General features: G+C 65.4%; 50 protein-coding genes and 1 pseudogene (2 of these 51 cut by a window edge). 24 read left to right on the top strand and 27 right to left on the bottom strand.

Features of this window, described 5'->3' with window-relative positions; translation table 11 throughout:
• A protein-coding gene (gene glnA / locus ACO055_RS10865) for a type I glutamate--ammonia ligase (protein WP_422058882.1) crosses the window boundary here: on the top strand, positions 1–859 show its 3' portion. Its footprint begins 554 nt before the window's first position; only the last 859 of its 1,413 coding nucleotides appear in the window; its start codon lies beyond the left edge, outside the window; it ends in the stop codon at positions 857–859.
• Between the two features lie 197 nt (positions 860–1,056).
• Here glnA and ACO055_RS10870 read toward each other — a convergent pair whose 3' ends face one another.
• Together ACO055_RS10870 and ACO055_RS10875 are read right to left on the bottom strand one after the other, a co-directional pair.
• Positions 1,057–1,707: a hypothetical protein gene (locus tag ACO055_RS10870; protein ID WP_422058883.1), complete on the bottom strand. Its 651-nt coding sequence runs from the start codon at positions 1,705–1,707 to the stop codon at positions 1,057–1,059.
• 5 nt (positions 1,708–1,712) lie between these two features.
• Entirely contained in the window at positions 1,713–1,925 is a 213-nt protein-coding gene (locus ACO055_RS10875; protein ID WP_422058884.1) for a helix-turn-helix transcriptional regulator, read from the bottom strand.
• A 140-nt stretch (positions 1,926–2,065) separates the two neighbouring features.
• On the opposite strand from ACO055_RS10875, the gene ACO055_RS10880 reads away from it, so the two are divergent.
• From ACO055_RS10880 to ACO055_RS10905, 6 genes are all read left to right on the top strand, one after another.
• Positions 2,066–2,587 (top strand): hypothetical protein, encoded by a 522-nt coding sequence (locus tag ACO055_RS10880; protein ID WP_422058885.1) that lies wholly within the window; start codon positions 2,066–2,068, stop codon positions 2,585–2,587.
• A 124-nt stretch (positions 2,588–2,711) separates the two neighbouring features.
• Positions 2,712–4,148 carry a PQQ-dependent sugar dehydrogenase gene (locus tag ACO055_RS10885; RefSeq protein WP_422058886.1) on the top strand — a complete coding sequence of 479 codons (1,437 nt, stop codon included), beginning with the start codon at positions 2,712–2,714 and terminating at the stop codon, positions 4,146–4,148.
• A 56-nt stretch (positions 4,149–4,204) separates the two neighbouring features.
• Entirely contained in the window at positions 4,205–5,515 is a 1,311-nt protein-coding gene (locus tag ACO055_RS10890; protein ID WP_422058887.1) for a M20/M25/M40 family metallo-hydrolase, read from the top strand.
• 117 nt (positions 5,516–5,632) lie between these two features.
• Positions 5,633–7,069, top strand: coding sequence for an aldehyde dehydrogenase family protein (locus tag ACO055_RS10895; RefSeq protein ID WP_422058888.1), 1,437 nt, complete (start codon positions 5,633–5,635; stop codon positions 7,067–7,069).
• 204 nt (positions 7,070–7,273) lie between these two features.
• Entirely contained in the window at positions 7,274–8,500 is a 1,227-nt protein-coding gene (gene argJ / locus ACO055_RS10900) for a bifunctional glutamate N-acetyltransferase/amino-acid acetyltransferase ArgJ (protein ID WP_422058889.1), read from the top strand.
• Between the two features lie 5 nt (positions 8,501–8,505).
• The gene (locus tag ACO055_RS10905) at positions 8,506–9,117 is read left to right on the top strand and encodes a glutathione S-transferase family protein (RefSeq protein ID WP_422058890.1); all 612 of its coding nucleotides are present in this window, start codon (positions 8,506–8,508) and stop codon (positions 9,115–9,117) included.
• A gap of 112 nt (positions 9,118–9,229) precedes the next feature.
• On the opposite strand, the gene trxA is transcribed toward ACO055_RS10905, so the two are convergent.
• From trxA to ACO055_RS10940, 7 genes are all read right to left on the bottom strand, one after another.
• On the bottom strand, positions 9,230–9,550 hold the full coding sequence (trxA, locus tag ACO055_RS10910; RefSeq protein WP_237836369.1) for a thioredoxin TrxA: 321 nt from the start codon (positions 9,548–9,550) through the stop codon (positions 9,230–9,232).
• Between the two features lie 33 nt (positions 9,551–9,583).
• On the bottom strand, positions 9,584–13,069 hold the full coding sequence (gene addA, locus ACO055_RS10915; RefSeq protein WP_422058891.1) for a double-strand break repair helicase AddA: 3,486 nt from the start codon (positions 13,067–13,069) through the stop codon (positions 9,584–9,586).
• Positions 13,069–16,038, bottom strand: coding sequence for a double-strand break repair protein AddB (gene addB, locus ACO055_RS10920; RefSeq protein ID WP_422058892.1), 2,970 nt, complete (start codon positions 16,036–16,038; stop codon positions 13,069–13,071). The genes addA and addB overlap by 1 nt, the downstream gene beginning before the upstream one ends.
• 13 nt (positions 16,039–16,051) lie before the next feature.
• On the bottom strand, positions 16,052–16,771 hold the full coding sequence (locus ACO055_RS10925) for a nucleotidyltransferase family protein (protein WP_422058893.1): 720 nt from the start codon (positions 16,769–16,771) through the stop codon (positions 16,052–16,054).
• The gene (locus ACO055_RS10930; RefSeq protein ID WP_422058894.1) at positions 16,768–17,757 is read right to left on the bottom strand and encodes an aminoglycoside phosphotransferase family protein; all 990 of its coding nucleotides are present in this window, start codon (positions 17,755–17,757) and stop codon (positions 16,768–16,770) included. Before ACO055_RS10930 ends, ACO055_RS10925 begins: the two co-directional genes overlap by 4 nt.
• Positions 17,742–18,191: a tRNA (adenosine(37)-N6)-threonylcarbamoyltransferase complex ATPase subunit type 1 TsaE gene (tsaE, locus tag ACO055_RS10935; protein ID WP_422058895.1), complete on the bottom strand. Its 450-nt coding sequence runs from the start codon at positions 18,189–18,191 to the stop codon at positions 17,742–17,744. Before tsaE ends, ACO055_RS10930 begins: the two co-directional genes overlap by 16 nt.
• Before the next feature lie 129 nt (positions 18,192–18,320).
• A complete protein-coding gene (locus ACO055_RS10940; RefSeq protein WP_422058896.1) occupies positions 18,321–20,678 on the bottom strand; it encodes a PAS-domain containing protein in 2,358 nt (785 codons plus the stop codon).
• A gap of 329 nt (positions 20,679–21,007) precedes the next feature.
• Between ACO055_RS10940 and ACO055_RS10945 the strand changes: the two genes are divergently transcribed.
• The 3 genes from ACO055_RS10945 to ACO055_RS10955 all read left to right on the top strand — a co-directional run bounded on the left by ACO055_RS10945 (position 21,008) and on the right by ACO055_RS10955 (position 26,579).
• A complete protein-coding gene (locus ACO055_RS10945) occupies positions 21,008–24,118 on the top strand; it encodes a TonB-dependent receptor domain-containing protein (RefSeq protein ID WP_422058897.1) in 3,111 nt (1,036 codons plus the stop codon).
• 85 nt (positions 24,119–24,203) lie between these two features.
• Positions 24,204–24,989 (top strand): hypothetical protein, encoded by a 786-nt coding sequence (locus tag ACO055_RS10950; protein WP_422058898.1) that lies wholly within the window; start codon positions 24,204–24,206, stop codon positions 24,987–24,989.
• 9 nt (positions 24,990–24,998) lie between these two features.
• Positions 24,999–26,579, top strand: coding sequence for a tetratricopeptide repeat-containing sulfotransferase family protein (locus ACO055_RS10955; RefSeq protein ID WP_422058899.1), 1,581 nt, complete (start codon positions 24,999–25,001; stop codon positions 26,577–26,579).
• Between the two features lie 54 nt (positions 26,580–26,633).
• Here the strand turns inward: ACO055_RS10955 and ahcY are convergent, their stop codons facing one another.
• Positions 26,634–28,049: an adenosylhomocysteinase gene (gene ahcY / locus ACO055_RS10960; protein ID WP_422058900.1), complete on the bottom strand. Its 1,416-nt coding sequence runs from the start codon at positions 28,047–28,049 to the stop codon at positions 26,634–26,636.
• A 405-nt stretch (positions 28,050–28,454) separates the two neighbouring features.
• Here ahcY and ACO055_RS10965 point away from each other — a divergent pair, with 405 nt between their 5' ends.
• Complete coding sequence (locus tag ACO055_RS10965; protein ID WP_422058901.1) at positions 28,455–28,850, top strand: hypothetical protein; 396 nt, start codon at positions 28,455–28,457, stop codon at positions 28,848–28,850.
• 3 nt (positions 28,851–28,853) lie between these two features.
• Here the strand turns inward: ACO055_RS10965 and ACO055_RS10970 are convergent, their stop codons facing one another.
• Positions 28,854–29,417 carry a YqgE/AlgH family protein gene (locus tag ACO055_RS10970; protein ID WP_422058902.1) on the bottom strand — a complete coding sequence of 188 codons (564 nt, stop codon included), beginning with the start codon at positions 29,415–29,417 and terminating at the stop codon, positions 28,854–28,856.
• A 136-nt stretch (positions 29,418–29,553) separates the two neighbouring features.
• Between ACO055_RS10970 and ACO055_RS10975 the strand changes: the two genes are divergently transcribed.
• The 3 genes from ACO055_RS10975 (at position 29,554) to ACO055_RS10985 (ending at position 32,505) form a co-directional block, all read left to right on the top strand.
• Positions 29,554–30,036 (top strand): peroxiredoxin, encoded by a 483-nt coding sequence (locus ACO055_RS10975; RefSeq protein ID WP_422058903.1) that lies wholly within the window; start codon positions 29,554–29,556, stop codon positions 30,034–30,036.
• 71 nt (positions 30,037–30,107) lie between these two features.
• Positions 30,108–31,589 (top strand): AMP nucleosidase, encoded by a 1,482-nt coding sequence (locus tag ACO055_RS10980; RefSeq protein WP_422058904.1) that lies wholly within the window; start codon positions 30,108–30,110, stop codon positions 31,587–31,589.
• A gap of 133 nt (positions 31,590–31,722) precedes the next feature.
• Positions 31,723–32,505 (top strand): SDR family NAD(P)-dependent oxidoreductase, encoded by a 783-nt coding sequence (locus ACO055_RS10985; RefSeq protein WP_422058906.1) that lies wholly within the window; start codon positions 31,723–31,725, stop codon positions 32,503–32,505.
• 138 nt (positions 32,506–32,643) lie between these two features.
• Here the strand turns inward: ACO055_RS10985 and ACO055_RS10990 are convergent, their stop codons facing one another.
• Positions 32,644–33,450, bottom strand: coding sequence for an SDR family NAD(P)-dependent oxidoreductase (locus ACO055_RS10990; RefSeq protein WP_422058908.1), 807 nt, complete (start codon positions 33,448–33,450; stop codon positions 32,644–32,646).
• Between the two features lie 72 nt (positions 33,451–33,522).
• Between ACO055_RS10990 and ACO055_RS10995 the strand changes: the two genes are divergently transcribed.
• The gene (locus ACO055_RS10995) at positions 33,523–33,960 is read left to right on the top strand and encodes a winged helix-turn-helix transcriptional regulator (protein WP_422058909.1); all 438 of its coding nucleotides are present in this window, start codon (positions 33,523–33,525) and stop codon (positions 33,958–33,960) included.
• Between the two features lie 326 nt (positions 33,961–34,286).
• Here the strand turns inward: ACO055_RS10995 and ACO055_RS11000 are convergent, their stop codons facing one another.
• The 4 genes from ACO055_RS11000 to ACO055_RS11015 all read right to left on the bottom strand — a co-directional run bounded on the left by ACO055_RS11000 (position 34,287) and on the right by ACO055_RS11015 (position 38,226).
• Positions 34,287–34,769, bottom strand: a complete 483-nt coding sequence (locus tag ACO055_RS11000) for an SRPBCC family protein (RefSeq protein ID WP_422058910.1) — start codon at positions 34,767–34,769, stop codon at positions 34,287–34,289.
• A 123-nt stretch (positions 34,770–34,892) separates the two neighbouring features.
• Positions 34,893–36,707, bottom strand: a complete 1,815-nt coding sequence (locus tag ACO055_RS11005; RefSeq protein WP_422058911.1) for a M2 family metallopeptidase — start codon at positions 36,705–36,707, stop codon at positions 34,893–34,895.
• Between the two features lie 75 nt (positions 36,708–36,782).
• Positions 36,783–37,535 carry an alpha/beta fold hydrolase gene (locus ACO055_RS11010; protein ID WP_422058912.1) on the bottom strand — a complete coding sequence of 251 codons (753 nt, stop codon included), beginning with the start codon at positions 37,533–37,535 and terminating at the stop codon, positions 36,783–36,785.
• A gap of 43 nt (positions 37,536–37,578) precedes the next feature.
• Positions 37,579–38,226 (bottom strand): 2-hydroxychromene-2-carboxylate isomerase, encoded by a 648-nt coding sequence (locus ACO055_RS11015; RefSeq protein WP_422058913.1) that lies wholly within the window; start codon positions 38,224–38,226, stop codon positions 37,579–37,581.
• Positions 38,227–38,355: 129 nt separating this feature from the next.
• On the opposite strand from ACO055_RS11015, the gene ACO055_RS11020 reads away from it, so the two are divergent.
• The 3 genes from ACO055_RS11020 to ACO055_RS11030 are packed head-to-tail and all read left to right on the top strand — an operon-like array spanning position 38,356 to position 41,497.
• Entirely contained in the window at positions 38,356–38,796 is a 441-nt protein-coding gene (locus tag ACO055_RS11020; RefSeq protein ID WP_422058914.1) for a MarR family winged helix-turn-helix transcriptional regulator, read from the top strand.
• Complete coding sequence (locus tag ACO055_RS11025; RefSeq protein WP_422058915.1) at positions 38,796–39,905, top strand: HlyD family secretion protein; 1,110 nt, start codon at positions 38,796–38,798, stop codon at positions 39,903–39,905. Before ACO055_RS11020 ends, ACO055_RS11025 begins: the two co-directional genes overlap by 1 nt.
• Before the next feature lie 2 nt (positions 39,906–39,907).
• Entirely contained in the window at positions 39,908–41,497 is a 1,590-nt protein-coding gene (locus ACO055_RS11030) for an MDR family MFS transporter (protein WP_422058916.1), read from the top strand.
• 3 nt (positions 41,498–41,500) lie between these two features.
• Here ACO055_RS11030 and ACO055_RS11035 read toward each other — a convergent pair whose 3' ends face one another.
• The 4 genes from ACO055_RS11035 to ACO055_RS11050 form a co-directional block, all read right to left on the bottom strand.
• Positions 41,501–41,956, bottom strand: a complete 456-nt coding sequence (locus ACO055_RS11035; RefSeq protein ID WP_422058917.1) for a GFA family protein — start codon at positions 41,954–41,956, stop codon at positions 41,501–41,503.
• Complete coding sequence (locus ACO055_RS11040) at positions 41,956–42,564, bottom strand: hypothetical protein (RefSeq protein WP_422058918.1); 609 nt, start codon at positions 42,562–42,564, stop codon at positions 41,956–41,958. The genes ACO055_RS11035 and ACO055_RS11040 overlap by 1 nt, the downstream gene beginning before the upstream one ends.
• A 50-nt stretch (positions 42,565–42,614) precedes the next feature.
• Positions 42,615–43,394, bottom strand: coding sequence for a dimethylarginine dimethylaminohydrolase family protein (locus ACO055_RS11045; protein ID WP_422058919.1), 780 nt, complete (start codon positions 43,392–43,394; stop codon positions 42,615–42,617).
• Positions 43,395–43,499: 105 nt separating this feature from the next.
• Positions 43,500–44,525, bottom strand: a complete 1,026-nt coding sequence (locus tag ACO055_RS11050) for an aspartate-semialdehyde dehydrogenase (protein ID WP_422058920.1) — start codon at positions 44,523–44,525, stop codon at positions 43,500–43,502.
• A gap of 162 nt (positions 44,526–44,687) precedes the next feature.
• On the opposite strand from ACO055_RS11050, the gene ACO055_RS11055 reads away from it, so the two are divergent.
• Positions 44,688–45,212, top strand: coding sequence for a class I SAM-dependent methyltransferase (locus ACO055_RS11055; protein ID WP_422058921.1), 525 nt, complete (start codon positions 44,688–44,690; stop codon positions 45,210–45,212).
• 85 nt (positions 45,213–45,297) lie between these two features.
• Here the strand turns inward: ACO055_RS11055 and rplS are convergent, their stop codons facing one another.
• The 3 genes from rplS to ACO055_RS11070 are packed head-to-tail and all read right to left on the bottom strand — an operon-like array spanning position 45,298 to position 47,332.
• Positions 45,298–45,675, bottom strand: coding sequence for a 50S ribosomal protein L19 (gene rplS / locus ACO055_RS11060; RefSeq protein WP_056345487.1), 378 nt, complete (start codon positions 45,673–45,675; stop codon positions 45,298–45,300).
• A gap of 5 nt (positions 45,676–45,680) precedes the next feature.
• Positions 45,681–46,418 carry a tRNA (guanosine(37)-N1)-methyltransferase TrmD gene (gene trmD / locus ACO055_RS11065; protein ID WP_422058922.1) on the bottom strand — a complete coding sequence of 246 codons (738 nt, stop codon included), beginning with the start codon at positions 46,416–46,418 and terminating at the stop codon, positions 45,681–45,683.
• On the bottom strand, positions 46,415–47,332 hold the full coding sequence (locus ACO055_RS11070) for a LysR substrate-binding domain-containing protein (RefSeq protein WP_422058924.1): 918 nt from the start codon (positions 47,330–47,332) through the stop codon (positions 46,415–46,417). Before ACO055_RS11070 ends, trmD begins: the two co-directional genes overlap by 4 nt.
• A gap of 49 nt (positions 47,333–47,381) precedes the next feature.
• Between ACO055_RS11070 and ACO055_RS11075 the strand changes: the two genes are divergently transcribed.
• Entirely contained in the window at positions 47,382–47,657 is a 276-nt protein-coding gene (locus tag ACO055_RS11075; protein ID WP_422058925.1) for a hypothetical protein, read from the top strand.
• Positions 47,658–47,711: 54 nt separating this feature from the next.
• Here ACO055_RS11075 and ACO055_RS11080 read toward each other — a convergent pair whose 3' ends face one another.
• From ACO055_RS11080 to ffh, 4 genes and pseudogenes are all read right to left on the bottom strand, one after another.
• Positions 47,712–49,226: a serine hydrolase domain-containing protein gene (locus ACO055_RS11080; RefSeq protein ID WP_422058926.1), complete on the bottom strand. Its 1,515-nt coding sequence runs from the start codon at positions 49,224–49,226 to the stop codon at positions 47,712–47,714.
• 350 nt (positions 49,227–49,576) lie between these two features.
• Positions 49,577–50,086 (bottom strand): ribosome maturation factor RimM, encoded by a 510-nt coding sequence (rimM, locus tag ACO055_RS11085; protein ID WP_422058927.1) that lies wholly within the window; start codon positions 50,084–50,086, stop codon positions 49,577–49,579.
• Between the two features lie 252 nt (positions 50,087–50,338).
• Positions 50,339–50,785: pseudogene (gene rpsP, locus ACO055_RS11090) on the bottom strand (30S ribosomal protein S16); the annotation flags it as partial.
• Between the two features lie 37 nt (positions 50,786–50,822).
• The gene (ffh, locus tag ACO055_RS11095; protein WP_422058928.1) at positions 50,823–52,280 is read right to left on the bottom strand and encodes a signal recognition particle protein; all 1,458 of its coding nucleotides are present in this window, start codon (positions 52,278–52,280) and stop codon (positions 50,823–50,825) included.
• Positions 52,281–52,526: 246 nt separating this feature from the next.
• Here ffh and ACO055_RS11100 point away from each other — a divergent pair, with 246 nt between their 5' ends.
• The 4 genes in view from ACO055_RS11100 to ftsY are tightly spaced (at most 51 nt apart) and all read left to right on the top strand, a layout consistent with a single transcriptional unit that may run on beyond the window.
• On the top strand, positions 52,527–54,158 hold the full coding sequence (locus ACO055_RS11100; protein ID WP_422058930.1) for a putative bifunctional diguanylate cyclase/phosphodiesterase: 1,632 nt from the start codon (positions 52,527–52,529) through the stop codon (positions 54,156–54,158).
• Between the two features lie 51 nt (positions 54,159–54,209).
• Positions 54,210–55,016: a diaminopimelate epimerase gene (dapF, locus tag ACO055_RS11105; RefSeq protein WP_422058931.1), complete on the top strand. Its 807-nt coding sequence runs from the start codon at positions 54,210–54,212 to the stop codon at positions 55,014–55,016.
• A complete protein-coding gene (locus tag ACO055_RS11110; protein WP_422058932.1) occupies positions 55,013–56,311 on the top strand; it encodes a MiaB/RimO family radical SAM methylthiotransferase in 1,299 nt (432 codons plus the stop codon). The genes dapF and ACO055_RS11110 overlap by 4 nt, the downstream gene beginning before the upstream one ends.
• Positions 56,308–56,763 carry the beginning of a signal recognition particle-docking protein FtsY gene (gene ftsY / locus ACO055_RS11115; protein WP_422058933.1) on the top strand. 471 nt of this gene lie beyond the right edge of the window, so 456 of the gene's 927 nt are visible here — the first part of the coding sequence; the start codon lies at positions 56,308–56,310; the stop codon falls past the right edge of the window. Before ACO055_RS11110 ends, ftsY begins: the two co-directional genes overlap by 4 nt.

Genomic DNA, 56,763 nt, shown 5'->3' on the forward strand with positions numbered 1-56,763 from the left:
CGCGCCGGTCGACAGCGCCGTCGACATCCGTGCCGAAATGGTCTCGACCATGCTCGAGCTCGGCCTGCCGTGCGACAAGCATCACCACGAAGTCGCCGCCGCGCAGCACGAACTTGGCCTGACCTTCGGCACGCTCACCGAAACCGCCGACCGCATGCAGATCTACAAATATGTCGTGCACCAGGTCGCGCATGCCTATGGCAAGACCGCGACTTTCATGCCGAAGCCGATCAAGGACGACAACGGCAGCGGCATGCACACCCACATCTCGATCTGGGAAAAGGGCAAGCCGCTCTTCGCCGGCAATGGCTATGCGGGCCTCAGCGACATGTGCCTCTATTTCATCGGCGGTGTCGTCAAGCACGCCAAGGCATTGAACGCGTTCACCAACCCGACGACGAACAGCTACAAGCGCCTCGTCCCCGGCTTCGAGGCCCCCGTGCTGCTCGCTTATTCGAGCCGCAACCGGTCGGCCTCGTGCCGCATCCCCTATGGCGCAGGCGCCAAGGCGAAGCGCGTCGAATTCCGCTTCCCCGACGCGATGGCCAACCCCTATCTCTGCTATTCGGCGCTGCTGATGGCGGGCCTCGACGGCATCCAGAACAAGATCCACCCGGGCGACCCGATGGACAAGAATCTCTATGACCTGCCGCCCGAGGAACTGGCCGAAGTGCCGACGGTCTGCGGCAGCTTGCGCGAAGCGCTCGACAGCCTGCTCGCCGACCATGACTTCCTGCTCAAGGGCGACGTCTTCACCAAGGACCAGATCGAAGCCTATGTCGAACTGAAGTGGGACGAAGTCCATCGCGTCGAGCAGACGCCGAGCCCGGTCGAGTTCGATATGTACTACAGCGCCTGATCACTGACAGGCGCGACAAGGGGGGGCGTCCGGTCTGGGGGGATCGGACGCCTTTTCTGTGTCCCGTCCGATGACGCATTGCGGCAGGAGCGGCCCTCCCCAAGTTCGTCATTCCCGCGAAAGACGAAGCGGAGGACAACGGCGCAGGGGAGGATGAGGCAGCGGCAACCCGTCAGAACCGCTCACCCAGCCTCACGCTAGCGGACCATCATCCCGCGTCGGCCGACCGCAACGAACGAGCCCAGCAGCATCATCGCAGCGAGCGTCGTCACGACGTCGATCGGCGTCAGCACTGCGCCCAGCCCCAGAAAATCGGCCGCCGCCCACAGCGTCAGCAGCACCCAGCTGAGACAGAAGGCCCAGAAACATCCCTCGAGCCCGAGCTGGCGGTTGAGTTCGTCGAAGCGGCCCTGCCAGCGCCAGCTGGCCACGACGCCAGCGACGCTGATGGCAATCAACGCGCCCATCGCGGCGCCGGCAGGTACAAGACCCGCGGCAAAGCCAGGCGCGCGCGCGACCGCCAGCAGGACGAGAGCGAGTCCGAGAGCGCCCATCGTGATGACCGACAGCAGCATCCCCGACCGCTCTTCGCGCAATTCGTCGGCGTCGGCGACATTGAGCAATCTGGCGCCCATCCGCGGCGCAGCGAGGCCGAAACCGACGAACGCGGCCATCAGTCCATACACGAGGCCGACGGTCGCCAGCGCGACGCGCGACGGACCCATCGCGTCGAGCAGCGCCGATCCGGCCAGCGCCAGCGCCGCCGCCGAAACCGCGGCGCCGACCAGCCCGCCCGCGAGCATCCGCGCGACCGATCGCTTCCATTTCGGAGCGTTATCCTGCGTCATCACACTCATCCTTCATTCTCCGCTACCCAATGGTCGATAAACAGTTCGCGTACCTCCAGCCCGAACAGCTGCGCCATGCGCAGCGCAAGCGGCAGGCTAGGGTCATATTTGTCGGTTTCGACCGCGTTGATCGTCTGGCGCGACACGCCGAGCCGCCGCGCCAGTTCGCCCTGGCTCCATCCCGCTTTCTCGCGATGATCGCGCACCCGATTTTCCAACGACCGTCCCTTCGCCTGTCAAACACTCTTTACACTGCCACGCCCGGCCTGTCAAACATTCTTTACAGGAACGCGAAAGCCTCATTGACGCTTTGGTAAATGACTGACGCTATGCAGATCCCGATTGTCGGGGGATTGTCATGCTGCGTAACCTGTTCCTGATCACCGCCGCGCTGTTTCTGGCCGGGTGCGGCGACATGGCCGCACTGGTCAGCCAGACAAAAACCGTCGCGGCGCCGCGCGAAGAGGTGTTCAAGAAGATGTTCGGCACCGACGGCGCCAATTTTCGCGACATTCCCCTGGTCACCAATGGCGGCTCGTCGCGGCTCTACGAACTGGTGGTGCAAAAGGGGCAGCCCGGTTTCGAGGGGCTTATTCCCGACGAGCGTCCCGAGGCGCAAAAAGTCCGGTTTGCGATCGAGATGAATATCCCGCGCGAGACGCACATCCTCTACAGCGTCGACGATGGCGCCTTGCAGACCGGGCTCAAATTCACTTTCGAGGAACTTGCGCCCGGCACGACGCGCGTGGCGTTCACGATCGACGACCTGACCGGTCACGACGCGAAGGGATTGGTGGTGAACACCGCGAAAATGCACGCGATCGCGCGCGAAGCGCTCGACCGGCTCGACGACTTCGAAGAGGTTAAGGAACCCGCTTAACACCGCTGCACGTCGCTGGTTGCGGCCGGCCGGAACGAATGGCACATTGCAGGCGGGGGCGCGTATAGCGAAAGGCTGATTGGCCATGCGGTTCCCTGTCTCGCTTGCCCTCCTCCCGATTCTCTTGACCTCGTGCGGGGGCGGCGGAGGGGGCAATGGCGGCGGCGGCAATCCACCCGCCGCCAATTCGCCCCCCAGCTTCACGTCGGCACAAACCGCGAGCGTCGCCGAAAATACGACCGCGGCCTATCAGGCGGCGGCAAGCGACCCCGACGCCAACCCGCTGACCTTCACGATCGACGGCGGCGCCGATGCGGCGCTCTTTTCGATCACCGGCGCCGGTGCGCTGCGCTTCAACGCTGCGCCCGACTATGACCTGCCCGGCGATGCGAACGGCGACAATGTCTATGCCGTCGTGCTGCGCGTGAGCGACGGCACCGCGAGCGCGACGCAGCCAGTCAACATCACCGTCACCAACAGCCGCGAGGGCATCGCCGTCGTGCGCGTCGGTACCGGTTTCAACCAGCCGCTCTATGTCGCGCCGATCCCCGGCAGCAGCAGCGTCTATGTCGTGGAGAAGGGCGGCGACGTCTATCGCTTCGACCCCGCGAACGGCAGCCGCACCCGCGTGCTCGACATCGCCGACATTTCGACGGGCGGCGAGCGCGGGCTTCTCGGCCTCGCGGCCTATCCCGACCATGCGACGTCGCAGCGGCTGCTCGCGGTCGCGACCGCGGCCGACGGGACGGTGCAGGTGCGCCGCTACACGCTTGGCCAGCCGAATAGCTCGACCGTTTACGACACGGTGCTCGGCGTGCCGCATGCCGCGGCCGACAATCACAATGGCGGCTGGATCGGCTTCGGCCCCGACGGGCTCGTCTATGTAGGGATTGGCGATGGCGGCGGTGGCGGCGATCCAGACAATAATGCGCAGAACACCAATCTGCGCCTCGGCAAGATCCTGCGCTTCACGGTCGGCGCGAACGGCAGCAGCTACGCCCCTGCCCCCGGCAATCCCTTCCTGACGGGCGGCGGCGATCCCTATGTCTATGCCTATGGCCTGCGCAATCCGTTCCGCGCGTCGTTCAACGGCGCGACGCTCGTCATCGGCGACGTCGGGCAAGGTGCGGTCGAAGAGGTCGATCTGCTGACGACGACGCAGCCCGGCGCCAATTTCGGATGGCGATTCAAGGAAGGGACCCAGACCTATTCGGGTACGGCGCCGGGCGGCCTGATCAATCCCGTCGCCGAATATGGCCACGGCAGCGGCCCGCGCCAGGGGAATTCGATCACCGGCGGCTATGTCTATCGCGGCCCGGTGACATCGCTCGCCGGCCAATATGTCTTTGCCGACTTTGTCTCGGGCAACATCTGGTCGGTGCCTTTTGCCAGCCTGGTTCCCGGTCAGACGCTCGCCTCGTCGCGCTTTGCACGGCGGAACGAGGATTTCGCGCCCGATGCCGGAACGCTGAGTTCGATCGCATCCTTCGGCGAAGACAGCGCAGGCAATCTGTTCATCGTCGGCATCGGCGGCGACATCTTCATGGTGCGGCCCGGCTGACCGCTTGCCGCCGCGCGCGCCACACGCCACAAGGGGACGTCCAGAGGAGTCCCCCCATGAAATCGCTACCCTTTGCCGCCCTGATCGCCCTTCAACTCGCGCTCGCGCCCGCTGCGGCAGCAAAGCTCAGCCCGCCCGAGGCGAAGATGGCAAAGACCGTCGAGGCCGAGCAGGACCGCAGCGTCGCGCTCCTCGAAAAACTCGTCAACCAGAACAGCGGCTCGCTCAACCTCGCCGGCGTCGAGGCGGTCGGACGGATGATGCGCGCCGAACTGGAGCCGCTCGGTTTCAAGGTCGAATGGAAGCCGATGACCGACACGGGCCGCGCCGGCCATCTGATCGCGACGCACACCGGCAAGCCGGGCGCCAAACGCCTGCTCCTGATCGCCCATCTCGACACGGTGTTCGAACCCGATTCGCCGTTCCAGACGTTCGTCCGCAAGGGCGACCGGGGCGAGGGGCCGGGCGCGGGCGACGACAAGGGCGGAATGGTCGTGATCGTCGCCGCGCTGCGAGCGATGCAGGCGGCGGGAACGCTGAAGGGCGCGAACATCGAAATCCATATGACCGGCGACGAGGAAGATTCGGGCAGCCCGATCGAGAAAGCCCGCGCCGACCTGATCGCGGCCGGCAAGCGCAGCGACGTCGCGCTCGATTTCGAAGGCCTGGTGCGCGACAATGGCGCCGACATGGGGTCTGTCGCCCGGCGCTCGTCGGACAGCTGGATGGTCTCCGCTACGGGTAAGGCGAGCCACAGCTCGGGCATCTTCAGCGCCGCGGCAGGCGACGGCGCAATCTATGAGCTGACGCGCATCATCCACCGCTTTCGCACCGACCTTCCCGAGCCCAACCTGACCTTCAACGTCGGGCTGATCACCGGCGGCCAGCAGGCGGAGCTCGACGCGGGCGGCATCCGCGCGACGGCGACCGGCAAGACGAACATCATCCCCGCCATCGCGATCGCCCGCGGCGACCTGCGTGCGCTCTCGCCCGAGCAGATCGCGCGCGTGAAGGCCAAGATGACCGCGATCGTCGCCGAGCACGCGCCCGGCACCGACGCGAAGATCAGCTTCGACCCCGGCGGCTATCCCGCGATGGCTCCGACCGACGGCAATCGCGCCCTGCTCGTCAAGCTCAACGGCGTGAACCGCGATCTCGGCCTCGCCGAAATGGCCCCGCTCGATCCGCTGAAGCGCGGCGCCGGCGACATCAGTTTCGTCGCGGCGGATGTCGACGGACTCGCGGGACTCGGGCCGTACGGCACCGGCGACCATGCGCCCGGCGAAGCGGTCGATATCCCGAGCATCGCGCGGCAGGCAACGCGCGCGGCCATATTGATGTCACGTCTTTCGGCTGAAAAGCGCTAGGGCGCCCTTTCCGCGCCGTCACCCCTAACGAAAGTGGGGGCTGGCGCTTGATTCATTCGCTGCCGTCATTAGGTAGCAATGCGATACGTATTGAGACACGCCGATGGGAGACAGACAATGAGCGATACCGAAACGCACCTGAAACAAAATTACATCGGCGGCAAATGGGTCGACAGCAAGGGCGGCAAGCTCCACGACGTCATCAACCCCGCGACCGAGGAAGCGGCCTCGACCGTCGTGCTCGGCACCGCGGCCGATGTCGACGATGCGGTGGCGGCGGCAAAGGAAGCCTTCAAGACCTTCTCGCAGACGACGCGCGAAGAACGCCTCGACCTGCTGGGCCGGATCGTCGAGGAATATAAGAAGCGCGGCGCTGATCTTGCCAAGTCCATGGCGAGCGAAATGGGCGCGCCGGTCAGCTTCGCGGGCACCGCACAGGTCGGCGCCGGCATCGGCGGTTTCCTGGGCACCATCGCGGCGCTCAAGGATTTCGCCTTCACCGAACAGCATGGCGCGAACAAGGTCGTCTATGAACCGATCGGCATCGTCGGCATGATCACGCCGTGGAACTGGCCGCTCAACCAGATCGCGCTGAAGGTGGCGCCGGCACTGGCCGGCGGCAATTGCATGATCCTGAAGCCCTCCGAAGAATGCCCCGGCAATGCAGTGATCTTTGCCGAGATTCTCGACGCCGCGGGCGTCCCGCCGGGCGTGTTCAACCTGGTGCAGGGCGACGGCCCGACCGTCGGCAACGCGATCTCGTCGCATCCCGGCATCGAAATGGTCAGCTTCACCGGCTCGACCCGCGCGGGCATCCTCGTCGCGAAGGCAGCCGCCGACACGGTCAAGCGCGTCCATCAGGAACTGGGCGGCAAATCGCCGAACATCGTCCTGCCGGGCGCCGATCTCGCCGCCGTGCTGCCCCCGACGGTGTCGGGCGTGCTCGTCAACACCGGCCAGAGCTGCATCGCCCCGACGCGCATCCTCGTCCAGAAGGATGACGCGCAGGCCGCAGTCGGCGTGATCAAGGCGATGTTCGACGGCACCTCGGTCGGCGATCCGCAGGCCGAGGGCGCGCATATCGGCCCCGTCGTCAACAAGGCGCAGTTCGACAAGATCCAGGGCCTGATCCAGTCGGCGATCGACGAAGGCGCGACACTGGAAACCGGCGGCACCGGCCTGCCGAGCAACGTCAACCGCGGCTATTACATCAAGCCGACCGTCTTTTCGGGCGTGACGCGCGACATGCGCATCGCCAACGAGGAGATCTTTGGCCCCGTCGCAACGGTGATGGCCTATGACGATCTCGACCAGGCCGTCGATATCGCCAACGACACCGAATATGGCCTGTCGGCGGTGATTTCGGGCGACCCGGCAAAGGCCGCCGACGTCGCGCCGAAGCTGCGCGCGGGCATGGTCGCAGTCAACGCCTGGGGCCCCGGCCCGGGCGCGCCCTTCGGCGGTTACAAGGCGTCGGGCAATGGCCGCGAAGGCGGTCTGTTCGGGCTGAAGGACTTCATGGAAATCAAGTCGATCAGCGGCATTCCGGCGTAGGCCGAAACTCCTCCCTGCGGCGAAGCCGTGGGGAGGGGGACCGCCGCGAAGCGGTGGTGGAGGGGCTGAGACGTCGCGTCATGGCCCCTCCGTCAGCCGCTGCGCGACTGCCCCCTCCCCACGGCTTCGCCGCAGGGAGGACCGAAACCCCTCCCGCTTGCGGGAGGGGTTTTGCTTTGGCGCGATAGCGATTATGCGCGCCCCATGACCAGCCGTTCACCGCTCGCCCCCGACGCCTTCCCAGCCCTCCCCGAAATCGCCGGGGTGACGCGCCGCGTCGCGCGCGCGCAGTACAAGAATTGGGACCGCTGCGACCTCACCTACGTCGAGCTCGCGCCCGGAACGACCGTCGCCGGCGTCTTCACGCGCAATGTCTGCTGCTCGTCCGAAGTCGAGCTCGGCCGCGAGCAGGTCAAGGGCGGCACCGGCCGCGCGCTGATCGTCAACGCCGGGAACGCCAACGCCTTCACCGGCTATCGTGGGCGCGAGGCGGTCGAGCAGATCATGGCGCAGGTTGCCGGCCATCTCGGCTGCGCCGCGACCGAAGTCTTCGTCAGCTCGACGGGCGTCATCGGCGTGCCCTTACCCAAGGACAAGGCGCGCGCCGGGGTCGAGGCCGCGCTGACCGCCGAACCTTGCTCGTGGGAAACCGCCGCCGAGACGATCGGAACCACCGACACCTTTGCCAAAGGCTCCGCCGCGAGCGCGATCGTCGGCGGCACCACCGTCCAGATTGCCGGAATCGTCAAGGGATCGGGGATGATCGCACCCGACATGGCGACGATGCTCGGCTATATCTTCACCGACGCTGCGGTCGCTCCCGCGCTGTTGCAGCAGATGCTGCGCGACGCCACCGGCGGCAGCTTCAACAGCATCACGGTCGACAGCGACACCTCGACCAGCGACACCGTGCTGCTCTTCGCCACCGGGCAGGCGGGCAACGCGCCGCTGACCACGCGCGACGATCCGGGTGTCGACGCGCTCTATGCCGCGATCCGCGCCGTCGCTCTCGACCTCGCCCATCAAGTGGTTCGCGACGGCGAGGGCGCATCGAAGTTCATCGAAGTTCAGGTGAACGGCGCGGTCAGCGACGACAGCGCGAAGCGCGTCGCGCTCGCCATCGCCAACTCGCCGCTGGTCAAGACCGCGATCGCGGGCGAGGACGCGAACTGGGGCCGCGTCGTGATGGCGGTGGGCAAGGCCGGCGAACCTGCAGACCGCGACAAGCTCGCCATCCGCTTCGGCGATCACTGGGTCGCGAAGGACGGACTCCCCGTCGACGGATATGACGAGGCGCCGGTGGCGGCGCACCTCAAAGGACTGGAGATCCGGGTCGGCGCCGACCTCGGGCTCGGCGAAGGCCATGCGACCGTTTGGACGTGCGACCTCACCCACGGCTACATCAGCATCAACGCCGACTATCGGAGCTGACGCCTATGCTGACGATCTGGGGCCGCCTCAACTCGCACAATGTCAAGAAGGTCGCATGGTTCGCGGTCGAACTTGGGCTTGCATTCGCGCGTCACGACGTCGGCGGCCAGTTCGGTATGGATGCTGTTTATCGGGCGAAAAATCCCAATGCGCTGATCCCGACGATCGAAGACGACGGGCTGCTACTGTGGGAATCGAACGCGATCCTGCGCTATCTCGCCGCAAAGCATGGCGGCGACCGCTTTTGGCCCGCCGATCCGGCAGCGCGCGCGACCGGCGACAAGTGGATGGACTGGCAGATCGGCTATGCCGACGCGCAGCGCGGCGCGTTCCTTAATCTCGTTCGCAAGCGCGCTGGCGATCGTGACGCGGCGGCTATTGCGACATCGGCCGCCGCGTGCGCGAAGCAGATGGCGATCCTCGACGCCGCGCTGGCGCGCGCACCGTGGCTGTCCGGCGACGCCTTCGGAATCGGCGATATCCCGATGGGCGTTTATGTATATACATATTTTTCGATGGCTATCGAACGCCCGGCACTGCCGCATGTCGAGGCGTGGTACGCCCGCATCAAGGCCCGCCCGGGCTATGCCGAACAGGTCATGATTCCGCTGACCTGAGCATCATGAAAGCCCGCCATGGCGAATCCCGGCAAATGCTGGGAAGCGACGCAGGGCGGCTTACGACTACTCTGGATCGCCGCGCAGTTCCTCGCAAGGGCGAGGTCAGACTTTAAAGAGCCCCTTCGAGCCAGCCCTTGAGCGCGCTCTTCGGCGCGGCGCCGACCTTGGTCTCGGCGATCTCGCCATTCTTGAACAGGATCATCGTCGGGATACCGCGCACACCATATTTGCCCGGTGCGTCCGGATTTTCGTCGATATTGATCTTCGCGATCACGACCTTGCCGGCAAGCTCGTCCGAAATCTCTTCGAGCGACGGGCCGATCATCTTGCACGGGCCGCACCATTCGGCCCAGAAATCGACGAGCACGGGGGTGTCGCTGTCGAGGACGTCGGCCTGAAAGCTGGCGTCGGTAATTGCCTTGGTACCCATAATCTGGACTCCTGAAATTCTGTTGCCCCCAAGCTAGGATGTCGGGGCGTCCGGCTCAAGGGTCGAACCCTGCAAATTCGCCTTGGTTGCCAGCAAGCCCGGCTTGTGTGCGTCGAGGATCGCGTCGTCGAGGCCGATCAGCCGCGGCGCAGCGGTATAGAGGAGCGCCGCCGCGACGCGCCTGCCCGGGAAAATCACGCCGAGCGCATCGCGATAGGCGGCCATCTGGCGCAGATAGGCCGGCGCGACGGCATCGGCACTGTCCGGCACCTGCCGCCCGGTCTTGTAGTCAATGACCGTCACGAGATCGTCGGTGACAAGCAGCCGATCGACGATGCCGGCGACGACCGTTCCCGCGACCACCGCCGACAGCGGCACCTCGGCAAGCGATCCGGATCCGAAAAGCGCGGCGTGCGCCGGGTCGTCGATCACGGCCAGTACCTCGTCGACCATAGAGCCGCGCGCCACGTCGCCGAGCGCCGGCGCCTGCGCACCAAGCCATCGCAATGCGGCATCGCGCCGCCGCTCCACCGCCACCGGGGGCAACCGCTCGAACAGCGCATGAAGCAGCAGCCCGCGCTCGACCGCCGCTCCGCGCGCCGCGCCCTGCGGCGGCACCGCGACGTCGTCGTCGCCCAGCGCTGACGGCGCGAGCGGGCGCGGCGGGCGCGCTTCCTCGGGCGCTGGCCGGTGCGCCCATTCGGGAAGCACCCATGCGGCCGCCTCGACCTTCGCCGCCCCGACCTTCGCCGACTTGTCCTTCTTCGTCCACTTTCCGGCATTGGCGCGGTGGACGCGCCGGCGTGCCCACATCGGCCCTGCTTCTTCCCACTCGCTCCCCATGCCCGCCAGCACGCCCTCAACGGCGGCGTGCCAGCTGTCCTCGGGGATCGTCCGGTCGGCTTTCCTGGTGACGCCTGCAACGACGAGAATTTCCTCGGCCCGCGTCATCGCGACATAGAAGAGCCGCCAATGCTCCTGCGCCGCCGCCAATCCGACGGCCGCATGCGCGTCGGCAAGCTTGCCGTGCCGTTCATCGGCGGGGACCGCAAAGACCGGCAGCTTCTCCCACAACGCAACGTCGACACTGAACGGCCGATGCCCGCCTCCGGTATCGTCGGTCGCGTCGGCCAGGATGACGATCGGCGCCTGCAGGCCCTTCGACCCATGTACCGTCATCACCCGTACGACATCGCTACGCGCCTCGGTCTGTCGCTTGATGTCGGCACTGCTCGTTTCGACCTGCGTCAGGAAACCGAGCAGCGAGACGGTCTCGCGCTGCTCGAAGGCCAGCGCCTGACTCAGCAATTCGTCGATCGGGTCGCGCGCCTCGCGCCCCAGCCGCGCGTAAAGCTTGCGCCGTCCGTCGATCGGCCCCGACAGGATCGTCTCGAGGAAGCGGAAGGGCGTCGTGAAGTCGGCCATGCCGAGCAGGTGACGCAGCGCCGCCATCGTCGCGGCAGACGCATCGCCCTCCGTCGCGCGCAGATGCTCCCACAGCGCCGCGCGGCCGCGTCGATGCGTGCGCTCGTAAAGATCCTGCTGCGTCCAACCGATCAGCGGCGACACCAGCAGCGACGCCAGGTTGAGGTCGTCGAGCGGCTGCACCGCAAAGCGCATGGCCGCGATCAGATCCTGCACGGCCAATGGCTGCGTCAGCGCAAAGCGATCGACGCCCGCCACCGGAACATGCAACGCCTGCAACCGGGCGACGATCCGCGCCGCCAGGTCGCGGCGGCGGCGCACCAGGATCATGATGTCGCCCGGCGACACCGGCCGCCCGTCCTTGCCGCGGGCGATCCAGTCCTGCACTTCGCCTGCAATCGCCTTGGCGAGCCGCATGCTCGCCGGGTCCGACGCCGGGGCGCCTGTATCGCCGCCCTCTTCGTCGCCGCTCTCCTCGGCTTCGGCATCGAGCGCCTTGCCCACCGGCAGCGGCGCCCAAAGCTCGACCTGCCCCGCATGCGCATCGCGGAACGGCCGGTGCGGCGGCTCCTCGCCGTCGAGCCCCATCGCGTCCGCGCCGCCTGCTGCAAGCCACGCATCGACGACCGCCAGCACGGCAGGGGTCGAACGATAGTTGGAGACGAGATCGACCTGCCGGAACGGCTGCCCCGCCTGCTCGCCCAGCCGATAGAAAGCATCGCGCATCGTCGCGAAGGCTTTGGGATCGGTGCCCTGGAATCCGAAAATCGCCTGTTTGCGGTCGCCCACCGTAAACAGCGTGCGAAAACGCTCGGCATCGTCCGGCGCCACCGCAAAAAACTCTTCGGCGAGCGAGTAGACGATGCCCCATTGGCGCATGTTCGTGTCCTGCGCCTCATCGACCAGAATATGGTCGGTACGCTGGTCAAGCTTGAAGCGCACCCATTCGCCAAAGCTGCTGACGCGCAGCAGCGATCCCGCGAGCGTGATCAGGTCATCGAAATCGGCGAGCCCCTGCTCGCGTTTCGCGAGCGCATAAGCCTCGGCAAAACGGCTCCCCAGCTTCCACGCCGCCGCCAGTTCATCGGCGACGCGCATCGCGGCCGCAGTGCCCAGCAAGGCCTGCGCGGCGTCGACGATGCGCACCGCGCTGTCGACGCAATCGGTCATCCGCCCCTTGTCGCCCGCGAAATCGGCGCGCAGGTCGCCCTTGCCGGTCACGAACCTGCCAAGCAATTCGCCGAGCATCGCCGCGCGAGCGCGCGCATCGGCCATCAGCCAGCCGACCATCACGTCGGAGCAGGCCTCCCCCGTTTTGGTCCCCCAATTCGCGCCGCTCGTCGCGACCGCCTTGATGTCGGCATCGGCGATCGCCCCCGCCGCCAGCTGGTCGCCGATCCACGCATCGGGATCGCCGCCGGGCAGGTCGAACGCGGCGCGCAAATCATGTGCCGTCGGTGGCAGCGCCGCGCGCGGCCCGCCGAACGCAGCGGCGCAGCTCGACAGAAAGGACAGCGCCGCCTCCTGCCCCAATCGCCGCGACAACATCGCCGCCGTCTCGCGAAGCATGGCGCGTTCGTCCGCCTCTTCGAGCAGCGCGCCGAGCACTTGTCGCTGCAACGCCGCCGCTTCATCCTCCTCGATCGCGCGGAAACCCGGCAACAGCTTCGCCTCCAGCGGGAAGCTCGCCAGCAAGGTCTGGCAAAAGCTGTGGATCGTCTGCACACGGATCGCGCCGCCCGGGCTGTCGATCACCGTCGCGAACAGCGACCGCGCGCGCGCCATGAGTCCAGGCCGCTGCCAATCGAGCCCCAGCGCGCGCAGGTCGAGCCGCAGATCACCATCGTCCATCCGCACCCACGCCGCGAGCCGTTCGTGGATGCGGTGCGCCATCTCGGCTGCGCCCGCCTTGGTAAAGGTGATGCAGAGGATCGCCTCGGGCGACACCCCGCCCAGCATCAGCCGCAGCACACGCGCCGACAACACCTGCGTCTTGCCCGTCCCCGCAGACGCGCCCAGCCAGACATGGCTTTCGGGGTCAGCGGCGGCGCCCTGCCGCGGGTCGAGCGTCGCAAGGCCGGTGGGTTTCACCATCAGTCGGCCTCGCCCCGCCCGAACCATTCGTCGCGGCGCATCAGCTGGTCATAGTCGCCATAGCCCGCGCCCTCGCCGGGAACGAAGGGCGCATCGCCGAACAGATACTGCGCCGCCAGTTCGGACAAGGCCTCGGCGGCATGGTCGATCGCCTGCTCGGCGCTCTTGAGGTCGCTGCGCGCGCCATAGCTGTTCGATATCTTGCCTGCCCCGTCGGCGCGGCGATCGGGGCGAAGGCTCCAATATTCCAGTGCATTGACCGCCGCTGCTGCCATATCCTTCATGCCGCCTTCGCGCGCGAGCAGGCCGAGCAGGCCGAGCTGATTGTCGAGCTTGTCGAAGGCGGCCTTCGCACTTGGTGCCCCGCCGGATTTATAATCGACGATCGATAGCTTGCCGTCGGCATCGCGGTCGATCCGGTCGGCCTTGCCGTGGAGCGTGATGCCGTCGACGACAATCTCGCCCTGCGCCTCGACTGCGATTGGCCGACGCGCCGCGGCATCCCAGACTTGCGCCGCCGCCCAACGCAAGGCCGGCTCGATCCGCGGCAACCAGAAAGCGCGCGCAATCGCATCGAGCGCGGCATCGTCCTTCAGCGCCCGCCACTCCGCCTCGAACCCCTCGCGTGTCGCGCCTTCGCGCACCCAATCCTCGAACAATTTATGCACCCGCGTCCCGCGCCAGCGCGGATCGGGGGCCGCGCTGAGCGGGTCGAGCGACGACAGGCCGAGCATGCGATCGGCATAGAAAGCGAAGGGATCGCGTGCGAGCCTGTCGACGCCCGTGACGCTGATCCGGCGCGGACGATCGTCGGCAGGCGGCTTCGGCGCGGGCCGTCCCACCGGCTGCGCGCGCCCTGGCGGCACGTCGAGTTCGGCGGCGAGCCTGGTGAGCGGCACCCCGCCCGGCGCCGGCTCGGGGAGGTCGCCGGCCAGCGCGGCGAGCCGCAGCCAGAGGCGCGAGGCGACCGCCGGATCGCCGCCGCTCCGCGCCGCGCGCGTGACGACGATCTCGCCCGCACCCAGCGCGCCCGCAAAATCATGCGCCGCCATTCCCTGTTGCCGTTCGGGCGCGGGAAGTCCCAGCAAACGCCGGATGCCCGGCGCGAGCCACGGATCGGGCTGCGTCACCGCGGGCCAGCGCCCCTCGTCGAGCCCGCCCAGGATCATCAGGTCGGCGCGCTGCAGCCGCGCCTCGAGCAGGCCCCATATGAACAAACGCGGATGTCCGCCATAGGGCGGCCGCACGCTCGCCTGCGCGAGCAGCTGCTCCAGCATCGCGGGGAAATCGGCGGGGTCGACGAGCGCTGGTCCGTCGCCGCGCGCCAACGCCCACTGGTCGAACATCTCGGCGAGCATGCGCCCGGCGGGGCCAGCCCATATCGCGTCGCCGGTCAGCCACTCGACGCCTGTCTGAAGCGCGGCGAGCAAGGCCGCGGGCGGCGTCGGCCCCGCGAAAGGCGCGAGCGCCGCGCCGAGTTCGCCCGACGCTTCGTCCCACCAGGGTTGCAACTCGGCCGCCCGGCCATGTCCGCGCGCCTTCGGATCGGCGGCGCGGGCGGCAATGCGCGCGCTTACGCCATCCCACCCCGGCGTCAGCCCCGGTTCGCGCAACGTCAGATCGAGTCGCCGCAGCTGGTCGAGCCACGCCGTCCGCCCCTCGCCCTTGCGGACGAGCGGATGCCCTAGCAGCGACACCAGGGCGACCGGGTCGAATTCCGCCGCCAGCCTGGCGAGCAACAGCAGCAACGCGCCCGGCGGCGTGCGCGACAAGGGCTGGCCAGCGCTGTCGTCGACTGAAATCCCCCAGCGCGAGAGCGCTGCCGCAACGCGTTCGGCCAGCCCGCGATCGGGCGTCACCAGCGCGGCAGTACGCCCCGGCGTTTCGACCGCTTCGCGCATCAACAACGCAATCGCTTGCGCCTCCTGCCCGTCATCGCCGAACACCGCGCCCGAAATCCCGGCGGTTGCAGCCGACAGGTCGCCCGCCGCCTGCCACTGCGCCGTATAATCGGCGGGCGCGAACAGCAGCGATACGAAGGGCGTGCGCGCCGCCGGTCCGTCATATTCGGACGCCGCGTCCCAATCGACCACTTCGCCCCGGCTCACATCCATGCGGTCGAGCAGCAGTTTCAGATGATATTGCGGATGCGTCTCGAGCGCGCGCGCCGGATTTTCGGGGTCGGGCCGCGTCGGTCCGAGCGCGTCCCATTCCTCCGCGGCCATCACGCCATCGACGCCGGGCAGCACGACCATGCCGCGCTCCATATCAGCGACCGTCCGCATCAGCCGTGCAATCGCGGGCGCCGCGGTCGTGATGCCGGCTGCGACCATGAATCGCGCGGGCGGTGCGGCGCGCCATCCTGCGGTCACTTGGTCGAGCAGGCGGTTGCGCCGTTCGGCGCGGTCGATCGTTCCCGTCCGCGCCAGCACCGCGGGCCAATGATCGACGAGCAGCCGCAATCGCCCCAGCGACGCCTGCCAATGTTCGGCAAAGGCACCAAGGTCTAGGTCGACGAGCGCCGCAACGCCGACCTCCTCATAATGAAGCTGGTCGATCACCCGCGCGAGCCCGTCGGCGAGCTGAAAGGCCGCAGCGCCCGTGATCGGCGCGTCGCCCGCGGGCGTGTATCGCTCGATCAGTTCGGCAAGCAACAGGCGCCGCCGCAGCGGGTCGATAGCGGGGCCGACCGGATCGTCGTCGATCGCATCGAGCGCAAGCGCCACGCTTTCATCCAGATCGGCATCGCCGATCACCGCAAGCCGCGGCATCAACAGCCCCGCCCCGCCCGCGCGCACGAACGCCGCCTGCACGGCGCTCCGCGCTCGATTGCTCGGCAACAGGATCAGTCCTTCGGCGAGCCCGAGCGCGCCGTCGGCATACCGATCGATCAATCCGGCCGCGAGTGAGTCCGCGAAGGCCCGGTGGACCGGAATCGAAAAAATGGTGGGGCGGCCGGACGCAGCCATTCGGGTTCCTACGTCAAACCTCACCGAGCGCGGCTTCGGTCGGCGCGATGCTTGCGGGCGTGCCGACGTCGAACCATTGGCCCATGTGCGACAGGCCATAGAGGCGCCCTGTCGCGATCGCCCGGTCCCAGAATATGTTGGTCGAAAACGCCCCTTCGGGCGCATCGACGAGAAGGCGGCGCGAGACAAGCTGGATACCGGTATAGACAAAGGGCGCTATATGTCCGGGCTTGCGGCGCGAAAGCCGACCGTTGGGGTCCATGTGGAAATCGCCGCGCCCGCCGTGGCCGGTGGCGCTCGCCTGACGGATGACGAGCAGCAGCGCGTCCATCTTCGCATCGTCCCAATGGCGCGCGAGATGCGCGATGCTGTCCTGCGGTCCGTCGGTCCATATATTGTCGCTGTTGACGATCAGGATCGGGTCGCCGGTGAGCAGTGGCAAGGCCTTCATCATCCCGCCGCCGGTTTCGAGCAGCCGCGTCCGTTCGTCCGACACCGCGATGGTGAAGCTGCGCTTCTGCGCTGCCAGATGCGCTTCGAGCGCGTCGGCGAGATAATGGACGTTGACGACGACATGGCCGATGCCCGCCGCCTCGATCCGGTCGAGGCTATGATCGATCAGCGCCTTTCCCGCGACGCGCACCAACGGTTTGGGCCGCGTTGCGGTGAGCGGGCGCATCCGCTTGCCGATGCCCGCCGCCATGACCATGGCGCTTTCGATCTTCGCGCTCACCTCCACGCCTCCGCCCGTCTGGAAGCGGGGATATTGGCGTCGAACCACCGCCGGACCGGGACGAGCGCCGGATGCTGCAAATCGCGTTCGAGAAGCCCCCACATGCGCGGCTGAAACTGGCGATAACCGGGCTTGCCGTCGCGCTTCCACAAACGGACGAAGACGCCCAGGATGCGCGTGTTGCGCTGCGCCGCGAGCGCCCAATAGGCATCGCGGAATTTATCGCCCTGTCCCGTCGCGGCGACATAGCGATCGAGCATCGCGGCTTCGACGGCGGGCGTCACATCGCGCCGCGCATCCTCCAGCACCGAGGCAAGATCATAGCCCGGATGCCCGACCAGCGCGTCCTGGAAATCGAGCAGGCCGTAATGCGCGATCCCGTCCTTGTTCTGCACGAGCATGATATTCTCGGCATGAAAATCGCGCAGCACCGTGACGCGCGGCAGGCCGTCCGCCTCGACCGGAGCCAGCGCCGCCTCCCAGGCGGCGCGAAACCCGTCGCGATCGACCTCGATCTCCAGCGCAGGACAATACCAGTCGGTAAACAGCTCCACCTCGCTCAGCCATTGCTTCAGCCCATGTACCGGCAGGCCATCCATCGCCGGTCGCGCGTGGAGATGGATCAGCAGGTCGGTCACCCCCGCATAATGGTCCGCTTCGGCATGCGGCATTTGGTCCATCGTTTCGCGAAGGCGCACATCGCCGAAATCCTCGATCAGCAGCAGGCCCTGCTCCAGATCGCGTGCGAGTATCGCGGGTGCGGTGAGCCCCTGTCCGCAAAGAAATTCGGCGACCGCAATGAAGGGTCTCGGGTCTTCATGCGGCGGCGGCGCGTCCATCAACACCGCTTGCCGGTCGCCGTCGACGACGCGGAAATAGCGCCGGAACGACGCATCGCCGGCGAGCGGCAAAATCTGGGCTTCGCCCCAGCCATGCGCGGCAAGGAATGCCGGGGCATGAGCGGGCGGAATCATCGGAGCGGCCATCGCGTTTCCCAAGCCGCAGGCACCGCAGCTGTCAAGACGCGCGCATCGCCCTCTCCCGAAATACGCAGCGTCAGCGCTTCGGGCCAGCCCTGCGCGCCCAGCCGCTCGGGCCATTCGATCAGCAGCGCGCCGTCATCGAGATAATCGTCGAGCCCCAGCTCGATCAGCTCGTCCTCGGCCTCGATCCGGTAAAGATCGACATGCGCGATGGCCAGGTCGACTTCGGGCGGCGCATAGGGCTGGACGATCGCAAAGGTCGGGCTCGGCGCCTCGCCCGCAAGCCCCCGCGCCTTGAGCATCGACCGCGCCAGCGTGGTCTTGCCGGCGCCGAGATCGCCCGAGAGCAGCACCACGTCGCCGGCGGCAAGCGCGGCACCGATCGCCGCGCCAATGCGCGTCACGTCTTTCAGAGTGTAGGGGAATTCGAGCGGCATCTACCTAAGTCCACCCATGCTCCCCCGCGCAGGCGGGGGCCCATCTCCTGTCGACGCTATCTTGAACCGGCAGAACATGGACCCCCGCCTGCGCGGGGAAACATGCAATCGATGTTCGGGAATACAGCATCACCCACCGCGCGGCAGGCGCACGCGCACCAGCGTTCCCTGCCCCTTCTCGCTCATCACGGCCATCGTCCCGCCATGCGCGGCGACGAGCTGGCGCGCAAGGGCGAGGCCGATGCCGCCGCTCTGCGTCGCCGCCTGCGTCCCCTCGGTCACCGCCGCGACCGCGTCCGGCATGCCCGGGCCATTGTCGGATACGATAATCTCGACTCCCTGTGCATCGCCCTCGGCGTGGAGCAGCACGCGCCCGCCACCGCGTTTGACCGGCGCCGTAAAGCGGATCGCATTGTCGAGCAGGCCGGCCAGGACACGCGACAGCCGCGGCGCGTCCCCCTCGATCGAGCCCAGATCGGCTGCGATCTGCACCGCAAGTTCCATCTTCTCGGCATCGGCGAAGATCTTCGCGTCGGCGAGCGCCTTGTCGAGCAAGGCGCGTACATCGACCGGCGCGCGCTCGACCGCGAGCGTCCCCGCCTCGCCCTGCGCAAGGTCGAGCACATTGTCGATCTGGCGCCCGAGGACGCCGACCGAATCCATGATTGCATCGACATAGGTCTTCGCCGAAGCCGGCAGCTCGCCCGCATAGCCTGCCTGCAGCATCTCGCCGAAGCCGCCGATCGACGTCAGCGGCGTGCGCAGCTCGTAACTCATCCGCGACAGGAACGCCGTCTTGACCTGGTCGGCGGCTTCGAGCGCCTCGTTGCGCTCGCGCAGCGCGCCTTCCATGTTCCGGCTCGCGGTGATGTCGAGCATGATCAGCAGCGCATTGCCGTCGGGCAAAGGGATCGACGCAAAGTCGAAATGACGTCCGTCGGCGAAGCGCACCTCGCCGACACGCTGCGTGCGTTCGAGCGTCGCGGCGCGGATCACTTCCTGCACGACACTGATCTGGTTCGGCTTGGCGAGCCGGTCGGCCAATCCGCCCATCAGCACGTCGACGCGCGGATGCGCCGCCAGCGTGTGCTCCTCGACATTCCACAGTCGGCGAAAGCGCTGGTTCCACAGGTGCAGGCGGCCGTCGGGCGCAAACACCGCTACCGCCTCGAACAGATTGTCGAAGGTCGCGGTGCGGACGCGGAGCAGCGTGTCGCGAGCGCCGGCAAGCTGTACCTGCTCGGTGCGATCCTCGGCGATCAGCAACAGGCCGCCGTCCGGGGTCGGCTGCGCGACAAGATGGAGGTGCGTGCCGTCGCGAAGCAGCCATTCCTCTTCGCTTGCCTCGGCGCGCGCGAACCAGTCGACATGCGCCTGCCGCCATTCGGGATAGTCGCGCACCTCGGGGGTTCGCCCGCCCTCGCGCCACAAGTCGAGCAATCGCGCGAACGACCGTGTTTCCGAAACATCCTCGGCCGACAGCGCGAACAGCCGCCGGAACGGCTGGTTGGCAAAGACAAGCCCCTGGTCGGGGCCGAACTGCGCGACCGCCGCCGACAGCCGGTCGAGCAGCTCGCGCTGCGTGTCGACGAACCGGCGATGCGCGCCGCGCTCGCTTTCAAGCTCCTGGATATCGATGGCATAGCCCGCGACCCCGATCGAACGCCCGCCCTCGGGCGCCAGCGGCACATCGACGACGCGCATGATCCGCCGCTCGCCCTCGATCGTCACCGGTACCGTGCGCTGCTGTGCCGATCCTGCGGTACGCGCTGCTTCGGCGGCATCGCTTGCGCTGGTCCCCGCGATCGGCTCGCAAAGCTCGATCCCGCCGTCGATCACCGTCGCCGCACTTTTTGCTTCGACCGCGCGGACATAGGCGGCGTTCACGAGTGCAAGCCGCATGTCGGGCTCGCGAAACCACATCGGAAAGGGTGCCGCTTCGATCAGCCCCGACAAGGCCGCAAAAGCCGCCAGCGCTTCGTCGCGCTCGCTTCGCGCCTGCGCCAGCGACTGCTGGCCGTCGGTTGCGTCGCTGAGCCAGAGCAGCACGCTGCCCGGCCCGCCCACCGCCTGCGGCGCAGCCGCGCCATGAAAGACGATCGTGCGCGCGCTGCCTTGCGGCCTGAGGCTCAGGACAAAGGGCTTTGCCCCGCGCTGCGCGCCGAGGATCGCCTGACGCAGCTGTTCGTGCCCCGGCTGATCGAGACCCGCGCCAAGTCCACGCAGTTCGTCGAAATTTCTGGGCCCTTCGTCGAGACCGAGCCAGCGGCCCATCCGCTCGCTCGCCTCGATGCGCCAGTCGGCGCGGACAATGATGGGCAGTTGGGGCGATGCTTCGACCAGGCTCGCCAGCCGTTCGGTCTGTGCCGCGACAAAGGCCGAGCGTCGCTGCATCGCGATCCCCCGGCCGACCGCCCAGAGCCCCGCAAGCAGCCAGAAAGCCGCGAAAAAGCCCGCCGCATAGAGACCCCCCAGTGACAACGTCATGGGCAGATTGCCGCAAACAGGTGAGGATCGAACAGGGGGCGAGTGGCCATAGGACCGCCCTACCGACTGTCCTTCGCGGTTTCAATCGCCCGGCGCCCGATCGACCGACGACGGCGACCGCTACGCCTCGCGCGTCCGCGCCACTGTTGCAGCGGAGTCACACCAAGCCGCCGAAAAGTGTCGCAAAATGCGACATCGGGTTGATTTGCAGTTAAAACTTTTAAAAGATTCTAACGGGTATGGCTGTGACGCGCGGATGAAGACGGTCAGCCCGCCAGATGCCAGGTCGCTCGGGCAAGGCAGCCGCTACTGAAAACGGGGATATCACCATGCAGAATATGAACAGCGCATCGACGCGCTTGGGCCAGAAATTTGGTCTTGCCAGCCTTTCGGCCATGGCCATCGTGATGGCGACGCCGAGCTATGCGCAAACCGAAGATACGGCTGCTCAGGGTGATGAGGCCACCGCGCCCGAAGACGCCATCGTCGTCACCGGCTCGCGTGTTCGGCTGAGCCCGTTCAACAGCCCCGATCCGATTTCGGTTATCGACCCCGAAATCGCTGCGAAGGAAGGCAAGTTCGACCTGGCCTCGACGCTGCAAAGCTCGCCGATCGCGGCGGGCTCGACCCAGATCACGGCGGCCATTTCATCGAACTTCGTCACCAACGGCGGCCCCGGCGCGCAAACGATCGATCTTCGCGGCTTGGGCGCCAACCGCACTCTCGTTCTGCTCAACGGCCGCCGCGCCGGCCCCGCGGGAACGCGCGGCGGCGTATCGTCGTTCGACCTCAACGTCTTGCCGCAATCGATCGCGCAGAATGTGCAGATCCTGAAAACCGGCGCCTCGTCGGTCTATGGCTCCGATGCGGTCGCCGGCGTCGTCAATATCATTACCAAGACCGACACCAACGGGCTCGAACTCAACGCCAACGTCTCGGTACCCTTTGCCGGCGGCGGCGAGGAATATCGCCTGAGCGGCATCTGGGGCAAGACCTTCAGCCGCGGCCACTTCCTGATCGCGGGCGACTATACCAAGGTCAAGGAGCTCACTCGCGGCGATCGCAAATATCTCGCTTGCCCCGAAGCCTATATCTTCCGCGAAGACGGCAGCCGCGCCGACCTGATCGATCCGCGCACGGGCCAGCCCAAGTGCGAGGATCTTCCCTGGGGTCATGTGTGGACCTATAATCTCGTCGACAATCTTCAGCTCGACGGTCCGGGCGGCCCCAACTCGGGGCTCAACACCTCGCCCAACGGCGAAACGGTCCTGATGCAATTCCAGTATCCGGGCGAAACGCTGGGCATCCCCACTTATGGCGCACCGGCTTATGGCGGCGACTTCGGCATGCCCGGCGGATGGTTCCCGACCGGATACAACGCCGCGTCACAGGCGGTGCAGAACGGTTATCATCCCTTCGTCGAACAGGCATCGATCATCCCGGAAACCTCGCTGATCACGGCGTATGCGGAGGGTTCCTACGAAGTCTCCGATTCGATCGAGATGTTCGGTGAATTCCTCTTCAACCGCCGCAAGACCTATCAGAACGGCTGGCGCCAGTTCTGGAACTTCGGCTACACGGGCGACCTCTATGGCAGCGGCGCCAACACCAATATCTGGGCCCAGGGCTGGGAAGGCATCAACCTGGTCAGCCCGACCGGCATCACCGATCAGGCCGACAGCAGCCAGAAAGTGGACTATTACCGCGGCGTTGCAGGCCTTCGCGGCGATTTCGGCAGCAACTGGCGCTGGGAGGCCTATGGCCAGTACAGCAAGAGCATCGGTCGCTATCGCGACCAGCGCATCCTGCAGGACGCCTATGACTCGGGCAACGCCCAAGGCCTTCAGTTTGCAGGCTCGTGCGTCGGCACCACGCTGCCCGTTTCGGGCAAGCAGTGCATCGATTTGCCGTGGATGGACCCCTATTTCCTGCGCGGAGAGCTGACGCAGGCGCAGAAGAATTTCCTCTTCTCGTGGGAAGAAGGCAAGACGGTCTATACCCAGCTGACCGGCGAAGCGACGCTGTCGGGCGATCTCTTCACTCTGCCTGCTGGCGCCGTGCAGGTCGCATTTGGAGTCACGGCGCGCCGCGACAAGATCAACGACGTGCCGGGCGAAATTACGCTGGCGGGCAATGCCTGGGGTTCGTCGGCATCGGGCGTCACCGCGGGCAAGGCGGACACGAAGGAAGCTTTCGGCGAACTCAACGTGCCGCTGCTCGCGGACAAGCCCTTCTTCAAGAACCTCACGCTCTCGGCCGCCGCGCGCATCACCAGCGTCAAATCGACGCGCGCATCGGACGGAGTGTCGGACAGCGACAACGGCAACTGGACCTACAAGATCGGGGCCAACTGGGCGCTCAACGATATCGTCCGTTTCCGCGCCAGCTATGGCACGTCTTTCCGTGCTCCGGCGCTGTTCGAACAGTTCCTCGCCAACGAAACCAGCTTTCCGAGCGCGCGAACGATCGATCCTTGCGTCCGCTGGCAACAGGGTCTGACGAACGGCACGAAGTCGCAACGCCTGGCCGACAATTGCGCCGCGGACGGAATTCCCGGCGCGTATGCCGGCGGCAGCATCACGGCGACCGCCTTCTCGCAGGGCGGCCTCGGCCAGCTTCAATCGGAAACGTCGAAGGCACTGGTCGTCGGCGGCGTGCTGACGCCGAAATTCGGCTTCCTGCCCGACACGACGATCAACGTCGCCGTCGATTATTTCGACATCAAGGTGAAGGGCGAGATCACGCAGCTCGGCGCGGCCAACATCCTGTTCGGCTGCTATGATTCCGAAGATTTTGCCAATGAGCCGCTGTGCAACCTGTTCACGCGCGGCCAGACTGGCGACCCGCTCGCGGTCAACCAGGTGTTCGACCAATATGTCAACATCGCGCGGCAGCGTAACAGCGGCGTCGATGTGGCGGTCAACATCCGCCACGACCTTGGCAAGCTCGGCCGGCTCAGCTTCACCGCCGACATGACCTGGCAGACAAAGGACGATTTCCAGCTGTTGCCGACGTCGGTCGCCACGTCCGACAATGGCGAAGCCGGGTCGCCGAAATGGGTCGGCGATTTCCGCCTCAACTGGCAGTCGATGGGCGGTTTCAGCCTCTTCTATGGCATCAACGTGATCGGCAAGACGTCGGATGTCAGCGACTTCGTCGAAGCGAACGGCGACGTCTGTGTCAATTCGGCGATCTATGGCCGCTATTGCCCGGACCTCAAGACGCCGACGACCTTCTATCACAACATCTCCGCGACGCAGGAGATCGCCGATGGACGGTTCGAGATCACGGCGGGTATCAGCAATCTGTTCAACACCCGGCCGCCGCGCGTCTCGGTGTTCAACGGGGGCGAGATCGCGACGCTCGGTCCTGTGATTGCCGCATCGCAATACAGCTTCGTCGGTCGCCGCGCTTTCTTGAATGTCAGCGCCAAATTCTGATCGAATTGACAGGCACGAGGATTGGGCGGCATGGCGACATGCCGCCCTTCTCGTTTCCACCGCAGCAGAAAGCGCCTCCGCAGCCATGCCCGAAGTCAATGTGAAGGCCGACACGCTCGACGTCGAAAACCGGCAATTTGCGCAGGTGCCGCTGGCGCAGCCGGTATTCCTCAACAGCGTGCCCAAAAGCGGCAGCCATCTGTTGCGCAATATCGTGCGCATGTTCGTGCCGCCCGAACAGCAATATGCCCGCGACTTCATTCAGTGGCCGACGCTGCAACAGCATCGCGCCGCTTTCGATCCGGCGCACCCGCAGCTTAGTTGGGGCCATTTGTTCTTTGCCGACGCGTCGGCAATCGAAACCGCGCCGACGCATCGCATCCTCCTGTATCGCGATCCCTATGACTGGGTCATCGCCCGCGCACGCTTCTTCGTTTCCGAGCAATTTTCGGGAAATGTCGACCATCTGAAATCGGGAGCGCTCAGTGTCGACGAGCTGTTGACGATGATGATTTTCGGGCTGCCGGGAAAGGCGCCTTCGCTGGCCGACATATATAAGTTGAACGCCGTGGCGTGGCTCGGAGCGCGCGTCCATGCGGTGAAATACGAGGATCTCGTCCATCATCTCGGCGACCTCGATGCCGCCGGGGCCGAAGGGTTTTTCGCAGGGCTGCTGCGCGCTTGCGGCATCGATCTCCCCAGCGATTGGCGCGAACGGGTGCGGGTCGGATCGGATCCGCGCCAGAGCGGTACGGCGCGCGAAAATCTGACCGGAATCACGCTCGACTTTCCAGCGACGCTGGACCAGCGCCATCGCGCCTTGGTCGACTATGAGGCGCCGGGGCTTCGCGCCGTGCTCGGGTATGAATAGTCGCGTTCGATGACCGCGACGACCATCACCTTCTATCCGCTGCTCGGCATGGCCTCCGACCTTGCTGCCGCTGGCCGGTACGATGAAGCGGCGCAGCAGGTCATCGCGCACCTCCGTAGCCATCCCGAGGAACCACAGGGCCTTGCAAAGCTTGGTGAAATTGCGATGCGGCTCGGCGCGCTCGGGCAGGCCGAGCATTTTCTCCGCCGCGCCCTTGCCGCGGGCGGACGCGACATCGAAATCCGGCGCTTTCTCGCATCGGTTCTCGATCAGCAGGAGCGGCTGACCGAGGCGGGCGAACTCTACGCCGCGCTCGACCAGGAAGCTCCCGATCCGAGGCTATCGGCGCTGCGCGCGCATATTCTCGACAAGCTCGGCCGCAACGCCGAAGCGCGAACCATCCACGAGCAGCTGACTCGCGACAGCGCCTATGATCCGCGCCAGTGGATCGCGCTCGGCAACAGCCAGCGCGCTGCTGGCGATGTCGACGCGGCGATCGCCTCCTATCGCCACGTCATCGCGCGGGATGAGGATTTCGGCGAGGCGTGGTGGGCTCTGGCGAACATCAAGAGCAAGGTTCTGACCGACGACGACGTCGCGGCGATGCAGAAGGCGCTCGCCATCGCCATCGATATTCGCAACATTGCACCGCTCCATTTTGCACTTGCGCGCGCGCTCCATGACCGCAGCCGATATGCCGAAGCCTTCGACCACTACAAGCAAGGCAATGACCTGCGCGCCGTGGACATCGGCTATGACGCACGCGAACTCTCTGCCGAGGTTGCCGAGATCGAGCACGCGGTCGACGCCGCCTTCATCGCATCGCTCGACCAGCGGCCGATTGGCGATGCCGTCCCCATTTTCATCGTCAGCCTGCCGCGATCGGGATCGACGCTTCTCGAACAGATGCTCGGCAGCCATCGCGCGATCGAGGCCGTCGGCGAGCTGCCCTATGCACCCGCCATATTGCGCAGCGTCATGGAGATGGCGACGCGCCGCGGTCAGGTTACCGTGCCGCAATTGGTCGCCTCGCTATCCGCCGACCAGGCAGCCGCGATGGGTCAGGACTATCTGCGCCGCGCCGCGATGCATCGCAAAACCGATCGGCCGTTTTTCATCGACAAGCTTCCCCATAACTGGAGCAACATCCTCTTCATCCGCCGCATCCTGCCGCAGGCGAAGTTCCTCGACATCCGGCGTCCCGCGATGGATTGCTGTTTCTCCAACTTCACCCACAGCTTTTCCAGCGCGCACGCCGCGTCTTTCCGCCTGGCCGACATCGGACAATGCTATGCCGATTACGTCCGCTTGATGGCGCATTTGGATCGCGTCGCGCCCGGATTGGTCCACCACATCGACTATGCCGCGCTGGTCGACGACGCAGAGCCGCATCTGCGCGGCGCGCTGGCGCATCTAGGGCTCGAATGGGATCCTTCGGTGCTGGAATTCCACACGCTCGACCGCGTGGTGCGCACACCGTCAAGCGAGCAGGTGCGCCGCCCGCTCAACCGCGACGGGATGGAAATATGGCGGCCCTATGCCGAATGGCTTGACCCGCTGCGCGCCACGCTAGGCGCGCTGGCCGAATGAAAACGGCGCCGGAGGCCCGGCGCCGTTTCCTTGTCCAAATCGCTTGAGCTGCGATCAATAACGATAATGGTCGGGCTTGAACGGCCCTTCGACCGGCACGCCGATATAATCGGCCTGCTTCTTGGTCAGCTGGCTGAGCTGCACGCCCAGCTTTTCCAGGTGCAGCGCCGCGACCTTTTCGTCGAGATGCTTCGGCAGGACATAGACGTCGTTGCCGTACTGCTCGCTGCGCGTCCACAGTTCGATCTGCGCCAGCGTCTGGTTGGTGAAGCTCGCCGACATCACGAAGCTCGGGTGGCCCGTCGCGTTGCCCAGGTTCACCAGGCGGCCCTTCGACAGGATGATGATCTGCTTGCCGTCGGGGAATTCGACCAGGTCGACCTGCGGCTTCACTTCGGTCCACTTATAGTTGGCGAGCGCCGCGATCTGGATCTCGCTGTCGAAGTGGCCGATGTTACAGACGATCGCCATGTTCTTCATCGCCGCCATATGGTCGGCCGTGATGACGTCGGCGTTGCCGGTCGCGGTGACAAAGATGTCCGAGCGCTTGACCGCTTCGTCCATCGTCACGACCTCGAACCCCTCCATCGCTGCCTGCAGCGCGCAGATCGGATCGATTTCGGTGACCAGAACGCGCGCGCCGCCGTTGCGGAGGCTCTGTGCCGAGCCCTTGCCGACGTCGCCGAAGCCGGCAACCGTGGCGACCTTGCCCGCAAGCATCACGTCGGTGCCGCGACGGATCGCGTCGACCAGCGATTCCTTGCAGCCATAAAGATTGTCGAACTTCGACTTGGTGACGCTGTCGTTGACGTTGATCGCGGGGAAGGGCAGCTCGCCCTTCTTCGCGATGTGATACAGGCGGTGGACGCCGGTCGTCGTTTCTTCGGACACGCCCTTGATCGCCTTGACTGTCTTGGTCAGATAGCCGGGGTTCGCGGCAACAAACGCCTTCAGCGCGCGCTGCATTTCGATCTCTTCTTCATTCTCGGGCGCGGGCATCGTCTGCCCGGCTTCGAGCTTCGCGCCCCACAGCGCGAACATCGTGGCGTCGCCGCCGTCGTCGAGGATCAGGTTGCACGTCGTGCCGTCGTCGACGCCCCAGTCGAAGATGCGACCGACATAATCCCAATAATCGGCGAGGCTTTCGCCCTTCACGGCGAACACCGGCACGCCCGTCGCGGCGATCGCGGCGGCGGCATGGTCCTGCGTCGAGAAGATGTTGCACGTCGCCCAGCGGACGTCGGCGCCAAGCGCGGTCAGCGTCTCGATGAGCACCGCGGTCTGGATCGTCATGTGCAGCGATCCGACGATGCGCGCGCCCTTCAGCGGCTGCGACGCGCCGAACTCGGCGCGCAGCGCCATCAGGCCCGGCATTTCGGTTTCGGCGATGTTGATTTCCTTGCGCCCGAAATCGGCAAGACCGATGTCGGCGATCACATAATCACGGGTGTCGGCGGCGAGAGTGGCCACGGCGTAGTCTCCTGTAGGCGAGTTCGGCCGCAGGCGAGCGGCCACGAAAGTGTCAGCAATTATGTTGCGCGCCCTAGCCGAAAGTGCGCCACCGATCAAATATAAAGTTTTCTTTATATGCTCAAGGCCGATGCCTTCGCCGAGCGCGCTTCGCGCACGACTCGGCGCCGCAAAATCGCGAACGGCACAAAATAAATTTTCGGCAGGCGCAATTGTGACAATCGCCGCGTCGCCATTGTGACACGGAGTCGCGACGGTCAAGATTCTGAAAATCTTGCCTTATAATGCGCCTTAGCGTTTAGCTTAATTCCTGTTTGTGACACCAGTGTTACAAAGCCCTCGAAATATTGACTTTTTAACCCTTGAGGCAGAAAATCGACCAAAGTTTTCGGGGAGATACTGGATATGAAAAAAATTCTGCTGCCGCTCGTCGCGCTCGCATTTGCGACCCCCGCCGCGGCCCAATCAATTGTCGTGACCGGGGCCGAAGAGACCGATTCGGCGCCGCTGTCGGTCGCGTATGAAGAGCTTCGGGCCGGCCAGAACCAGTTGGCAGTCGACAAGCTGACCCACAGTGCGATCGACGCCCAAGACCCGTCGCGCCTGATCAATCTGGGCACCGCTTATGCGCGACTGGGTCAAAAGGACGATGCGCAGACCGCGTATCGCGCCGCGATCACCAGCGATATCCGCTACGATGTCGAGCTCGCGAACGGCACCTATATGGATTCGCGCTGGGCCGCGCGCACCGCGCTTTCGAACCTCAACCAGGGCAAGCCGCTGCTCGCGCTCGCGCGCTGACGATTACGCTTCGCCGCCTTCGGTGGTGAGCAGGCGGGCGTCCACTCCCGCTTCGGCAAACGCCGCCTGCCAGCGATTGGTGGGCGGCGTTTCGAATATCACGGCATCGCTGCCCGGCGTCACATGCCAGCCGTGGCGCACCATTTCTTCCTCGAGCTGCCCCGGCGACCAGCCCGCATAGCCGAGCGCGACCAGCCACCGCGACGGCCCGCGCCCTTCGCCGATCGCGCGCAGGATATCGTGCGAACTCGACAGCATCCAGCGGTCGGCGACCTGCACCGCCTCTGCCCCGCCCCAGTCGAGGCTGTGGATGACAAAGCCGCGCGTCTGTTCGACCGGGCCGCCCAGGAAGACCGGCTGGTCGAGCGGCTCGTCATGGTCGATCTCGAGCTGGTCGAGCACCGCGCCAACGGTCATGCCGTCGATCGGGTCGGCGATACCGATCCCCATCGCGCCTTCCTCGTCATGGCTGATCATCGCGATCACCGCATGCTCGAACCGGGGGTCGCCGATGCCGGGCAGTGCGAGCAGCAGCTGGCCGGTGAAAAAGGGAGGAGCGGTCTCCATCGCCGCACCATGCCGCGCACCGTCCGCACGGTCCAGCGCCTTTCGGCGAACCGACGGCATCCACCGCGCTTGACACCGGCCCTTCGCGCCCCAATGTCGCGTCCGACAAAATCCCCTCAACGAAAGGATGCCTTCCATGACGATCCACACCGGCGACAAGCTGCCCGACGCGACCTTCGTCAAGGTGACCGAAAATGGTCCCGAGCAGGTCACGACCGCCGACTATTTCAAGGGCCGCAAGGTCGCGCTGTTTTCGGTCCCCGGCGCCTTCACGCCGACCTGCTCGGCCAAGCATCTGCCGGGCTTCGTCGACAAGGCGGCAGAGCTGAAGGCCAAGGGCGTCGACGAAATCGTCTGCACCGCGGTCAACGACGCCTTCGTGATGGGCGCCTGGGGCAAGAGCGCCAGCGCCGGCGACAGCGTCACGATGCTCGCCGACGGCAATGGCGCCTTCGCCGATGCGGTCGGGCTGACGATGGACGGCACCGCTTTCGGCATGGGCAAGCGCGGCCAGCGCTTTTCGATGATCGTCAACGACGGCGTCGTCGAACAGCTCAACGTCGAAGCCCCCGGCGAATTCAAGGTGTCGAGCGCCGACCATATGCTCGAGCAGCTGTAAGGATCATCGGGGCGGCCTGATCGCGGGCCGCCCCCTTCCCTTTTGTCACATTTTCGTGCAACAGCGTCGCGATGACAGCCAACTCATCGCAAGAAACCATCGATCCCGCCGCCCTCGTCGAAGGGATCATCACCGAGTTGCAGGACCGGTTCCGCACCTCGGTTGCCAATCTCAAATCCGCCATCGCCGCTTATGTCCACGACCGCACGTTGCCGCCGGCCGACGCCGCGGCGAGCGGGCTGTTCGACTATCCCGCGATCCGCCTCGTCACCACCGGCGAGCAGCGCGAGGGGCAAAAGGGGCATAATCTGTCCTTCGGCCGTTTCGAGCGCGCGGGCGAATTCGTCACCACGGTGACGCGCCCCGACCTGTTCGCCGATTATCTGCGCGACCAGCTCATGCTGCTCGCGCGTCACTATGACATCACGCTCGAAGTGACGCGGACGGGGCAGCAGATCCCCTTCCCCTATGTGCTCGACGCCAGCGACGGGTCGGACATGGGCGGCGTCACGCCGCTCGAGCTCGCGCGCCATTTCCCGACCACCGAATTGGCCGACATCGGCGACGAGCTCGCCGACGGTCTGTTCGGCGCCGATCCCGCCGCGCCGCAGGCTCTCGCGCTGTTCGACGCGCTCCGCACCGATTTCAGCCTGGCGCGCCTGCGCCACTATACCGGCACCGCGCCCGAGCATTTTCAGCGCTACATCTTGTTCACCAACTATCATCGCTATGTCGACGAATTCGTCGCCTGGGCGGGGTCGCAGGTCGGGCAGGGACGCTACACCGCGCTCGCGGGCGCCGCGGGCCTTTATGTCGACCAGCCCGGCGTCAACGCAAGCGCGCTCGTCGCCGACAGCGCCTGGCGGCGGCACCAGATGCCCGCCTATCACCTGATCGCGCCCGACGGCGGCGGCATCACGCTCGTCAACATCGGCGTCGGCCCGTCGAACGCCAAGACGATCTGCGACCATCTTGCGGTGCTGCGCCCCGAGGCGTGGCTGATGATCGGCCATTGCGGCGGCCTGCGCCCCAGCCAGCGGATCGGCGACTATGTGCTCGCGCACGCCTATCTGCGCGACGACCATATCCTCGACGCGGTGTTGCCGGTCGCCATTCCGATCCCGCCGATCGCCGAAGTGCAGCAGGCGCTCGCGAGCGCCGCCGAATCGGTGTCCGGCGCCACCGGCGCCGACCTCAAGAAACGGATGCGCACCGGCACCGTCGTCACCACCGACGACCGCAATTGGGAACTGCGCTACACCGACAGTGCGCTGCGTTTCTCGCAATCGCGCGCGATCGGCATCGATATGGAATCGGCGACGATCGCCGCGCAGGGCTATCGTTTCCGTGTCCCCTACGGCACCTTGCTCTGCGTCAGCGACAAGCCGCTCCACGGCGAGCTCAAGCTGCCCGGCCAGGCCAACCGCTTCTATGAAGAAGCGATCGCCGCGCACCTTCAGATCGGCATCCGCGCGTGCGAGACGATGCGCGACGAGGGTGCGAAGCTCCACAGCCGCAAATTGCGCGCGTTCAACGAACCGCCGTTCCGGTGACGGATTGGGTCTCGCCCGCGCAATAACCCTCTCCCGTTTGCCCTGAGCTTGTCGAAGGGCCGTTCTTCCTTCTAACGTGGAACACGAGGACAGCCCTTCGACAAGCTCAGGGCGAATGGACGAGGGGAAATCTATGACAGACCACGGGCAAGCGCCCACCCTCTCGCGCTCGGTCGCCGGCCGCATCGCGATCGTCACCGGCGCGGCGAGCGGCATGGGCCGCGCAACCGCGCTGCTGCTCGCGCGCGAGGGTGCCAGGGTTGCTGTGACCGATCTCGATCTGGCGGCCTGCGAAGCCGTGGCGGCCGAAGCAGGCAGCAACGCCAGGGCCTTTGCGCTCGACGTCGCCGATGGCGAGGCGATCAAGCGTGTCGTGGCCCAGATCGCGGCGACCTTCGGCGGCATCGACATTGTGATCAACAATGCCGGCGTATCGAGCTTTGCTCCGCTCGACGCCGACGATGACTATGAAGCGATCTGGCACCGTGCGATCGCGGTGATGCTGACCGCACACCAGCGCATGGTCCGCGCCGCCCTGCCGTGGCTGCGTCAAAGCGATGCCGCGCGCATCGTCAACATCGCCTCGACCGAAGGCCTGGGCGCGACGCCGGGCGACACGCCTTATGTCGCCGCCAAATCGGGCGTCGTCGGCCTCACCCGAGGGCTGGCGGTCGATCTCGGCAAGGAGGGTATCACCGTCAACTGCATATGCCCCGGCCCGATCCGCACCGGCATGACCGGCAAGGTGCCCGACGAGGACAAGGCGATCTTCGCCCGGCGCCGCACCGCGCTTCGCCGCTATGGCGAACCCGAGGAGGTCGCGCACATGACGCTGAGCCTCGTCCTGCCGGCGGCGAGCTATATCACCGGCGCGGTGATTCCCGTCGACGGCGGGTTGATGGCGCGCAACGCGTGAAGGACGGCGTTGGGGTGGTGGGCTGACGGTAGCCCGGCCTATCCTGTTCCCCGGCGAAGGCCGGGGAACAGGGCGTCGGAGAGCCGACGTTGCGCGAGTACGCTCTGGACCCCGGCCTTCGCCGGGGAACACAGATCGTCAAACCGCTTCGGTCACCCGATAGCGCTCGCCGACGTCGCGCCGCGACAATCCAGGCCCCATCGCCAGCCGCGCCGCATGATATGCGTCCCACTGGCCTTCATCGGCGAGCGGCGGAATCGTCACTTCTTCGCCGCGATCGAGGCCGATCAGCGCGGCATCGACCAGATCGACGGCGCTCATCACCATCTCGGCCGGGAAGGCATCGACATCCTTGCCCGAACGCTCCCAGATTTCGGTGCGCGTGGCGCCGGGGAGCACCGCCTGGACATGAAAGCCCTTTTCGCGGCCGGTCGTCGCGAGCGCTTGGCTGAGATTGAGCAGGAACGCCTTCGACCCACTATACACGCCCTCGAACGTTTCGGGTGCGAGCGCGAGGACCGAGGCGATGTTGACGATCGCGCCCTGGCCGCGTGCGCCGAACGCCCTGCCCGCCGCGATGGCGAGCCGCGCGGCGGCGGTAATGTTGAGCGCGATGATCGTCTCGATCTCGGCCGCGCTATTCTCCAGCGTACCGCCGTTCAGCGACATGCCCGCATTGTTCACGAACAGCGTGATGGTCGCATCGTCGATCAACCGCTGTTCGATCCGCGTCACATCGTCGCTATTGGTCAGGTCGGCGGCGATCACGTCGACCTCGACGCCGGTTTCGGCCCGCAGTTTGGCGGCCAGCGGTTCCAGCTGCGCTGCGTTGCGCGCAACGAGGATCAGGTCGTGGCCGCGCTTGGCCAGGCGGTCGGCATAAACCGCGCCAAGGCCGGTCGAAGCGCCCGTGATCAGGGCCGTTCCAATGGTGGGGGAAGTCATGTCATTGCTCCTTGCAGGCGGCCCGACAATGAGTCGCTTGCAAAAGAATAGTGACTGCCCCATATGAGTTCAATGACCGACGAAAAAGAAATGTTGGGCACCTGCCCCGTCGACCGCGGCCTGACCCGCGTCGGCGACCGCTGGAGCATGCTCATCTTGCGCGATGTCGAATATGGACTGACGCGGTACGAGCAGTTGCGCACCAGCCTGGGCATCGCACCGAATATCCTGGCGCGGCGCCTCGCCGCCTTGACCGCGGCCGGATTGCTCGAGAAGCGGCGCTACAGCCAGCGCCCACCGCGCGACGAATATCTGCTGACCGATGCGGGGCGCGATTTCCTGCCGATCCTGATGGCGATCGGCGCCTGGGGCCGGAAATATAATGGCGCGGGCGCGCTCAGCCTGCACCGCGATGCCACGACCGGCGAGATTGTCCGGCCGGTCGTCGTCGATGCCGTCACCGGCGCGCCGATCGGCTCGCGTCCGCTCCGCCTGGATATGCCGGACTGAACCGCGGCCGCGCTTCCCTCGTCATCCCGGACCCTTCGACAGGCTCAGGACAGGCTTGATCCGGGATCCATTGGCGCCTTTGAAGTCGTGCCCCGCCGGATCAAGACCGCAATGATCCCGCTGGGACAAGGAAGGGGTGTTCCCCCGCGAAGGCGGGGGTCCAGCGTTTACGCGAAGCGTCGAAGGGCGCGCTGCCGCGCGCGTCTGTCCTGGCAGCTGGACCCTCGCCTTCGCGGGGGAACAGATACTTGCCCCTATCGGACATATCCGGATCCTGTCCGGGGTGACGAAAGAGGTAAATTCGCTCCGCTCCTTTCATCGCCTCGCTATTTATACATGCCCTCGCGCAGGTTGATGCCGTGCTCGATCCACACCTTGAGCGCGCAGAGCATCTGCGACCAGCCCTGGCAATTGCCGTAAGAGGCGCCCAGCGCGCCTTGATTCTCGCGCCAGCCTTCCTCGGCGATCTCGACGAGCGTGCGGCCGTCCTCCAATCCCTTGAAGCTGATCGTCACGCGTGTTCGGTAATCGGCGTCTTTCAGCCCGCCGCCGTCGACATTGGGCGCCTCGCCCTCGTTCGCCCGCCATTCGAGGACGATCTTCTCGCCTGGCACCACCTCGATCACCCAGACCGGAAAGGCGCCGGGAAAATCGGCGAAGTCCCACTGCACCGTCGCGCCGGTCTCCAGCCGCCCCTTCGCGCCGCCCGTGGTGAAATAGTTCGACAGTTTCGCAGGATCGGCCACGGCCTCGAAAACCTCGTGCACCGGCTTCGCGATCCGCGCCGCGACTCGAAATTTCAGCTCCATCGTCACCCTCCGCTTGCTCCGTTGTCCCTCATGCAGATGCTTCGATCGACATGACATCGATCGCTACGACAATGGCCGGGAAGCGTCCCTCCCGGCCATCATCATCTTGGTCGAAACGCGGGCTTACCAGCCCGACGGCTTGCCCTTGTTTTGCTGGTCGAGCCATTTCTTCAACGGCGCAAAATAATCGGCCATCGCTTTGCCCGACATTTCGCGGCTGCCGGTAAAGGCCTGCAGCGCGTCGGGCCACGGCTTCGAAGCACCCATTTCGAGCATCGCGTTCAGCTTCGCGCCAACCTCCTTGTTGCCATAGAAGGAACAGCGATGGAGCGGCCCCTTCCAGCCGGCCTGCTTGCACGCCGCCTGATAGAACTGGAACTGCAGCACGCGCGCCAGGAAATAGCGGGTGTAGGGCGTGTTTCCGGGAATGTGGAACTTCGCGCCGGCATCGAAAGCATTCGCGGGCCGCTCGCCCGGCGGCACGATCCCCTGATATTGGGTGCGCAGGTCGGTCCACGCCTTGTTATAATCGGCAGGCTTGATCGAGCCGTCGAACACGCCCCAGCGCCAGCGATCGACGAGCAGGCCAAAGGGCAGGAACGCGACCTTGTCCATCGCCTGCCGCAGCAGCAGGCCGATATCCTTGTCGGCGCTCGGCACCTTCGATTTGTCGAGCAGTCCGATGTCGACCAGATATTGCGGCGTGATCGACAGCGCGACGAAATCGCCGATCGCCTCGTGGAAGCCGTCGTTCGCGCCGTTGAGGTACAGGAACGGCTGCTTGTTATAGGCGCGCTGATAATAGTTGTGGCCCAACTCGTGGTGGATCGTCGTGAAATCGTCGGCATTCACCTTGATGCACATCTTGATGCGGATATCGTCCTTGTTGTCGACGTCCCACGCCGAGGCGTGGCACACGACTTCGCGGTCGGCGGGTTTCAGAAACTGGCTGCGCTTCCAGAACGTGTCGGGCAGCGCCGCAAAGCCGAGCGAGGAATAGAAATTCTCGCCCGCCTTGACCATGTCGAGCGGTCCCTTGCCCTTTTCGGTAAGCAGGTCTCCGACATCATAGCCCAGGTCGCCGGTGCCCGGCGGCGCGACGAGCGGATAGATATTCCCCCATTCCTGCGCCCACATATTGCCGAGCAGGTCGGCGCGGATCGGGCCGGTCTTGGGCTGCACCGCATCGCCATATTTCTCGTTCAGTTTCCAGCGGACATAGGTGTGGAGCGCAACATACAGCGGCTTCATGTCCTGCCAGATCTTCTCGGTGACCTTGGCGAATTCCTCGGGCGGCATGTCATATCCCGACCGCCACATCGCACCGGTGTCGGCAAAGCCCAGCTCTTTCGCGCCTTCGTTCGCGATGCCGACCATCTTGACGTAATCGTCCTTCATCGGCGCGCCGACATTGTTATGCCAGCTTGTCCACATCTCGGCATATTCGGCGGGCGTGCGCTTCAAATTGCCCATCTCGGCCTCGATGTCCGAGCCCGAGATTTCCTTGCCGTCGAGCGTGCCGCGGCCCTTCCCATACTGCGACTGCAGATCGGTCGCGATATTGTTGAGCTCGGTCGCGGCGCCGGGCTTCGTCGGCGCGGGCAGGACGATGCCGGTGCGCAAGATTTCCAGCTTGCGCTTGGTGTCGGCGCTGAGCCCCGCCACGCCGGCATATTTGGCGGCATCGAGCGCATATTTGACGGATTTCTCGGTGCCTATCGCGTTGATCCGCGCTGCCATCGCATCGGTGTCTTCGGTGATATAGGTCGCGTTGACCCAGTTCACCTGGCTGCCCTCGACCGTATAATCGAACAGGTCCTTTTCGACCGCGGCGATGAAGGCGTCGGCGTCGGCCGCCGTCGGCGCCGCCTGGGCAAAGGCGGGGGTGGCCACCGCAAGCGACAGGGCAAGCGATAGCGTCGAAATCATGGCTTTCATGGGGGTGCGTCCTCTGGATATTTGATGCGCTCTCTGGCGCGATGGCGGGCAATCTGGACCGCGCGATGCGCCCGGTCAAGCGGTCAGGAAGGCCGCGATCGCTTCGCCCATTTCGGGCTGCGTGACGCTCGACATATGCGTGCCCGGGATCGTCGCAAGCCTAGCGTCCGGCAGCGCTGCCACCAGTTCCTCGGCCAATCCATTGTCCTGATCCTGATCGCCGCAGACGAGCAAGGTCGGCATCGTCAGCGCGCGCAGCATCGCGGGCGTCGTGTCGGTGAAGCTGTCCAGGAGCAGACTGGCCGCCACACGGTCGATCTTCATCGTCTTCATGAACTGGATCGACATCCAGGTGTCGTCCCCGCGCTTCGCGGTCTCATAGTCGGCGATGACGCGCTGGAAGAACTGCCCGCGCTTGGCCCAACCGGCGAGTCCCGCCAGCCCCATGCCGCCCAGGATCAGGCGGCGTGGCGTCATTCCCGCCACGACCGCGCGCGTGCTCGTCCGCGCGCCGAGCGAAAAGCCGCCAAGGTCGAAGTCGGTCAGACGGAAATGTGCGACCAGATCCTCAAGATCGTGGACCAGGACATCGGGCGGATAATGGTCCGGCTCGTGCGGCGCTTCGCTCGACCCGTGAACGCGCAGGTCGGGCATGATCACCCGAAAGCCCGCGGCCGCTATGCGCGCCGCCGTGCCGAATTTGATCCAGTTGACCTCGGCGCTCGAAAACAGGCCGTGGAGCAGGACAAGCGGGCGGCCTTCTCCCGTCTCGCGCCACGCCAGCCGCACGCCGTCGCGCGCCTCGAAAAATTGGGGTTCGGTCGTCATGCCGCCGCTATGCGCCGTCCGTCTGCATTCGCGCAAGCGCCGATCAGCGCGGTTGCAGACCCTTCTGCTCCATCCGCCATTTCGCCATTTCGATCCGGTCCTGCCCAAAGAAGGGCTCGCCGTCGAAGACGAGCGTTGGCACGCCCCAATGGCCCGCGATCTCGAGCGCGACCTGGTTCGCCGCAATTTCATTGTCGAGCGCCTCGGCATCGGCTTCCGCTTCGGCATCGAGTTCGGCGAGGCTCAGCCCGGCGCGCCGTGCGGCGCCCGCAAGATGGTCGCCGAGGTGCCAGTTCTGCGCCCCGCCCCAGATGAGCTGCGCCACTTCGTGCGCAAAGCCGAGACCGCGCCCTCGCCGCGCCGCGGCCTGCCCGAGGCGCGTCAGGCGATAGATGTAGGGCTGCTCGGCCGCAATCTCGCGCGTCATGATGTTCTGGACGATCGGATCGGGCCGCGGCGGGCCAAAGGGAATGCCATGAAACTGCGCAACCCGGATCATGTCGCGCATCGTATAGCTCAACCAGTTCGGATGGTTGCGCTCAAAGAAATCGGGCTGGCGCACCGCGAGCGGGTAAACTGGCCGGAGATCGATCGACAGATCGTGGCTGGCGGCAAGCGCCCGATAACGGCCGACGGCGAGATAGGAGTAAGGCGAGCGAAAGGACCAGAAGAGGTCTGCGGTCAAAGTCATAAGCTTCATCCTGCAAAAAATGCTCGGCAACGCAAGCATTTGTAAGACAATTTTACAGCAAATCAGATATTTCGCAGATGCAGCAAAGTTGAATTGAATTTAGTAGCAATTGCTATTATATCCGCTGCCATGAGTGAAACGATTGGCTTCCTTCTGAACGACAGCGCCCGCCTGTTCCGCCGCGCGTTCAATGCGCGCACCCGCGACAGCGGGATCACGGCCCTGCAGTGGCGACTGATCACCTATCTGAAACGCCATGAGGGAATCCGGCAAGGACCGCTTGCCGAGCTGCTCGAAGTCGAGCCCATCACCCTGTCACGGATGGTCGATCGCCTTGTGGAGGCCGGGCTCGTCGAGCGGCGCGCCGATCCGACCGATCGCCGCGCGTGGCGGCTTTACCTGGCGCCGCGCGCCGCCGACCTGCTGGACGGCATGCGCGAAATTGCCCAGTCGCTCACCGACGAAGCCACCGAAGGCCTCAGCACCGTCGAGCGCGAACAGCTGATCGCACTCGTCGAACGCGTGCGCGCCAACCTCTCCCGCCGTGAATGCCTAAAAGAGACCGCATAATGGACCAGATCTCCCCTTCTCCTGCCAAAGCCGAAGACGCCGCACCGGCGCGCGCCCCCAAAGCCGATCCGGTGCCTCCGGTGACCAAGCCCGTCGTCGAAACCGACGCAAAAGCCGGCGCCAGCTGGCGCACGCGCCTGCTGATGTTCGGGCTCCCCGCGGTGCTGGTCGCGGCCGGCGGCTGGTACTGGCTTACGAGCGGCGGGTCGGTGTCGACCGACAATGCCTATGTGCAGATGGACAAGGTCTCGGTCGCTGCCGAAGTCGGCGGCCGCATCACCGACGTCGCGGTCAAGGATGGCCAGACGGTGCAGGCTGGGCAGTTGCTGTTTCGGATCGACGGCGAGCCTTATGCGCTGACGGTGGCGCAGGCGAGTGCGGCGATCGATGCCGCCAATGTCGATGTCGGCAACCTGTCGGCAAGTTTGAACACGACAGGCGTCGATATCAAGGCGGCCGAAGAAGGCCTTGCCTTTGCCCAGTCGAATTTCGCCCGCCAGGCCGCGCTGATGGACAAGGGCTTTACGACCAAGGCCGCCTATGACGCCTCGAAGCATGCCGTCGAACAAGCCCGCGCGCAGGTTGCGCAGGCGAAGGCCGATGCTGCCGAGGCGCGCGCAAAGCTTGCAACCGGCGCCAGCGGTGTCAATCCGCAGGTCGAATCCGCAAAAGTCCAGCGTGCGCAGGCCGAGGTAAATCTCCGCCGCACCGAAGTGCGCGCGCCGAGCGCCGGCCGCATCGCCCAGTCCGACCGCCTGCAGATCGGCCAGATGATGGTGCAGGGTCTGCCGGCGGTCACGCTGGTCGATACGCTGCATCCCTATGTCGAGGCCAATTTCAAGGAAACCGACCTCGCCAACATGCGCGTCGGCCAGCGCGCCGAAATCAGCTTCGATGCTTATCCGGGGCTGAAGGTTCGCGGCCATGTGCTGACGATCGGCGCGGGTACGGGCAGCGAATTTTCGGTGCTGCCGGCGCAGAATGCGACGGGTAACTGGGTCAAGGTAACGCAGCGCGTTCCGGTGCGCATCGCCTTCGACGAAAAGCCGGCGCGCGACATGATCGCGGGGCTTTCGGCAGATGTGCGGGTCTTCACCGCGGGCAAATAGCCATGGCAAGCCGTTCCCTCCCCCGCCGGTCGGCGGCCGCCGCGCTTCCGGTCGACGACAGCCGCCCGCTGCACGAACGCGTGCGCTATCGCGGGCTGCTGATGGTCGCGGTGATGGGCGCGTCGATCATGCAGATCCTCGACACGACGATCGCCAATGTTGCCATCCCGCATATGCAATCGGCGCTGGGGGCGACGAGCGAGACAGTGACCTGGGTGCTGACGAGCTATATCCTCGCCAGCGCGATCGCGATGCCGATCACCGGCTGGCTGGCCGACCGGATCGGCCGGCGCGAGCTGTTCCTTGCCGCCATTACCGGCTTCATCATCGCCTCGATGGCGTGCGGTGCGGCGCAATCGCTCGAACAGATGGTCGTCTTTCGCTTCCTGCAAGGCATTTGCGCGGCCTTCATCGGCCCGCTGTCGCAATCGGTGATGCTCGACATCAACCCGCCCGAAAAGCAGGCGCGCGCCATGTCGATCTGGGGCATGGGGATCATGGTTGGGCCGATCCTCGGCCCGCTGCTCGGTGGCTGGCTGACCGAAAGCGTCAATTGGCGCTGGGTCTTCTACGTCAATCTGCCGGTCGGATTGCTGACCATCGCGATGATGTGGGCTTTGCTGCCCGCGACGCGCAAGACCAACCGGCGGTTCGACCTTTTCGGATTCTCGATGCTCGCGCTGGGGCTCGCGGCGCTCCAGTTGATGCTCGATCGCGGGGCGCATCAGGACTGGTTCGACAGCATCGAAATCTGGATCGAGCTGGGGGTTGCGGTCGCGTGTCTGTGGATGTTCATCATCCATATGTTCACGGCCCGCGCGCCGCTGTTCAATCGCCAGATGCTAGCCGACCGCAACCTTGTTACCGCCATGGGTTTCATGATCGTCATCGGCATCGTGATGTTCGCCTCGATGGCGCTGCTGCCGCCGATGCTGCAGAACCTGTTCGGCTGGCCCGTCATCGACACTGGCGTCGTGCTCGCGGTACGCGGGGTCGGCATCCTCGCGAGCATGTGGTTCGCGGGCCAGATGCTGGGCAAGATCGACGCGCGCTGGATGGTGGGGAGCGGGCTGCTCATCGCCGCGCTATCGCTGTGGCAGATGAGCCACTGGTCGCTCGCCATGGGGATGCAGCCCGTGATCATCAGCGGCGTCGTGCAGGGGTTGGGCATGGGCCTGATCTTCATCCCGCTCAATACCATGGCGTTTGCGACGATCGCGCCGCAGCACCGTACCGACGGATCGAGCCTGCTCAATCTGCTCCGCAGCATCGGCGCGTCGGTTGGAATCTCGGTCGTCACGACGCTGCTCGGCGCCAATATCCAGACGAGCCATGAGGATATGGCGGCGCATGTCACCAACTCTTCGGTCAGCCTGCTCGATCCGTCGACCGCCGATCGCTTTGGCATCGTCGGCGATACCGCGATGGCCATGGTGAATGCCGAGATCAACCGGCAGGCGGCGATGGTCGCCTATATCGACGATTTCTGGGTGATGATGTGGGTGACGCTGGCGTCGATACCGCTCGTGTTACTGCTCCGGCCGCCCAAGGTCGGCGCGCCGAAGGCGTCGATGGCCGACATGGGCCACTGACCGCTAGCCTTTGCGCCGCTCCATCGCGAGCCGCATGAACTCCATCGGGTCGGGGCCTTCATCAAAGGCCGGCACATCGTCGGCGATGATGATCCAGCCACGCTTCCTCTTGATCCACATATGCGCGAAGGGATCGAGGCCGGACGGATCGTCAAGCGTGCCGGCGCGCACGATCGTCATCGCAGGATAGACGTCATTGGCATTGCACACGCGGCTGAAGCAGTCGGGGCAGTGCTGGTTCGTCGTGGTCCCACCCGAGGGCCGCTGGGTCGAGAAGGTTATGGCGCGCCCCTCGATCGTCAACGCGTCGGTCGACACGATCAACTGGTCGGCAAAAGCGCTCGCGGTCGATTTCTGGCAATCGAGGCAATGGCAACAATAGTTGAGCAGTGGCCCCTCCTGCTCGAAACGGTACCGCAATTGCCCGCAGCGGCAGCCGCCGGTGACCGTGGTCGCCATCAGCGGAAAAAGCAGTTGGCGCCCGCGAACAGCGCATCGATCCTGGCCGCCTCGCCAGGCTCGGCGAACATGCCGCCGACGACATGCTCGCCGCTGCCGATGCTGAATTCTTCGCCCAACGTGCTGTCCTCGACATCAATGATCGACACCGATTCCTTCGCTTTCGCGCGGGTCGTGCCGACGCCGATTCCGCTCGTCGTCGAATATTCGGACGCGCCATTCTCGTTACCAAGAAACCAGCCAACGAACTTGTCGTCCTGAAAATTGAGCGTCATCGCGTCGAAGCGCGTGAAATCCATCGGCCCGGCGCCGCACTCCGCATTGCTGCTGCGGTCGTCGGCCTTGCCCGCGACGCGCGCGAGCGCTTCCTCGGCCTGCGTCCGCGGCACGCCGAAAGCCAGCACGCTGGCCTTGCCGCTAGCCTTGTCGATGAAACGCAGTCCTTCGCCGTCGAGGCTGACTGCGGTCGTCGCCGCTGCGGGACCGTCCGCCTTGGCTTGGGGCATAGGCGGTGCGTCGACGGTGTCGTCGCCTACCGCGACCTTGTCGGCCGCGGGCTTGCACGCCGCAACCAGCAACAGCATCGCAATACCAGTCCCCATTTTCATCGCAGCCTCCATCGTCCGATCGGAAGATATTATGCCAGCAGCCGCGGCGATTACCAGCGCAGCGACATGCAGCTCAGCCCGGCGTCGATATGCGCGATCTCGTCGGTCGCCATCGGGCGGATATCTACGCCGCGCGCGCTCAGCAGATCCTGCGTCGCCTGCCAGCGGTGGCCGATCAGCACGGTCTCGCGGATGCGAAGGATGTTGGCTGCGCCCTCTTCGCCCCGCGGTGTCACCACGACCTCCAGACCAGCAAATTCGGGGCAGTCGCGCATCGCCGGGACGGTCAGGATCGTTTCCGCGTCGATCAGGCTGCAACCCGTCTTGAAATGGAGCACGCTTTTCGGTGTCGTCGCGATCTCGGCCCGATAGCCCAGGTCGCCGAGCAGCCGCGCCAGTTCGTCGGCACCGGTCGGATCGGTCCGGTCGGACAGCCCGATGATCACCCGGTCGGCCAACCGAAGCACGTCGCCGCCATCGGCAAACCCCGGTCCGGTCATTGCGAGCAGGCGCGGATGTCGCTCCGCCAGCGGCCCGCGAACATGCGCAACCTCGCCCGCGCGGGTCGGCGCACCGGGGCGGAGAAGGATCGCGCCTTCGGGAAAGGTCAGCGCGACGTCCTCGGTGAACAGCGCGTCGGGGAAATCATCGAGCGCGGGCAAGACGTCGACACGCAGGCCAAGCCCGCGCAGCGTTGCGACATAGGCCTCATGCTCGGCAAGCAGACCCGCGAAGTCGGGATCGGGACCACCGCCGGCACGGATGCCGGTCACAGCGGAAGCGGCGGGGGTGCGGCAGAGCGCGTGGGTGAATTGGAATGGGTCAGCCATACCCCTCCTTATCCGGTCGCATCGCGCGAAGTCGAGATGCCCTGAGGGGATGCACCCTGACAGGTGCCTCGACTGCGCTCGGCAAAAGCGGGTTTGAGAGGCCGACTACCCCTTCTTCAGGTGCCGACGCCCCAACAGCTCCGCAATCTGCACCGCGTTCAGCGCCGCACCCTTGCGCAGGTTATCGCTAACGCACCAGAGGTTGAGGCCGTTTTCCACCGTCGGGTCTTCGCGGACGCGGCTGACGAAGGTCGCGAAATCGCCGACGCATTCGACGGGGGTGATATATCCACCGTCCTCGCGCTTGTCGTGGAGTACGACGCCAGGAGCTTCGCGCAGGATGCGCTGCGCGTCCTCGGCCGACAGCTCATTCTCCATCTCGATGTTGATCGCTTCCGAATGCCCGACAAAGACGGGCACCCGGACGCAGGTCGCGGTGACCTTGATCTTGGGATCGAGAATCTTCTTGGTCTCGACGACCATCTTCCACTCTTCCTTGGTCGAACCGTCGTCGAGGAATTTGTCGATGTGCGGAATGACGTTGAAGGCGATCTGCTTGGTGAACTTCTGGATGTCCTTTTCGTCACCGACGAAGATCTGGCGCGTCTGGTTCCACAGCTCGTCCATGCCCGACTTGCCCGCGCCCGACACCGACTGATAGGTCGAGACGACGACGCGCGTGATCTTCGCCGCATCATGGATCGGCTTCAGCGCGACGACCATCTGCGCGGTCGAGCAATTGGGGTTCGCGATGATGTTCTTGCGCTTGTAGCCGTCGATCGCGTCGGGGTTCACCTCCGGCACGATCAGCGGCACGTCGGGATCCATGCGATAGAGCGACGAGTTGTCGATCACGACACAGCCCGCCGCCGCCGCCTTGGGCGCATGAATCGCGGTTGCGTCGCTGCCGATCGCAAAGATCGCCATGTCCCAGCCGGTCCAGTCGAAATTCTCGATATTCTGGCACTTCACGGCTTTGCCGGTATCGCCGATTTCAACCTCGTCGCCCTGGCTGCGCGACGATGCGACTGCGGCCAGTTCGTCGATCGGAAATTCGCGTTCGGCCAGGATGGCGAGCACTTCGCGCCCGACATTGCCCGTCGCGCCGGCGACTACGATACGATAACCCATGATGGAAAACTCCAGAACTCCAAGGCGCGCGCCTTTCCCAACTTTACCCCATCTATGCAATGTTTTTATGCGGACAAGGGGCGCACCCGGCGGCGGTGCAACGACTTGTTAACCAATTTAGCGGAACAGATGGCGCCAGTTTCCATGGCGGAGGACCGCACCATGCCCATGCTCAGCGATATAGCGCAGCGCAAGAAGATTGCCTATTTCCTGGACCCATTGCCGCGCGATGCCGCGATCCTCGAGATTGGCTGCGGGTCGCGCTGGGTGGGCGACCATCTTCGCGGCGCAGGCTATAGCGGATATGTCGGCAACGACCTGTTTCCGCCGGCGGACATCGTCGGCGACATTCGCACCTGGGCATCGCTGGGCCTGAAACCCGAAAGCTTCGATGCCATCATCGCTTTCGAAGTGGTCGAGCATGTCGACCTGTTTCAGGAAGCCTTCGACCTGTTGCGTCCCGGCGGCCAGTTGCTGCTGACCTCGCCGGTGCCCGAGATGGACTGGGCGATGCAGTTGCTGGAAGCCGTCGGGCTCAACCAGAAGCGCACCAGCCCGCACGATCATCTGATCGACTTCCGGCGCATCCCGTTGTTCGCGCCGGTGTCGCTGCGCCGGGTAGCAGGGTTGTCGCAGTGGGGGATATTGCGCAAACCCGACGAGCCCGCCCGGCGCCTCGCCGCCTGACAGCGGAAACGAACGGAAGATAAAAAAAGGGCCGGGATCGCTCCCGGCCCTTTTGTTTGGGTTTCGTGTCGGAAAGCGGTCGGCCTCAGCCTTCGCTAGCTTCCGGCCGATAATCGCGGCGTTCCGCGATACGCGCCGACTTGCCGGTGCGGCCGCGCAGATAGTAAAGCTTCGCACGACGCACAGCACCCTTGCGGATGACGGTAATGCTGTCGATGTTGGGCGAATAGAGCGGGAACACGCGCTCGACACCTTCGCCGAACGACATTTTGCGCACGGTGAAGTTGGAGCCCATGCCCTTGTTCGAGCGTGCAATGCACACGCCTTCGAAATTCTGGACGCGGGTGCGTTCGCCTTCGACCACCTTCACGCCGACTTTCAGCGTGTCGCCGGGACGGAAGGTCGGAATGGTCTTTGCCGCCTTGGCGATTTCTTCGGCTTCGATCGTCTGGATGAGGTTCATGTCCTCTAGTCCTTTTCTTTTCGCCGCGCGCCAGAGGCAGGTCGGTCCCGAGCATCGATATGACGCTCCCAAAGGTCCGGCCTGCGTAACCGTGTATGATCTTCGGCCTGTTGTTTCCGCCAGGCCGCGATCTTCGCATGATCCCCCGATCGCAGCACTTCGGGGATCGTGCGCCCTTCCCAGCTAGCAGGTCGGGTATAGTGCGGATATTCGAGCAAACCGTTTTCGAACGATTCGTCGTCACCGCTTGAAGCCGCGCCCATTACGCCGGGAAGCAGCCGAATGCAAGCATCTAGCAGCAGCAGCGCGCCCATCTCTCCGCCCGACAGGATGATGTCGCCCATCGATAGCTGCTCGATCGGTCGCCCCTCGAAGATTCGCTCGTCGAATCCCTCGAAGCGGCCGCAGAGGATGATGGCGCCCGGACCCGCCGAAAGCGTGCGAACCTGCGCCTGCGTGATCGGCGCGCCGCGCGGCGTCATCGCCAGGATCGGGAGGTCCGGATTCGCGTGGGCGGCATGGTCGATCGCCGCGGCCAGCACGTCGGCCTTCAGCACCATTCCTGCGCCGCCGCCCGCGGGCGTGTCGTCGACCGTGCGATGCTTGTCGGTCGCGAAATCGCGGATCTGCACCGGATCGCACGACCATAACCCCGCCTCGAGCGCTCGGCCCGCCATACTATGCCCCAGCGGGCCAGGGAACATGTCGGGATAGAGCGTCAGGGGAACGGCGGTGAAGGTCATGACAGCGGCTCCCATAGCGGCTCGGGGATCAGCTGGCGATCCATCTCCAGCTCTTCGTGCAACCATTCGCGGAAGCGTTCGATCTTGCGCACGCCGACGCGGTTGTCGCGGTGGACAAGGTAATTGCCGGTCCCGGGCTCATAGATCGGCTCGAACGGCCGCACGAGCCGCCCTGCCTCGAGTTCGAAGCGCCAATAGAGCGGTGTCATCAGCGCGATGCCGAAGCCGCCCTGCACCGCGACCGATTCCTGCAACTGGCTGTCGAGTTCGACCCCCTGCCGCGGCGGCGGGGGCGTGCCGATGCCCGCCTGGGCAAACCAGCCGGCCCACCAGGGATCGTTGGGCGCAAGGCGCTCGACGCGCAGCAGATCCGCAGGCTCCGATATCGCGTTCGCATCGCGGAACACGGGCGAGCAGATCGGCGTCACATGGCTGCGGAACAGAAAGTCGGCGCGCAGACCCGGCCAGTTTCCGTCGCCGGTGCGCAGCGCGACGTCGACGTTGGTCGCGTCGAAATCGATCAGCTCGTTCGACATGAGCAGGCGCACGGCCAGATCGGGATAGCGCAGCTGAAAGCGTCCGATCCGCGCGCTGAGCCAGGTGCCGCCCAGCGTGATCGCGGCGCTGATCGTCAATATGTCGGTGTCATCGCTGCGCAGCGCGCCAAAGGCATCGCTCATCGCGGCAAAAGCTCCGCTTATTGCTGGCAGCAGCCGCTGTCCGGTTTCGGACAGCCGCACCCGCCCTTTTTCGCGCACGAACAACGCGCGACCAAGCCGCTCTTCCAACTGCCGGATTTGATAGCTTACGGCAGCTTGCGTCATCCCGAGCTCTTCGGCCGCACGCGAAAAATTTTGCAGCCGCGCGGCAGCTTCGAACGCCCGGACGGCGGCAAGCGGGGGAAGGTTCGGCATCCATCCATATAAGCTCTCCTTATATATTCGTTCAATGCTTTTGTTGGCTTTGCGCCGCGCCGAAGCGCATTTGAAGGGCACAGGATCAGAAAGGAGAAAAGCGATGATGGAAGAACATTGGATGCGCGGATGGACCCACGGCCATGAACGCCTGAGCGCGGATCTCGACCGCGGCATCATAGGGTTGAAGCGCGCATTCCGCCGCTTCGTCGAACTTGTCACGCCAAGCCACGCGCCCGGCGAAGATGCCTATTTCGACTGCGCGGTCCCGGCCCGCCGGCTTGCCAAGCGTGCGGCGCCGGCCCGCATCACGAAACGCCGCTAGACGGCGCAGGCCTGTCGCCTCGCCCCCTTGTACGGGGCGGCAGGCCGTCAAACCCTAGGGCGCGTCCTTGACGACACGAAAACGCAGCGCCTGTACCGTCACGGGCCGGGTCGGCGCCAGCAGCAGCGTCCCGTCCAGCTTGCCCTTGTCACAGTCGAGCCGGAACGCCGTCGACATCGCCCCCGTCGGCGTCAGCGGATCGTCGGCCGGACAGTCGCCCACCTCGGCCTTAAGCTTCGCGAACTCCGCCGCCCAATTTTCAGCCGAGCGGTCCATCAGGAAGTTCATCGCGAGCCTGCCCTGCAGCGGACCGAGATTGCCCGCAGCATAGGCCGCCTTCGACGCTGCATATAATTCTGCGACCGCTGGCGTCACCGGCACGGCTCGCGGCGCCAGCAGCCCCGCCTTGTTCATCGCAACTGCGGTGTCCCAAGCGGGCGCCGACGGCCCGGCATAGGTGCGGTTCGACAGCGCAAAGACGCCGACGCCATAGTCGGGCATCAGCATGACGTGGCTGCCGTAACCAGGATATCCGCCGCCATGGGCGAGCGTCAGACCCAGGTCGCAATCCTGTGCGACGCGCCAGCCCATCCCATAGGCCGAAGCCTGTTTGCACGCGGTTGCGCCGGTCGCGCCGTTGCGATTGGTGACCGACACGAAATTCAGCCCCTGCGCAATCTCGCGCACCGTTGCCCGCTTGACCGGTCCGGTGTCGGGATCGTCGCGCGGCGGCCAGGCCGAAAGCAGGAAGGCGACCCATTTTGCATAATCGTTCGCGCTGACCTGCAGCCCGCCCATGCTGTTGAACGCGCCGTCGACCATCTCGGGCTCGGCCGTCCAGCGCTCATTCTCCCACCGATAGCCGAGAGCGTAGCGCGCTTTGGGCGCATGCGGCGCGTCATAGCCGCTCGCGGTCATGCCGAGCGGGGTCAGGATCGTCCTTCGGACATAGTCGGTGTACGCCATCCCCGATGCCTTGGCGACGATGCGACCAAGCAGCGCATAACCGAAGTTCGAATATTCGTGCCGGCTCTGCGGCGCGCGGGTGAACGGCACGCCTGCGGCGATCAGCTTTGTGAACTCGTCGTCCGGCAACACCTGTTGGCGGTCGCCCCACGGATCGTCGGTGACGAAGCCGCCGACGTGCTGGAGCAGGTCGCGAATGCGGATACGCGGGCTGTCGGTTGTCGGATAGGTCCAGCCCTTCATCTCGGGGATATAGTCTTCGGCCAGGTCGTCGAGGCGCAGCTTGCCCTGATCGCGAAGGTTCAGGATCGAGAGCGCCGTGAACGCTTTGGTCATCGACGCGATGCGGAACAATGTGTCGGGCGTGACTGCGCGCTTGTCGTTCAGCTCCTGCACGCCAACGCCCTTCACATAAGCGAGCTTGCCGTCCTTGACGACGCCATACACCAGACCGGGGACGTGCTGATCGGCCTGAAATTTGGCGAAAAGGGCATCGATTTCAGGAGCGAGCTGCTGAAGGTTCCTGGGAGCGGTTTCCTGGGCGGCGACGGGAAGCGCGCTTCCCAGCATGATCGCGAAAGCCAGTCCCGATTTCCAACGCATCCCCGTCTCCTGCCTGTCACCGAACCCGTTAAAGCCACAAAAGCCCCGCACGCGCAGCACCAAATTGTGTCTTTTGTGGCTTTAGGCCATCGCGGTCATCTGTTGTTCTTCGAGCTGGACCAACGAGTCGAACGAAGCGTCGCACAGTGCCGGAATGTAGGAAAGCGCATAATCCCTGCACATTTCATTGCCGCGTGGCCAACAGCATGTCGAACAACCGACAACCGACAATCGACGATCGACGATCAGACGGCCTTCGTCACCCCGGACTTGATCCGGGGTCGATTTTGGCCGGCGCTGGAAGATGGATCCCGGATCGAGTCCGGGATGATGAAATGGGAAAGAGACCGTTATTCGACAAATGCCGCGTCGATGGTCACGCCGTCGTCGTTCCACGTCGGCACCGCCTGTGCGGTCATCGGCACCATGAAGCGCGCGGGCTTTTTTCCGGGCTCGCCCGGCTTCTCGATTTCGAGAATGTCGCCGGCACCGAAATTCTCGATCGCGGCGACATGGCCGAGTGCGGTGCCGTCGGTGGAAACACACGGCAAGCCGAGCAGGTCGTGGTGATAATATTCGCCGTCAGGAAGCGGCGGGAGCGCCGATCGCGGGACGGTGAGGACGGTCCCGCGCAAAGCCTCTGCCGCACTGCGGTCGGTGACTTCGGCAAAGGTCGCGACCGCGCCCTGGTTGGCGGGGCGCACCGATTTCAAGGTCAGCTTGCGATCGCCTGCCTCGAAAACGGAAAAGGCGCGGAGAGACTCCGCGCCTTCGCCAAATAGCTTGAGCCGCACTTCGCCCCGCACCCCATGCGCGCCGGCGATGGCGGCGAGGGTGACGGGGCGCGCAGCGTTGGCCAAGACTTAGCCTTCGGCCTTTTCTTCGCCGACTTCTTCAGCAGCGACTTCTTCAGCAGCGGCTTCTTCAGCAACCGGAGCAGCCGGAGCTTCTTCGGCCGGACCGCCTTCGGCAGCCTGTTCGGCCATCGCGGTCGCGTCGTCGGCTGTCGCGTCGGCCGGAACTTCGTCGGCAACGGCTTCAGCCACCGCTTCGGCGGTTTCTTCGCTCTTCACCGAGCCGGTCGCGTCCGATTCAGCGGCTGCGGGAGCAGCGGCTTCTTCGGCCACAACGTCTTCAGCGGCCACTTCCGGAGCCGCTTCTTCGACCGCTTCAGGTTCCGGAGCCGGCGCAGCGGCAGCGGCTGCAGCCGCTTCTTCGGCGTCAACCAGCTTCTGGGCCTTTTCTTCGGCGCGTTCCTTGGCCTTCTCGCCCGGGACCGCCTTGTTCGGGTTGTTGCGCGCGGCGCGTTCCTGGACGCCGGCGGCATCAAGGAAGCGGGCGACGCGGTCGCTCGGCTGGGCGCCGACGCTCAGCCAATGCTTCGCGCGGTCAGCGTCAAGCTTGACGCGCTCGGGATTGTCCTTGGCGAGCAGCGGGTTGTAGCTGCCGATACGCTCGATGAAGCGGCCGTCGCGCGGGGCGCGCGAATCGGCAACGACGATCTTGTAATACGGGCGCTTTTTCGAACCGCCGCGCGAAAGGCGAATGGAGGTAGCCATGATATTTTCCTTCTGAGTCTAACTTGGATTGTTCGGGTTATTTCTTTTTATTCATCAGATTGGCGAGTTCGGGCGGGATCGATCCCCCGCCGAGGCCGGGAAGCCCGCCAAGGCCGCCGCCTCCGCCCCCCATGCCACCGCCGCCCATGCCGCCGCCGCCCTTGCCGAACAGCGCGCCGAGCCCCTTGAGGCCGCCCATCTTGCGGATTTTCTTCATCGCGGTGGACATTTCCTGGTGCATCTTGAGCACCTTGTTCACCTGTTGCACCGTCGTGCCGGACCCGTTGGCGACGCGGATCTTGCGCTTCGCGGTCAGGATTTCGGGTTTCGCGCGCTCCTTGGGGGTCATCGATCCCATGATTGCGTCGAAGTGGATGAGCATCTTGTCGTTGGCACCGCTGTCGGCCATCGCCGCCTGCGCCTTTTTCATGCCGGGGATCATTCCGGCAAGCGCGCCAAGGCCGCCCATGCGGCGCATCTGATTGAGCTGCGTGCGAAGGTCGTCGAGGTCGAACTGACCCTTCGCCATCTTCGCGGCCATCGCCTCGGCCTCTTCGGCCTGGATCGTCTCGGCGGCGCGCTCGACCAGGCTGACGACATCGCCCATGCCCAGAATGCGGCCCGCGATGCGCGACGGCTGGAAGAGTTCGAGCCCGTCGAGTTTTTCACCCGTGCCCGCAAACTTGATCGGCTTGCCGGTGACCGCGCGCATCGACAGCGCCGCGCCGCCGCGCGCGTCGCCGTCCATGCGGGTGAGCACGACGCCGGTCAGTGGCACCTGGTCGGTGAAGCGCTGCGCGACCTGAACCGCGTCCTGCCCGGTGAGGCTGTCGACGACGAGCAGCGTTTCGGTCGGGTTCGAGGTCCGCGACACCGCCTGCATTTCGTCCATCAGCTGCTGATCGACGTGGAGGCGGCCGGCAGTGTCGAGCATCAGCACGTCGAAGCCCTGCAGCTTTGCCGCCTGCAACGCGCGCTGTGCGATCTCGACCGGCCCCTGCCCCGCGATGATCGGCAGCGTCGCGACGTCGATCTGGGTGCCGAGGACGGCCAGCTGTTCCTGTGCGGCAGGGCGATTGACGTCGAGCGACGCCATCAGCACCTTCTTGCGCTCTTTTTCCTTGAGCCGCTTGGCGATCTTTGCCGTCGTGGTGGTCTTGCCCGAGCCCTGAAGGCCGACCATCATGATCACTGCGGGCGGGGTGACGGCAAGTTCGAGCTCGGCCGTTTCCGACCCGAGCATTTCGGTCAGCGCGTCGCTGACGATCTTGACGACCTGCTGGCCCGGCGTGACCGAGCGCAGGACGTTCTGGCCGATCGCAAGTTCGGTGACCTGATCGACGAATGTACGGACCACGGGCAGCGCGACATCGGCTTCGAGCAAGGCGATTCGCACTTCGCGCATCGCGGCGCGCACGTCCGCCTCGGTCAGCGCGCCGCGGCCGCGGAGCTTTCCGAAAACATCGCTCAGCCGGTTGCTCAGACTGTCGAACATGCGCCTAAAAAGTCCCTTCTGACGACCGCAACGCAAAACACGCCGGTGAGCGAAACCTCGCCAACCAGCGGTATCCGTGGACAGTATTTTCCGTCGCGGATGTCGATATTGCCCGGCTGCAATATGCGTCCGGACGCGGGGCCTTTACGCAAAAGCGCGCCGAAAGGCAAGCACGGCATCGCCCGCCACTTAACGCAAATTTCACCGCTCGCCGCCATAGAGGCTGTGATGGTGGGGAATGATCACATGATGGCGGAGCCGAAGCCTCGCAACCGCGGCGAGGATGCCAAGCGCGATATGCTCGCGGGGGGCATCGTCGTCGCGGCGATCGTCCTGTTCGTCGGAACCGGCGGCAGCGTCATGCAGGCCGTCGTTCAGACGCTGATCGGCATTGGCGGCGGGCCCGACAAGGCCCTGTCGGCGGCGCTGATCCTGAACATCGCGCTGATCCTGTTCGGCTGGCGCCGTTACGAAGATCTCAACCGCGAGATTCGCGAACGCACCGACGCCGAGCAGCGTGCGCGCTATCTGGCCGATACCGATCCGCTGACCGGCTTCCTCAACCGCCGCGCGTTGCTCGCCAAGGGCCAGCAGATGATCGCAAGCGCAACTGCCGAACAACGGCACGTTGCGCTCTTTCTGCTCGATCTCGATCATTTCAAGACGGTCAACGATATCCATGGCCATGCCGCAGGCGATCGCGTGCTGCAGGTGGCAGCCGAGCGCATCAGCAGCGTCCTGCCACCGAATGCGACCAAGGCACGGCTCGGCGGCGACGAGTTCGTCGCGATGCTGCAATTCGAACCGGGCATGCGCGGCAATATCGACGCGCTCGCGGCCGAACTTGTCGCCACGCTCGAGGCGACGGTCGCTCATGACGCTCAGCAGATCCGCATCGGCGCTTCGCTCGGCATCGCGCTGGCGACCGACGCGAGCATGACGATGGAAACGATGGTCCGCCAGGCCGACATCGCGATGTATCATTGCAAGGACGATGGCCGAAATCGCCACATCTGGTTCGAACAGGGCATGGAAATGGCGGTGCAAGTCCGCAACCAGATCGAGACCGGAATTCGCGACGGCATGCCGCGCGGCGAGTTCGTCGCGCATTTCGAGCCGCAGGTCGATATCGCGAGCGGGCGCCTGCTCGGCTTTGAAATGCTGATGCGCTGGGAATCGCGCGAATATGGCCTGATCCCGCCCGAACGCTTCATTCCGGTCGCCGAGGAAAGCGGCCTGATCGGCGAATTGTCGCTGCAGGTTGTCCGCCAGGCGATGGAAGCCGCCAAGGGCTGGGACCCGTCGATCATGCTCGCGGTCAACATCTCGCCGCAGCAACTCAAGGATCCGTGGTTCAGCCAGAAACTGACCAAGCTGCTCGTCGAAACGGGGTTCCCCGCGAACCAGCTCGAGGTCGAGATTACTGAAAGCTCGCTGTTCGAGAATCTTCCGCTGGTCCGCTCGATCGTCACCAGCCTCAAGAACCAGGGCGTATCGCTGAGCCTCGACGATTTCGGGACGGGTTACAGCTCGTTGTCGCACCTGCGCGCGCTGCCTTTCGATCGGATAAAGATCGACCGTAGCTTCATCGCCGCGATGCGCGGGAGCCCCGACGCACAAGCGATCGTCGTCGCAATCGTGCGGCTGGGCGAAAGCCTGTCGATGCCGATTACGGCCGAGGGTGTCGAGGACGAAGCGACGGCCATCGAACTCACCCGCCTTGGCTGTTCAAAGGGACAGGGCTGGTACTATGGCCGCGCCGCCTCGGCCGAAGATACCGCGCGCCTGCTCGCCGATCGCGGCCTGCTTCGCGTCCCCTTGGCGCCGCAAGCCGGCGCGCAGCCTCCCGAAGACGAAGTGCTGCGCAAGTCGGCGTAATCCGGCCACATCGCTAGACTTCGCGCTTTCACGCCCTTACATGCGCGAGCTATGGCGGATCGCTTCACCAAGATGCACGGCCTCGGCAACGACTTCGTCGTGATCGACGCGCGCGAGCAGGGCGTCGAGATGACCCCGGCGCGTGCGCACGCGATCGCCGACCGGCGCCACGGCATCGGCTGCGACCAGCTGATCCTGCTCGAACCATCGGCGAAGGCCGACGTGAAGATGCGGATATTCAACGCCGACGGCGGCGAGGTCGAGGCATGCGGCAATGCGACGCGCTGTGTCGCGACCCTGCTCGGCCAACCCGCGGTGATCGAGACATTGGGCGGCATGCTGCGCGTTACCCCTGCCGACGGCGGCGCCGAAGTCGTGCTCGGCGAGCCCGTCTTCGATTGGGAGCATATCCCGCTCGCGATGCCGATGGATACGCGCGACATGCCCGTCGCGTGGGACGAGCTGGAACATGGCGCAGCGGTCAACGTCGGCAATCCGCACATCATCTTCTTCGTCCCCGAGGCCGATGCGGTCGATCTCGACGAGCTGGGGCCGCGGATCGAAGCCGACCCGCTGTTTCCCGAACGCGTGAACGTCAATGTTGCGAGCCTCGACGGCGAAAACCAGCTCCAGCTCCGCGTCTGGGAGCGCGGCGTCGGTCTGACGCAAGCGTGCGGGACCGGCGCCTGTGCGACCGCGGTCGCGGCGATCCGCGCCGGCAAGGTCGCCTCGCCGGTCACCGTGTCGCTGCCCGGCGGCGACCTGATCATCCGCTGGGCGCCGGGCGAGCCGATCGTGATGAGCGGCGCGGCAACGCGCGTCTATGAAGGCCAGACCGATTGGGCGCAGTTCGGATGAGCGTTGCCACCGCCGACCGGCAAGAGGTCGTCAATTTCGGTTGCCGGCTCAATATCGCCGAGGGCGAAGCGGTTCGCGCGGCCGCCGTCCAGGCCGGCGCGCACGACACGATCATCTTCAACAGCTGCGCGGTGACCGACGAAGCGGTGCGGCAAGCGCGACAGGCGGTGCGGCGCGCGCTGCGCGAGCGGCCCGATGCCGACGTGGTGGTGACCGGATGCGCGGCGGAACTGGAAGCCAAGCGCTTTACCGCAATGGGTGCGCGGGTCGTACGCAATGATGCCAAGGGATTGGCCGAGAGCTATAAAAATGCCGTGTCCCCGCGCAGGCGGGGACCGATCTCCGATGCGCTCGAAATAGCACCGGAGGGAGATGGACTCCCGCCTTCGCGGGGGAACCCGGGTCTTCTTGGATCGCCCCTTGCCTACATTCCCGCCCTATCCGGCGCAGACCATGCGCGCGCTTTTCTGGGCGTCCAGACCGGCTGCTCGCATAGCTGCACCTTTTGCGCGACCGTCATGGCGCGCGGCACGGCGCGATCGGCGACGGTCGAAACCGTCGTCGATGCCGCGCGCATCGCGCTCGATCGCGGCCAGCGCGAGATCATTCTGACGGGGGTCGATCTTGCAAGCTACGGCGACGACAGCGGCACGACGCTCGCGACGCTGGTCGAGGCGCTTTTGGCATTGCCCGTCGAGCGCGTGCGGCTGTCGTCGCTCGATCCGAACCGGATCGACGACGCGCTGTTCGCCTTGTTGACGCAGGAGGCGCGCGTGATGCCGCACGTCCATCTGTCGTTGCAGGCGGGCGACGACATGGTGCTGACGCGCATGAAGCGTCGCCATCGCCGCGCCGATGCAGTGCGCCTGACCGAACGGCTGAAGGCCGCGCGCCCCGATATCGCGATCGGCGCCGACCTGATCGCCGGATTTCCCACCGAGGATGACAAGATGTTTGCCAACAGCATGGCCCTGATCGACGATTGCGACATCGTCTTCGGCCATATTTTTCCTTACAGCCCGCGCGCCGGAACGCCCGCGGCGCGCATGCCGCAAGTCGGTCGCGCCATTGCGCGAGAACGTGCTGCGATGCTTCGAGAAGCCAATGCGCAGCGCCGTGCCGCATGGCTCGATGCGCAGGTCGGCAGCAGCGCGTCGATGCTCGTCGAGCGCGATGGCCTGACGGGCCATGCGGAGAATTTTGCGGCGCTGACGCGGACAACGCCCGCCGAACCCGGCACCATCGTTCCGGTCCGCCTGATCAGCCGCAATGGCGACAGGTTGCTCGCGGCATGAGCGGGCTCAGCTGGAGCGAACGGCTGCTCGGCGGCCTCAAGCGCACGTCGGAGCGGCTCGGCGACAATCTGTCGGGGCTCACCGGCAAGTCGCGGCTCGACGACGAGGATCTCGACCGGATCGAGGAAGCGCTGATCACCGCCGACCTTGGCCCCGCGATGGCCGGCCGCATTCGCGATCGCCTGTCGGATCGCCGCGACGTCGCCGCCAACGGCACCGACGAGCTCCGCAAAGTCGTCGCCGAGGAAATTGCCGCGGTGCTGCGCCCCGTCGCCGAGCCGCTCGAAATCGACGCCTTCCCGCGTCCGCAGGTCATATTGGTCATTGGGGTCAACGGATCGGGCAAGACCACGACCATCGCGAAGCTGGCGCATCTGTTCCAGGAACAGGATTATGGGGTGATGCTCGTCGCAGGCGACACCTTCCGCGCGGCCGCGATCGGACAATTGAAG

The sequence above is a fragment of the Sphingopyxis sp. genome (assembly GCF_965227415.1).
In the GTDB taxonomy this organism is placed as follows: domain Bacteria; phylum Pseudomonadota; class Alphaproteobacteria; order Sphingomonadales; family Sphingomonadaceae; genus Sphingopyxis.

Excerpts from the sequence above, each read along its gene's own strand:
- ACO055_RS10965 (WP_422058901.1), top strand. The coding sequence starts at position 28,455 with ATGAAAAAAATTCTGCTGCCGCTCGTCGCGCTCGCATTTGCGACCCCC.
- ACO055_RS11030 (WP_422058916.1), top strand. The coding sequence starts at position 39,908 with ATGGCAAGCCGTTCCCTCCCCCGCCGGTCGGCGGCCGCCGCGCTTCCG.
- trmD (WP_422058922.1), bottom strand. The coding sequence starts at position 46,418 with ATGACCTTCACCGCCGTTCCCCTGACGCTCTATCCCGACATGTTCCCT.
- addA (WP_422058891.1), bottom strand. The coding sequence starts at position 13,069 with ATGGTGAAACCCACCGGCCTTGCGACGCTCGACCCGCGGCAGGGCGCC.
- ACO055_RS10880 (WP_422058885.1), top strand. The coding sequence starts at position 2,066 with ATGCTGCGTAACCTGTTCCTGATCACCGCCGCGCTGTTTCTGGCCGGG.
- ACO055_RS10895 (WP_422058888.1), top strand. The coding sequence starts at position 5,633 with ATGAGCGATACCGAAACGCACCTGAAACAAAATTACATCGGCGGCAAA.
- ACO055_RS11055 (WP_422058921.1), top strand. The coding sequence starts at position 44,688 with ATGCCCATGCTCAGCGATATAGCGCAGCGCAAGAAGATTGCCTATTTC.
- ACO055_RS11020 (WP_422058914.1), top strand. The coding sequence starts at position 38,356 with ATGAGTGAAACGATTGGCTTCCTTCTGAACGACAGCGCCCGCCTGTTC.
- ACO055_RS10975 (WP_422058903.1), top strand. The coding sequence starts at position 29,554 with ATGACGATCCACACCGGCGACAAGCTGCCCGACGCGACCTTCGTCAAG.
- ACO055_RS10955 (WP_422058899.1), top strand. The coding sequence starts at position 24,999 with ATGACCGCGACGACCATCACCTTCTATCCGCTGCTCGGCATGGCCTCC.
- ACO055_RS10985 (WP_422058906.1), top strand. The coding sequence starts at position 31,723 with ATGACAGACCACGGGCAAGCGCCCACCCTCTCGCGCTCGGTCGCCGGC.
- ACO055_RS11015 (WP_422058913.1), bottom strand. The coding sequence starts at position 38,226 with ATGACTTTGACCGCAGACCTCTTCTGGTCCTTTCGCTCGCCTTACTCC.
- ACO055_RS10940 (WP_422058896.1), bottom strand. The coding sequence starts at position 20,678 with ATGACGTTGTCACTGGGGGGTCTCTATGCGGCGGGCTTTTTCGCGGCT.
- rplS (WP_056345487.1), bottom strand. The coding sequence starts at position 45,675 with ATGAACCTCATCCAGACGATCGAAGCCGAAGAAATCGCCAAGGCGGCA.
- ACO055_RS11040 (WP_422058918.1), bottom strand. The coding sequence starts at position 42,564 with ATGAAAATGGGGACTGGTATTGCGATGCTGTTGCTGGTTGCGGCGTGC.
- ACO055_RS11050 (WP_422058920.1), bottom strand. The coding sequence starts at position 44,525 with ATGGGTTATCGTATCGTAGTCGCCGGCGCGACGGGCAATGTCGGGCGC.
- tsaE (WP_422058895.1), bottom strand. The coding sequence starts at position 18,191 with ATGCCGCTCGAATTCCCCTACACTCTGAAAGACGTGACGCGCATTGGC.
- ACO055_RS10980 (WP_422058904.1), top strand. The coding sequence starts at position 30,108 with ATGACAGCCAACTCATCGCAAGAAACCATCGATCCCGCCGCCCTCGTC.
- ACO055_RS10930 (WP_422058894.1), bottom strand. The coding sequence starts at position 17,757 with ATGGCCGCTCCGATGATTCCGCCCGCTCATGCCCCGGCATTCCTTGCC.
- ACO055_RS11005 (WP_422058911.1), bottom strand. The coding sequence starts at position 36,707 with ATGAAAGCCATGATTTCGACGCTATCGCTTGCCCTGTCGCTTGCGGTG.
- ACO055_RS10905 (WP_422058890.1), top strand. The coding sequence starts at position 8,506 with ATGCTGACGATCTGGGGCCGCCTCAACTCGCACAATGTCAAGAAGGTC.
- addB (WP_422058892.1), bottom strand. The coding sequence starts at position 16,038 with ATGGCTGCGTCCGGCCGCCCCACCATTTTTTCGATTCCGGTCCACCGG.
- ACO055_RS11100 (WP_422058930.1), top strand. The coding sequence starts at position 52,527 with ATGATGGCGGAGCCGAAGCCTCGCAACCGCGGCGAGGATGCCAAGCGC.
- ACO055_RS10970 (WP_422058902.1), bottom strand. The coding sequence starts at position 29,417 with ATGGAGACCGCTCCTCCCTTTTTCACCGGCCAGCTGCTGCTCGCACTG.
- ACO055_RS10890 (WP_422058887.1), top strand. The coding sequence starts at position 4,205 with ATGAAATCGCTACCCTTTGCCGCCCTGATCGCCCTTCAACTCGCGCTC.
- ACO055_RS11110 (WP_422058932.1), top strand. The coding sequence starts at position 55,013 with ATGAGCGTTGCCACCGCCGACCGGCAAGAGGTCGTCAATTTCGGTTGC.
- ACO055_RS10950 (WP_422058898.1), top strand. The coding sequence starts at position 24,204 with ATGCCCGAAGTCAATGTGAAGGCCGACACGCTCGACGTCGAAAACCGG.
- ACO055_RS11010 (WP_422058912.1), bottom strand. The coding sequence starts at position 37,535 with ATGACGACCGAACCCCAATTTTTCGAGGCGCGCGACGGCGTGCGGCTG.
- ACO055_RS11080 (WP_422058926.1), bottom strand. The coding sequence starts at position 49,226 with ATGCGTTGGAAATCGGGACTGGCTTTCGCGATCATGCTGGGAAGCGCG.
- argJ (WP_422058889.1), top strand. The coding sequence starts at position 7,274 with ATGACCAGCCGTTCACCGCTCGCCCCCGACGCCTTCCCAGCCCTCCCC.
- ACO055_RS11070 (WP_422058924.1), bottom strand. The coding sequence starts at position 47,332 with ATGCCGAACCTTCCCCCGCTTGCCGCCGTCCGGGCGTTCGAAGCTGCC.
- trxA (WP_237836369.1), bottom strand. The coding sequence starts at position 9,550 with ATGGGTACCAAGGCAATTACCGACGCCAGCTTTCAGGCCGACGTCCTC.
- ACO055_RS11045 (WP_422058919.1), bottom strand. The coding sequence starts at position 43,394 with ATGGCTGACCCATTCCAATTCACCCACGCGCTCTGCCGCACCCCCGCC.
- ACO055_RS11000 (WP_422058910.1), bottom strand. The coding sequence starts at position 34,769 with ATGGAGCTGAAATTTCGAGTCGCGGCGCGGATCGCGAAGCCGGTGCAC.
- ACO055_RS10995 (WP_422058909.1), top strand. The coding sequence starts at position 33,523 with ATGACCGACGAAAAAGAAATGTTGGGCACCTGCCCCGTCGACCGCGGC.
- ACO055_RS11035 (WP_422058917.1), bottom strand. The coding sequence starts at position 41,956 with ATGGCGACCACGGTCACCGGCGGCTGCCGCTGCGGGCAATTGCGGTAC.
- dapF (WP_422058931.1), top strand. The coding sequence starts at position 54,210 with ATGGCGGATCGCTTCACCAAGATGCACGGCCTCGGCAACGACTTCGTC.
- ACO055_RS10870 (WP_422058883.1), bottom strand. The coding sequence starts at position 1,707 with ATGACGCAGGATAACGCTCCGAAATGGAAGCGATCGGTCGCGCGGATG.
- ACO055_RS11025 (WP_422058915.1), top strand. The coding sequence starts at position 38,796 with ATGGACCAGATCTCCCCTTCTCCTGCCAAAGCCGAAGACGCCGCACCG.
- ACO055_RS10945 (WP_422058897.1), top strand. The coding sequence starts at position 21,008 with ATGCAGAATATGAACAGCGCATCGACGCGCTTGGGCCAGAAATTTGGT.
- ACO055_RS10990 (WP_422058908.1), bottom strand. The coding sequence starts at position 33,450 with ATGACTTCCCCCACCATTGGAACGGCCCTGATCACGGGCGCTTCGACC.
- ffh (WP_422058928.1), bottom strand. The coding sequence starts at position 52,280 with ATGTTCGACAGTCTGAGCAACCGGCTGAGCGATGTTTTCGGAAAGCTC.